Annotated in this window: 53 protein-coding genes, 1 tRNA gene and 1 pseudogene (2 of these 55 only partly in view); 16 read left to right on the plus strand and 39 right to left on the minus strand. The window is 64.2% G+C overall.

Features of this window, described 5'->3' with window-relative positions; all coding sequences use genetic code 11:
- Positions 1 to 1118: the 5' portion of a cystathionine beta-synthase gene (locus E3O45_RS14720; protein WP_134444087.1), read on the minus strand. Its footprint begins 247 nt before the window's first position; only the first 1118 of its 1365 coding nucleotides appear in the window; it begins with the start codon at positions 1116 to 1118; its stop codon lies off the left edge, out of view.
- Positions 1119 to 1387: 269 nt separating this feature from the next.
- Here E3O45_RS14720 and E3O45_RS14725 point away from each other — a divergent pair, with 269 nt between their 5' ends.
- A complete protein-coding gene (locus E3O45_RS14725; RefSeq protein WP_134444088.1) occupies positions 1388 to 2068 on the plus strand; it encodes a DUF3105 domain-containing protein in 681 nt (226 codons plus the stop codon).
- Between the two features lie 25 nt (positions 2069 to 2093).
- Positions 2094 to 2786 (plus strand): DUF305 domain-containing protein, encoded by a 693-nt coding sequence (locus E3O45_RS14730; protein ID WP_134444090.1) that lies wholly within the window; start codon positions 2094 to 2096, stop codon positions 2784 to 2786.
- Between the two features lie 127 nt (positions 2787 to 2913).
- Here the strand turns inward: E3O45_RS14730 and E3O45_RS14735 are convergent, their stop codons facing one another.
- From E3O45_RS14735 to E3O45_RS14790, 12 genes are all read right to left on the minus strand, one after another.
- Positions 2914 to 3711 (minus strand): DUF6454 family protein, encoded by a 798-nt coding sequence (locus tag E3O45_RS14735; RefSeq protein ID WP_134444091.1) that lies wholly within the window; start codon positions 3709 to 3711, stop codon positions 2914 to 2916.
- On the minus strand, positions 3711 to 5261 hold the full coding sequence (locus tag E3O45_RS14740) for an inositol monophosphatase family protein (RefSeq protein WP_134444093.1): 1551 nt from the start codon (positions 5259 to 5261) through the stop codon (positions 3711 to 3713). The genes E3O45_RS14735 and E3O45_RS14740 overlap by 1 nt, the downstream gene beginning before the upstream one ends.
- Complete coding sequence (locus E3O45_RS14745; protein ID WP_134444094.1) at positions 5258 to 6334, minus strand: ABC transporter ATP-binding protein; 1077 nt, start codon at positions 6332 to 6334, stop codon at positions 5258 to 5260. Before E3O45_RS14745 ends, E3O45_RS14740 begins: the two co-directional genes overlap by 4 nt.
- A gap of 37 nt (positions 6335 to 6371) precedes the next feature.
- Positions 6372 to 7217, minus strand: a complete 846-nt coding sequence (locus E3O45_RS14750; protein ID WP_241985382.1) for an ABC transporter permease — start codon at positions 7215 to 7217, stop codon at positions 6372 to 6374.
- Positions 7217 to 8158, minus strand: coding sequence for an ABC transporter permease (locus tag E3O45_RS14755; RefSeq protein WP_241985383.1), 942 nt, complete (start codon positions 8156 to 8158; stop codon positions 7217 to 7219). The genes E3O45_RS14750 and E3O45_RS14755 overlap by 1 nt, the downstream gene beginning before the upstream one ends.
- Positions 8155 to 9312 carry an extracellular solute-binding protein gene (locus E3O45_RS14760; protein WP_134444096.1) on the minus strand — a complete coding sequence of 386 codons (1158 nt, stop codon included), beginning with the start codon at positions 9310 to 9312 and terminating at the stop codon, positions 8155 to 8157. Before E3O45_RS14760 ends, E3O45_RS14755 begins: the two co-directional genes overlap by 4 nt.
- A 244-nt stretch (positions 9313 to 9556) precedes the next feature.
- Positions 9557 to 11464 (minus strand): ABC transporter ATP-binding protein, encoded by a 1908-nt coding sequence (locus tag E3O45_RS14765; RefSeq protein WP_370450384.1) that lies wholly within the window; start codon positions 11462 to 11464, stop codon positions 9557 to 9559.
- Positions 11465 to 11567: 103 nt separating this feature from the next.
- Positions 11568 to 13547 (minus strand): HAD family hydrolase, encoded by a 1980-nt coding sequence (locus E3O45_RS14770; RefSeq protein ID WP_134444097.1) that lies wholly within the window; start codon positions 13545 to 13547, stop codon positions 11568 to 11570.
- Positions 13548 to 14615, minus strand: coding sequence for an ABC transporter ATP-binding protein (locus E3O45_RS14775; protein WP_134444098.1), 1068 nt, complete (start codon positions 14613 to 14615; stop codon positions 13548 to 13550).
- Complete coding sequence (locus tag E3O45_RS14780) at positions 14612 to 15478, minus strand: ABC transporter permease (RefSeq protein ID WP_166789510.1); 867 nt, start codon at positions 15476 to 15478, stop codon at positions 14612 to 14614. The genes E3O45_RS14775 and E3O45_RS14780 overlap by 4 nt, the downstream gene beginning before the upstream one ends.
- Entirely contained in the window at positions 15475 to 16419 is a 945-nt protein-coding gene (locus tag E3O45_RS14785) for an ABC transporter permease subunit (protein ID WP_134444101.1), read from the minus strand. The genes E3O45_RS14780 and E3O45_RS14785 overlap by 4 nt, the downstream gene beginning before the upstream one ends.
- Positions 16416 to 17555, minus strand: coding sequence for an extracellular solute-binding protein (locus E3O45_RS14790; protein WP_134444103.1), 1140 nt, complete (start codon positions 17553 to 17555; stop codon positions 16416 to 16418). The genes E3O45_RS14785 and E3O45_RS14790 overlap by 4 nt, the downstream gene beginning before the upstream one ends.
- A 291-nt stretch (positions 17556 to 17846) precedes the next feature.
- Between E3O45_RS14790 and E3O45_RS14795 the strand changes: the two genes are divergently transcribed.
- Positions 17847 to 18578 (plus strand): GntR family transcriptional regulator, encoded by a 732-nt coding sequence (locus E3O45_RS14795; protein WP_166789511.1) that lies wholly within the window; start codon positions 17847 to 17849, stop codon positions 18576 to 18578.
- Between the two features lie 64 nt (positions 18579 to 18642).
- On the opposite strand, the gene E3O45_RS14800 is transcribed toward E3O45_RS14795, so the two are convergent.
- The 3 genes from E3O45_RS14800 to E3O45_RS14810 all read right to left on the minus strand — a co-directional run bounded on the left by E3O45_RS14800 (position 18643) and on the right by E3O45_RS14810 (position 22198).
- Complete coding sequence (locus E3O45_RS14800) at positions 18643 to 19596, minus strand: carbohydrate ABC transporter permease (RefSeq protein ID WP_134444106.1); 954 nt, start codon at positions 19594 to 19596, stop codon at positions 18643 to 18645.
- On the minus strand, positions 19593 to 20726 hold the full coding sequence (locus E3O45_RS14805; RefSeq protein WP_134444107.1) for a carbohydrate ABC transporter permease: 1134 nt from the start codon (positions 20724 to 20726) through the stop codon (positions 19593 to 19595). The genes E3O45_RS14800 and E3O45_RS14805 overlap by 4 nt, the downstream gene beginning before the upstream one ends.
- Positions 20727 to 20878: 152 nt before the next feature.
- Positions 20879 to 22198, minus strand: coding sequence for an ABC transporter substrate-binding protein (locus E3O45_RS14810; protein WP_104132163.1), 1320 nt, complete (start codon positions 22196 to 22198; stop codon positions 20879 to 20881).
- A gap of 329 nt (positions 22199 to 22527) precedes the next feature.
- Here E3O45_RS14810 and E3O45_RS14815 point away from each other — a divergent pair, with 329 nt between their 5' ends.
- Positions 22528 to 23562 carry a LacI family DNA-binding transcriptional regulator gene (locus tag E3O45_RS14815; protein WP_134444109.1) on the plus strand — a complete coding sequence of 345 codons (1035 nt, stop codon included), beginning with the start codon at positions 22528 to 22530 and terminating at the stop codon, positions 23560 to 23562.
- Positions 23563 to 23727: 165 nt separating this feature from the next.
- On the opposite strand, the gene rplL is transcribed toward E3O45_RS14815, so the two are convergent.
- Both rplL and rplJ read right to left on the minus strand, forming a co-directional pair.
- Complete coding sequence (rplL, locus tag E3O45_RS14820) at positions 23728 to 24111, minus strand: 50S ribosomal protein L7/L12 (RefSeq protein ID WP_092340409.1); 384 nt, start codon at positions 24109 to 24111, stop codon at positions 23728 to 23730.
- 54 nt (positions 24112 to 24165) lie between these two features.
- Positions 24166 to 24681, minus strand: coding sequence for a 50S ribosomal protein L10 (rplJ, locus tag E3O45_RS14825; RefSeq protein WP_092448362.1), 516 nt, complete (start codon positions 24679 to 24681; stop codon positions 24166 to 24168).
- A gap of 343 nt (positions 24682 to 25024) precedes the next feature.
- Here rplJ and E3O45_RS14830 point away from each other — a divergent pair, with 343 nt between their 5' ends.
- Complete coding sequence (locus tag E3O45_RS14830) at positions 25025 to 26779, plus strand: MDR family MFS transporter (RefSeq protein ID WP_134444110.1); 1755 nt, start codon at positions 25025 to 25027, stop codon at positions 26777 to 26779.
- On the plus strand, positions 26772 to 27233 hold the full coding sequence (locus E3O45_RS14835) for a MarR family winged helix-turn-helix transcriptional regulator (RefSeq protein WP_134444112.1): 462 nt from the start codon (positions 26772 to 26774) through the stop codon (positions 27231 to 27233). The genes E3O45_RS14830 and E3O45_RS14835 overlap by 8 nt, the downstream gene beginning before the upstream one ends.
- Here the strand turns inward: E3O45_RS14835 and E3O45_RS14840 are convergent.
- Together E3O45_RS14840 and E3O45_RS14845 are read right to left on the minus strand one after the other, a co-directional pair.
- A complete protein-coding gene (locus E3O45_RS14840; RefSeq protein ID WP_241985384.1) occupies positions 27230 to 28747 on the minus strand; it encodes a HAMP domain-containing sensor histidine kinase in 1518 nt (505 codons plus the stop codon). The genes E3O45_RS14835 and E3O45_RS14840 overlap by 4 nt on opposite strands.
- A complete protein-coding gene (locus tag E3O45_RS14845; protein ID WP_134444113.1) occupies positions 28744 to 29493 on the minus strand; it encodes a response regulator transcription factor in 750 nt (249 codons plus the stop codon). The genes E3O45_RS14840 and E3O45_RS14845 overlap by 4 nt, the downstream gene beginning before the upstream one ends.
- Positions 29494 to 29694: 201 nt before the next feature.
- On the opposite strand from E3O45_RS14845, the gene E3O45_RS14850 reads away from it, so the two are divergent.
- Positions 29695 to 30564, plus strand: coding sequence for a hypothetical protein (locus E3O45_RS14850; protein ID WP_134444115.1), 870 nt, complete (start codon positions 29695 to 29697; stop codon positions 30562 to 30564).
- 13 nt (positions 30565 to 30577) lie between these two features.
- Here E3O45_RS14850 and E3O45_RS14855 read toward each other — a convergent pair whose 3' ends face one another.
- Positions 30578 to 31684 carry a hypothetical protein gene (locus E3O45_RS14855; RefSeq protein WP_134444117.1) on the minus strand — a complete coding sequence of 369 codons (1107 nt, stop codon included), beginning with the start codon at positions 31682 to 31684 and terminating at the stop codon, positions 30578 to 30580.
- 271 nt (positions 31685 to 31955) lie between these two features.
- Between E3O45_RS14855 and E3O45_RS14860 the strand changes: the two genes are divergently transcribed.
- On the plus strand, positions 31956 to 32543 hold the full coding sequence (locus E3O45_RS14860; RefSeq protein ID WP_370450387.1) for a YqaJ viral recombinase family protein: 588 nt from the start codon (positions 31956 to 31958) through the stop codon (positions 32541 to 32543).
- 202 nt (positions 32544 to 32745) lie between these two features.
- Complete coding sequence (locus E3O45_RS14865; protein ID WP_241978930.1) at positions 32746 to 33723, plus strand: NADP-dependent oxidoreductase; 978 nt, start codon at positions 32746 to 32748, stop codon at positions 33721 to 33723.
- Between the two features lie 120 nt (positions 33724 to 33843).
- Here E3O45_RS14865 and E3O45_RS18135 read toward each other — a convergent pair.
- The 5 genes and pseudogenes from E3O45_RS18135 to E3O45_RS14890 form a co-directional block, all read right to left on the minus strand.
- A pseudogene (locus E3O45_RS18135) lies at positions 33844 to 34317 on the minus strand (signal peptidase I); the annotation flags it as partial.
- A complete protein-coding gene (locus E3O45_RS14875) occupies positions 34314 to 35060 on the minus strand; it encodes an LPXTG cell wall anchor domain-containing protein (RefSeq protein WP_134444121.1) in 747 nt (248 codons plus the stop codon). The gene E3O45_RS14875 and the pseudogene E3O45_RS18135, both read right to left, overlap by 4 nt.
- The gene (locus E3O45_RS14880) at positions 35057 to 36289 is read right to left on the minus strand and encodes a fibronectin type III domain-containing protein (RefSeq protein ID WP_166789512.1); all 1233 of its coding nucleotides are present in this window, start codon (positions 36287 to 36289) and stop codon (positions 35057 to 35059) included. Before E3O45_RS14880 ends, E3O45_RS14875 begins: the two co-directional genes overlap by 4 nt.
- 84 nt (positions 36290 to 36373) lie before the next feature.
- The gene (locus E3O45_RS14885; protein ID WP_134444124.1) at positions 36374 to 36907 is read right to left on the minus strand and encodes a hypothetical protein; all 534 of its coding nucleotides are present in this window, start codon (positions 36905 to 36907) and stop codon (positions 36374 to 36376) included.
- A 91-nt stretch (positions 36908 to 36998) separates the two neighbouring features.
- Positions 36999 to 37616, minus strand: coding sequence for an alternate-type signal peptide domain-containing protein (locus E3O45_RS14890; protein WP_134444126.1), 618 nt, complete (start codon positions 37614 to 37616; stop codon positions 36999 to 37001).
- A 475-nt stretch (positions 37617 to 38091) separates the two neighbouring features.
- Here E3O45_RS14890 and E3O45_RS14895 point away from each other — a divergent pair, with 475 nt between their 5' ends.
- Positions 38092 to 39513: a deoxyribodipyrimidine photo-lyase gene (locus E3O45_RS14895; RefSeq protein ID WP_134444127.1), complete on the plus strand. Its 1422-nt coding sequence runs from the start codon at positions 38092 to 38094 to the stop codon at positions 39511 to 39513.
- Here E3O45_RS14895 and E3O45_RS14900 read toward each other — a convergent pair.
- The 6 genes from E3O45_RS14900 to aceB all read right to left on the minus strand — a co-directional run bounded on the left by E3O45_RS14900 (position 39510) and on the right by aceB (position 44996).
- The gene (locus E3O45_RS14900; RefSeq protein ID WP_134444129.1) at positions 39510 to 40037 is read right to left on the minus strand and encodes a signal peptidase I; all 528 of its coding nucleotides are present in this window, start codon (positions 40035 to 40037) and stop codon (positions 39510 to 39512) included. The genes E3O45_RS14895 and E3O45_RS14900 overlap by 4 nt on opposite strands.
- Positions 40038 to 40157: 120 nt before the next feature.
- Positions 40158 to 40829: a hypothetical protein gene (locus E3O45_RS14905; RefSeq protein WP_134444130.1), complete on the minus strand. Its 672-nt coding sequence runs from the start codon at positions 40827 to 40829 to the stop codon at positions 40158 to 40160.
- Between the two features lie 182 nt (positions 40830 to 41011).
- Entirely contained in the window at positions 41012 to 41680 is a 669-nt protein-coding gene (locus E3O45_RS14910; protein ID WP_241985385.1) for a signal peptidase I, read from the minus strand.
- 29 nt (positions 41681 to 41709) lie between these two features.
- Positions 41710 to 42270 (minus strand): alternate-type signal peptide domain-containing protein, encoded by a 561-nt coding sequence (locus E3O45_RS14915; protein WP_134444133.1) that lies wholly within the window; start codon positions 42268 to 42270, stop codon positions 41710 to 41712.
- A 208-nt stretch (positions 42271 to 42478) separates the two neighbouring features.
- Positions 42479 to 43054, minus strand: a complete 576-nt coding sequence (locus E3O45_RS14920) for an alternate-type signal peptide domain-containing protein (RefSeq protein ID WP_134444135.1) — start codon at positions 43052 to 43054, stop codon at positions 42479 to 42481.
- Between the two features lie 253 nt (positions 43055 to 43307).
- The gene (aceB, locus tag E3O45_RS14925) at positions 43308 to 44996 is read right to left on the minus strand and encodes a malate synthase A (protein WP_134444136.1); all 1689 of its coding nucleotides are present in this window, start codon (positions 44994 to 44996) and stop codon (positions 43308 to 43310) included.
- A 267-nt stretch (positions 44997 to 45263) separates the two neighbouring features.
- On the opposite strand from aceB, the gene E3O45_RS14930 reads away from it, so the two are divergent.
- The 3 genes from E3O45_RS14930 to E3O45_RS14940 all read left to right on the plus strand — a co-directional run bounded on the left by E3O45_RS14930 (position 45264) and on the right by E3O45_RS14940 (position 49453).
- Complete coding sequence (locus tag E3O45_RS14930; protein WP_134444137.1) at positions 45264 to 46745, plus strand: XRE family transcriptional regulator; 1482 nt, start codon at positions 45264 to 45266, stop codon at positions 46743 to 46745.
- Positions 46746 to 47006: 261 nt separating this feature from the next.
- On the plus strand, positions 47007 to 47984 hold the full coding sequence (locus E3O45_RS14935; RefSeq protein WP_134444139.1) for an ATP-binding cassette domain-containing protein: 978 nt from the start codon (positions 47007 to 47009) through the stop codon (positions 47982 to 47984).
- 104 nt (positions 47985 to 48088) lie between these two features.
- Entirely contained in the window at positions 48089 to 49453 is a 1365-nt protein-coding gene (locus E3O45_RS14940) for an NAD-dependent succinate-semialdehyde dehydrogenase (protein ID WP_134444141.1), read from the plus strand.
- 259 nt (positions 49454 to 49712) lie between these two features.
- Here the strand turns inward: E3O45_RS14940 and rplA are convergent, their stop codons facing one another.
- The 7 genes from rplA to E3O45_RS14975 form a co-directional block, all read right to left on the minus strand.
- Positions 49713 to 50402 (minus strand): 50S ribosomal protein L1, encoded by a 690-nt coding sequence (gene rplA / locus E3O45_RS14945; protein ID WP_092448383.1) that lies wholly within the window; start codon positions 50400 to 50402, stop codon positions 49713 to 49715.
- Between the two features lie 123 nt (positions 50403 to 50525).
- Positions 50526 to 50957 carry a 50S ribosomal protein L11 gene (gene rplK, locus E3O45_RS14950; RefSeq protein WP_092106326.1) on the minus strand — a complete coding sequence of 144 codons (432 nt, stop codon included), beginning with the start codon at positions 50955 to 50957 and terminating at the stop codon, positions 50526 to 50528.
- A 135-nt stretch (positions 50958 to 51092) separates the two neighbouring features.
- Positions 51093 to 52046, minus strand: coding sequence for a transcription termination/antitermination protein NusG (nusG, locus tag E3O45_RS14955; protein WP_134444143.1), 954 nt, complete (start codon positions 52044 to 52046; stop codon positions 51093 to 51095).
- A 98-nt stretch (positions 52047 to 52144) separates the two neighbouring features.
- Positions 52145 to 52417, minus strand: a complete 273-nt coding sequence (gene secE / locus E3O45_RS14960; RefSeq protein WP_092448385.1) for a preprotein translocase subunit SecE — start codon at positions 52415 to 52417, stop codon at positions 52145 to 52147.
- Between the two features lie 42 nt (positions 52418 to 52459).
- Positions 52460 to 52532, minus strand: a tRNA-Trp gene (locus E3O45_RS14965).
- A gap of 216 nt (positions 52533 to 52748) precedes the next feature.
- Entirely contained in the window at positions 52749 to 54203 is a 1455-nt protein-coding gene (locus E3O45_RS14970; protein WP_241985386.1) for an NAD(P)/FAD-dependent oxidoreductase, read from the minus strand.
- On the minus strand, positions 54200 to 55042 hold the full coding sequence (locus E3O45_RS14975) for a UbiA family prenyltransferase (protein ID WP_134444144.1): 843 nt from the start codon (positions 55040 to 55042) through the stop codon (positions 54200 to 54202). The genes E3O45_RS14970 and E3O45_RS14975 overlap by 4 nt, the downstream gene beginning before the upstream one ends.
- 173 nt (positions 55043 to 55215) lie before the next feature.
- Between E3O45_RS14975 and E3O45_RS14980 the strand changes: the two genes are divergently transcribed.
- The 3 genes from E3O45_RS14980 to E3O45_RS14990 all read left to right on the plus strand — a co-directional run.
- The gene (locus tag E3O45_RS14980; protein WP_134444146.1) at positions 55216 to 56418 is read left to right on the plus strand and encodes a pyridoxal phosphate-dependent aminotransferase; all 1203 of its coding nucleotides are present in this window, start codon (positions 55216 to 55218) and stop codon (positions 56416 to 56418) included.
- 79 nt (positions 56419 to 56497) lie between these two features.
- Positions 56498 to 57442 carry an ABC transporter ATP-binding protein gene (locus tag E3O45_RS14985; RefSeq protein ID WP_134444147.1) on the plus strand — a complete coding sequence of 315 codons (945 nt, stop codon included), beginning with the start codon at positions 56498 to 56500 and terminating at the stop codon, positions 57440 to 57442.
- Positions 57439 to 57671 carry the start of an ABC transporter permease gene (locus E3O45_RS14990; RefSeq protein ID WP_134444149.1) on the plus strand. It continues 622 nt past the right edge of the window, so the window shows 233 of its 855 coding nt (coding positions 1-233); the start codon lies at positions 57439 to 57441; its stop codon lies beyond the right edge, outside the window. The genes E3O45_RS14985 and E3O45_RS14990 overlap by 4 nt, the downstream gene beginning before the upstream one ends.

The raw sequence follows: 57671 nt of genomic DNA on the forward strand, positions 1-57671 counted from the left end.
ACGACGGGCGGCTTGGCGCTCAGCACGAGCAGCTGCGACACACCCTGGCTGGTCATGGTTTCGATGGCGTCACGCACGGTGTCGCTCGGGTGCACATAGACCAGAGCCGGCAGTCGCCCGGTCTTCGATTCGAGCAAATTGGCGACCGTGTGACCGGCGGGGGCTGCGCTGAAACCGTAGCTGCGCATCCACTTATCGTTGAAGATCTTGCCGAGATAACCGCGACCGCCGTCGGGCAGCAGGACCACGATGGTGTCGTCGGGTCCGAGCTTTTCGGCTGCACGCAGGGCGGCAACGACGGCCATTCCGCTCGAGCCGCCGACCAAAATTCCCTCTTCGAGCGCGAGCCGCCGGGTCATCGCGAAGGAGTCGGCGTCGGAGACGGCGATGACCTCGTGCACGACGGCGGGATCGTAGGCGCCCGGCCAAAAGTCCTCACCAACACCCTCGACCAGGTAGGGCCGGCCGGTGCCGCCGGAGTAGACCGAACCTTCAGGGTCCGCTCCGATGATGCGCACGGCGTCGTTCGACACCTCCCGCAGGTAGCGGCCGGTTCCGGTGATGGTGCCGCCGGTGCCGACTCCGGCGACGAAGTGCGTGACCGTGCCGTCGGTGTCGCGCCAGATCTCGGGGCCGGTGGTCTCGTAGTGACTGAGCGGGCCGTTCGGGTTGAAGTATTGGTTGGGCTTGAAAGCACCCGGAATGTCCCTGGCCAGCCGGTCCGAGACGCTGTAATACGATTCGGGGTCCTCCGGTGAAACGGATGTCGGCGTCACCACGATCTCGGCGCCGTATGCCGTGAGGACGTTGCGTTTGTCCTCGCCGACCTTGTCCGGCAATACGAACACGCACTTGTAGCCGCGCTGCTGCGCCACCAGGGCCAGGCCCACCCCGGTATTGCCGGAGGTGGGTTCGACGATCGTGCCGCCGGGTTTCAAGAGTCCATCGCGCTCGGCCGCGTCGATAATGCGCACCGCGATACGGTCCTTCGCCGAGCCGCCCGGGTTGAGATATTCCAGCTTCACCAGCACCGTCGCGGTCAATCCCGCGGTGACCTTGTGGAGTTTGACCAGCGGCGTGTCACCGATGAGGTCGAGAATGGTGTTAGCGATTTTCATGGGAATTCCTTCTGTCGAGCCGCACGCCAGTGGGCAGGCGCGGCCTCGGGTTGCACCGGCGCGGCGCGTTCCGGACGGTGGCCGGGCGCGTTCGTGGAGGGTCGGCTAGCGACAGCAGCAACACGACGAGTGAACGGGCACTCCTCCACTCTAACGGGCGGCGAGACCTGGCGACCAGCCTGAGAAATGTCTGTGAGAGCGAGATCAGAGGGAAGCTGCAGGGGCGACTGGTACGTTCGATTGGAAGTAGTTCCCACAGAGAGGCCGTCGTGACCCCCCAGCCCGGATCCCCAGTCAATAAAGCGTCGATCAAGGAAGAGCGTGCTGCGAAGCGCGCGAAGAAGCTGGAGGAATATCACCGCCAGCAGAAGCGCAGCAAGCGCAACCGACGGATCGGCATCATCGGTGGCTCGGTCGCCGCGGTCGCTGTCATCGCCCTCTTGGTGGCCACTTTTGCGCTCGCCCCGAAAGCGGCGAACTACGCGGGCGGCGGCGCCGGCGATGCGTCGACGATCGACGGCGTGGAGACCTTCACTAACACGGCCGGACACGTCGAAACGGCGGTGACCTACGAGCAGACGCCGCCCGCCGGTGGCGAACACGCCCCGGCCTGGCTCAATTGCGGCGTGTACGACCAGGTGGTTCCGAGCGAGAACGCCGTGCACTCGCTCGAGCACGGCGCAATCTGGGTTACCTATGACCCGTCGATCTCCGACGCGGAGCTGGACACGCTCAAGGCCGAACTTCCTTCCACCTATGTGGTTCTCTCGCCCTTCGACGGGATTCCGGCGCCGATCGTGCTCAGCGGCTGGAATTCTCAGCTGCAGATCGACAGTGCCGACGACCCCCGCATCGGTGAATTCTTCACCGAATTCTGGAAGAGCACGAACGTGCCCGAAGACGGCGCCTCCTGCTCGGGCGCAATCGACGCCCCCGGCAAGGTTTCCTAGAGCACGGGACAGCGTGCAGCCCCTAATGCCTGCGCGACCAGCGGATGCCCCACCGTCGCGACCGCGCCGCACCCTGATTCGTGCGATCGCGGCATCCGTTCTGGTGACGGCGCTCGTAGTCGGAGCCGTGGCTTTCTCAATCGGCAGATTGAGCACGATCGTCGACGCGACGCCCGAGACGACGAGCGCCGAGGCCGGCTTCGCGCGGGATATGCAGGAGCACCACAACCAGGGGGTCGAACTCGCCCTGATCATCCGCGATCGGACCGATGATGAACCGGTGCGGCTGCTCGCCTACGACATCGCCACGACGCAGGCCAAGCAGAGCGGGCAGATGTCGGGCTGGCTCGCCGTGTGGGGGCTGCCGCAATTCGCCCCGGAGCCGTCGATGACCTGGATGACCCGACCCGGGCTCTCCGGCGAGACCCACGACGGACCGCACACGGCCGGTTCCGACGCCGTGCACGTCGCCGGCGACCCAATGCCGGGGCTCGCTACGCCCGCACAGATTGCGGCGCTCACCGCGGCATCCGGCGTTGAAGCTGAACGCGAGTTTCTGGTCATCATGATCGCCCATCATCAGGGTGCGATCGAGATGGCTGAGGCGGTGCTGGACCGCAGCACGAACGCGACCGTGCAGTCGTTTGCGACCTCGGTCGTGCTGAGCCAGGAGTCCGAAATCGATCTGATGACCGGGATGCTCGCCGACCGTTCGTAGCCCTCCCCGGTGCGCGCCGGGCGGTCGGTGCGCCTCCGTGCGACGGGCGCCGGGGCCACCCTATGAACCGGGGCCCAGTCTATGAACTGAGCCCACGTTCCGGGTCCGGGCCCCGTGCACGATGGCGTCAGGGGGTGGCGCGATAGGTCAGAATTTCGGTGCCGTTGCCTTCGTCGTCGTCGTCAGGGGCCACCCGAATCGTCACGCAGCCCGAGTCGAGCGAGATCGAGAACGGGTTTCGAGTGACCGTATGCCCGGCCGTCGAGTACAGGCCGATTGGAAATTCCCGAGCGATCGTGCGCTGTGCGGTATCGATGAGTGCCAACCCGCCCAGCTCAAAGGCTCCGGATGCCCCGCTCAGCACCGCGATTCCGCTCGCGGCGATGAGACCCTCACCGAGAAAGCGGCAGTCCTGGTAGTCGATGAACCCGCTCGGATTCGGCCAATACGCGACCAACGCCCCAGCAACAGTCCAGGTGTAGAAGAACCGTGAGCCCCAGCTGGCGCCGTGCACGAGGCCATTCACCCGGTCGCAGACCACCCAGCTCACGTGGTCGGCGACCCGAAAGCGCTCCCGAACCTCGCCGGACGCCGGGTCGATCGTCATAATCATGCTCTGGCCGCCCGGGCGGTACTGCGCCACCGACACCCATACCGAACTGCCGTCGAAGTCGATGCCGCCCGGGTGGTACATCTCGCCGTCGCCCACGATCACATCCCGCTGCAGCGCTCCGCGCTCGTCGATGATGAACACGTGACCCACTCCACGGGTTTCGGCCTGAATCTCCACCGAAGACAGAAAGGTGAGTCCCGCGGCGAAGGCCAGCCCCTGCGGGTGGAAGGTGGCAAAGTCGAGCGGTAACCGATCGACCAGGTGCCAGGGCGTCTGCCGGTCGAGGCCGTCGAGTGCGTCGAGTGCGGGCATCAGCTCGCGCGTACGGCGGCGCGCCACAGGCCATACACTTCCGTCGCGGCCTCGGGGGCGGCCACCACGATGCCGCCGCGCCGAGGAAACGCGTTCGGAATCCCGTCTTCGTCAAGCACGACGCCACCGGCCTCCTGCACGATCAGGGTGCCGGCCAGATGGTCGACGGCGCTGAACTGGCCGATCACCGAGGCGGCTCCCCGTCCGGCGGCGATTCCCACGACGGTCAGCGTGGCTGAGCCCATCACCCGCATGATGCTGAACCGCTCGCCCAGCGCGGTCAGGAGTTCGATCATGCCCGGCCACGGCAGGTGCCCGGCGAGTTCCGTGTTTACGACCCGTCCGGCCAGCGACAGTGGTCCCTCGCCGGCTCGGGGCAGCGCCAGGGCAGCGCCATTGAGCCGGGCGCCCTGCCCGGCCACCGCTTCGAACAGGTCGCCGCGCCAGGGTTCGGACACGACGGCGACGTAGGGAACGTGATCCACCGCCAGGGCGAGTGAAAACGACGTCCATGGAATCAGGTTGGCGTAGTTTGTCGTGCCGTCGACCGGGTCGAGGTACCAGCACGGCACACCGGCCTGCGCCTCGCCGCCCATTTCTTCGCCGACGAAGTTGTGGCCGGGAAACTTGGCAGCAATCCGCGCGCGAACATGGGCCTCGACGGCAACGTCCACCTCGGTCACGAGGTCGCCGGGGTTCGCCTTGGTCGAAATTGTTCCCTTGTCGGCGGATCGGCTGTAGTCCTGCGCCCAGATCGCGAGTTCCCGGGCAATCGCACTGGCCTCGCGCAGCTCGTCCGCCGAAAACGCCGAAACCGCAGAGAAAGCCGCCGGCTCAGGCCCGACGGCCTCGCGCACGGTCTCGGCGAGCAGAGCCAACCGATTGGAGGTCACGGAATCCACGCCCAGCGCGAGCACCCACCGCATGATCGCGGCGCTATCGATCGTCCAGCAGGCGACCCGCAAGCCCAGAGCATGAATGTCGTCCACGAGCTTTTGGCTGAGCACGACATACTCTGCGTTCACAAAATCCGGCCGGAGCTCATCGAGCAACTCAAGCGGTGGCGCCTCGCGCCGGTCCCACGGCAGCCAGATGCTAGCCGCAGCATCCAGAGAACGGATGCGCCGCATCCCGGCCAAACTTCCACACCATGCGACGTCCAGGCCGCTTTCTCGCACTACGTCAAAAGCCGGTGCGGCCGGCGCTTCCTCGTCCATGTCGATAAGCAGCAGGGCTGGGGAATCTTCGAACAGCTTCAGCGCGTCTCGCAACAACGGGACACGAAGATCGTCGCCGCCCAACAGGGCGACCTGCGCGTAGGTCAGGTCCGAGATGGCGGCGTCGAAGCCCCACAACCGAAGGAGGCTCGCATCGTGCAGCAACACCACCTGGCCGTCACGGGTGACCCGAACGTCGACCTCGACGTAGTCCGCCCCCGCCGCAATCGCCGATCGAATCGCTGCGAGGGTATTCTCCCGAAAATTCTGGGAATCCCCGCGGTGAGCGGTGACAGCGGCGACCCGCTGGGCGGCCGCGCTGGGCGCGCTCATGCCGCCACCCCGGCGGCCGTGAGGAGCCGGCCCTGCCGAAAGGTAAGCGCCTTCTGGATGGCGGCGTGACCGCGATCGCCGGGCGCCGGTGGCAGCCCGGAGGCGAAGGCGCGAAGAGTGGCGTCATCGCGCTTCAGGTAGATTTCGTGAAAATGCCCGTGGGGCACGACGCGCTCGACGACGGCCGGGCGTGCATCGAATGATGCGTGCAGGGTGAACACCACGTCTTCCGGGCGAATGCCGATGACGTCGTCACCGGGCACGACGGCGCCGTTCACCAGCGAACCTTCGATCCGGTTCAGGCTGCCGATAAAGGTGGCGACGAATTCGGTTTCCGGCCGGGAATACAGCTCGGCCGGCCGGCTGAACTGCTCAATCTTTCCGGCGTTCATCACGGCGATTCGATCGGACATCGACATCGCCTCCTCCTGGTCGTGCGTCACGATCAGCGTCGTGATGCCCAGGCGCTGCTGAATTTCACGGATGTCCTCACGCACTTTCACCCGCAGCTTCGCGTCCAGGTTGCTGAGCGGTTCGTCCAGCAACAGCAGCTCCGGCTCCTGCACGAGGGCGCGTGCCAGGGCAACGCGCTGCTGCTCACCCCCGGAGATGCGGGCCGGCCGTGAGTTTTTGTGGTGCAGCAGGTTGACCAGCGCGAGGGCAGCATCCACTCGCTGCTCGATCTCCTTTTTGCCGAGTCGACGCAGTTTGAGGGGGAAGCCGACGTTCTTCACGACCGTCATGTGCGGCCACAGCGCATAGTTCTGAAACACCATGGCACTGGGCCGTTTCTCGGCACCGAGGGCGGACACCTCGCGGTCGTGCACCTGGATCGAGCCGGCGTCGGGCGCGAGGAATCCGGCGATCATGCGCAGGGTCGTGGTTTTTCCACAGCCGGAGGGGCCAAGCAGGGAGACCAGCTCCCCGTCCTGCACGGTCAGGTCGAGATTGTCGATGATGGTGCGACCGCCGAGCACCTTGTGGAGGCCGCGCACGCGCAGACCGCGCGAGCCGCCGGCATCCGTTTCAGGGTGTGTGGGTGTCGTGGAATGTATTTCTTCGATCAAAGTCATGGTCTTCTCTACACTTATTGCGATTGCCGGAGCGGAGCTATTTGATTTGGAATCCCTCGGCGAGCGTGCCGCCGACGATGTGTTTGTGTGCCGCCAGCAGCAGGGCGACCGAGGGGATAGCCAGCAGAATGGAGAACACAGCCGCCACCTGATTCGGGTAGTTGAGCACGAGGGTGTACATCTGCGTTGGCATGGTCATAATGTCGGGTGCGCCAATGAGATAGGTACCCTGCGCCTCGTCGAACGACGCCAGAAACGACATCACCGCGGCCACCAAAATTCCGGGCAGGGCCAGTGGGAAGGTCACGCTGAGGAACACTCGCAGCTTCGAGGCCCCGGCATCGCGCGCCGCTTCCTCGAGGCTGCGTGGCACCGCGGCGAAGGCGGCCGCAGGAATCCAGGTCATGAACACTACGGTTCCCAAAACGTGCACTATCAACACGCCCAGCACGGTACTCATTAGGTTGAACGCGTAAAACAGCGAGGCGATGGTGACGTATAGACCCATTTTCGGGAAGGCGTTGAGGGCGAACAGCCCGATCAGAAAGGTTCGCCGACCCCAGAATTCGTAGCGCGCGAAAGCATACGCGGCCGGCAGACAGATGCAGGCCGACACCAGCACGGTCAACGCGGCGAGCGCGAGCGAATTCTGCACCGCACGGCCGAGCGTTTCGTCGCCGAGCACCACGCTCCACCAGCGCAGGGTCCAGCCGTCCGGGCCGAGGTTGGGGAAGGTCCAGGATTCAGCAAATGCTCGAATGCCCAGCCAGGCCAGCGGGCCAAGAATGAAAACGACCATGAGGACGAAAAAGAGCCCGCTGAGCGGACCGCTGAAGTTGAGCCGCGCTGCGTCCTGGCGCGCGCGCTTGGTGACCATCGTCATCAGACTTTTCCCTGATCCTTTGCTGATCGAAAGTTGGCCCAGACATACGCTGCAGCGATACCGGATGCGATCACAAAGACGATGAAGGCCATCACGACGGATTGCTGTGGCTGGTTGAAGGCCGAGAAATAGTTGGACATGCTCACGCCGAGCATGTTGGGCGCATTGGGCCCGGTGAAGTACGGCACCGTGAAGGAGCCGACCACGCCGATCGCGGTGAACGTGACCGCGATCAGGATCGGTACGAAGGCCATGGGAATGAGAATGGATACGACAATGCGCAGAAACCCGGCACCGGCGTCCCGCGCCGCTTCGATCATGGCGTTGGGAATGGCCTGCAGGCCGGAGGCGATCATGAGTACCGCGAACGGCAGCGAGGTCCACACAGATCCGATCACCACGGCGACCATGGTGAAGGCCCACACCGGTGCCTCGACACCGAACTGCGCAAAGACGCTGCGCACGAAGCCGTCACCGGAGTAGAACGTGACGATTGCCCAGGAGGCGATGACCACCGGTATAAACAGCGGGATGATCGCCAGACCGGACAGCAGCCGGGCCATCCGTCCGTCACGGAGTTTGAGGAACAGCCCGATGCCCAGGGCCAGAAAAATGACGATGACCGTGCTGAGCGCTGTCACGCCGACGGTGACCGAGAGGTCGCGCAGGATGCGGGAGTTCGAGAGCACCTCAATATAGGCCGCCGGTGTTCCCCACCAGTTCTCGGCTTCGTGCACGTTCAGGCCGATCGAGGCGATCACGTGGTTCAGGCCACCGGTCAGGCCGATGCTGAACGCAAATGCCAGGACGATCGGGAATCCCACGAACAGCAGAATCAAAATGATCGGGGGGAGGGCAAGGAAGAAGCCCAACCGGCGACGCGCCACAGCCGGGGTGGCTATGGCGCGTCGCTTTGAGCCCCTGGTCGGGGCGAGAGTCACTGTCCCGGAACTTCCTGATCCCACAGGTTGCTCAAGTCACTGCCCATCTGAGAGAAGTAGCCCTTGCGCAGGTTGCCGGTATCGGCATCCTCGAACTCGTTCTGGATGTCGGCCGAAAGCAGGTCGAGGCTGATTGCAGGGAAGCCGGCGATCTCGTTCACGATCATTTCCTGAGCGTCGGGGGTCAGGACGAAGTTGGCGAGCTTGAGCGCACCCTCCTGGCGTGGGCTGGCAGCCGGAACGCCGAGGTAGGCCGCGCTTCCGGTGAAGGACGGGTCGGCGATCTGCGTGTAGTCCACGGACTCGCCAATCGCGCCGTTCTTCTTGCCGGAGATGAACATGTCGGACCAGACCGGCGCCATCGAGATTTCACCGCTCGCCAGCAGGTCCAGCGTCTGCTGGTTGCCGTTGGGGTAGAAACCATTCTGGTAGATGTACGGGTTCAGGCTGCGGAGTGTTTCGAACCCTTCGGTCCACTCGCTTTCCAGTTCCTTCTCGTAGCCGACGGTCATTTTTGCGCGGGCATCCTCAGAGACGTACTTGTCGAGGACCGTCGCGACGAAGGCCGAGCCGGATCCGCCGGACTTCGGGGAGTTGTAGGTGAATTCGCCCGGGTTCGCCTCAATCCATGCCAGCAGCTCGTCGAGGGTCTTCGGCGGTGTCGGGATGGTGGCGGTGTCGTATGCCAGCAGAACGACGGAGCCGCGGTAGGCGATCCCGCCGGCACCGCCGGCCTCGACGACGTCACCGGGAATGTCATTGAAGGCAGGAATTTCGTCCGCGGTCATCGGCGTCAGCAGTCCGGCCTCGGCGGCCATGGGCACGAATCCGCCGTCAACGAGGTCGAAGCCCGGGTCCTTTTCCTGCTCCGTGGCACTCGTCAGCTTGGCCATCGTCTGGGCATCGTGCTCGCCGTGCAGATCGAGGTTGACCGCGACGGTGTAACCGGGGTTCTCCTCTTCGAAGGCGGGAATGAGGTGGTCTTCCCACAGCGCCTGGATGTTTTCACCGCCACTGATGAGTACCGTGAGGGCCTGATCGGCCGTCCCATCGGTGTCCAGCGATGTTGCGGCGCTGCTCTGCACGCATCCGGCTAAGGCCAGGATCGCGACTGATGCTACGGCTGTGGCGGCAAGGAGCCGAGTTTTTTTCATTACTGTCCGTCTGCTATTTGGGCGATGAGTAAGCCCCAATCTGGGGCACACCCATCTTCCAAAATGCGGGTGACCAGCACATTGCCCGAAGGTAAACAGAAAACGGTGCCCCGTCGACGCGAAGGTGAACGCAGATCCCGTGGCACCGTGCGGGTCGGGCCCACCCTCGGGAACCGGGCCCACCCTCGGGAACCGGGCCCATGATCTATCATGGGCCCCCTTCCCCGGCCCGGGCCCGGGAAGTTTAGGAGGTGGGGCTCGATGTGATCTGGCGGGCGTAGAGGCTGGCGTAGACGGCGCCTCGGGCCAGCAGTTCGGCGTGGGTGCCGCGCTCGACGATGCGGCCGGCGTCGACGACGAAGATCACGTCGGCGTCGACGATCGTCGACAGGCGGTGGGCGATCGCGATGGTCGTGCGGCCGTGACTGGCCGTGTCGAGTGCGGCCTGCACGACGCTCTCCGAGATGGAGTCGAGCGCGCTCGTGGCCTCGTCAAGAATGAGTACCGGCGGGTCCTTCAGCAGCACCCGGGCAATAGCGATGCGCTGCTTCTCGCCGCCGGACAGCCGGTAGCCGCGCTCCCCCACCATGGTGTCGTACTTCGCCGGAAAGGAGTCGATCGTGTCGTGGATGTTGGCGGCGCGCGCCGCCGCGATCAGCTCGGCATCCGTTGCCTCGGGTTTCGCGTAACGCAGGTTCTCGGCGATAGTCGCGTGAAACAGGTAGGTTTCCTGACTGACGATGCCGATGTGCGATACGAGTGACTCCTGCTGCAGGTCCCGCACGTCGACCCCGGAGAACATCACCCGGCCGGCCGAGACCTCGTAAAAGCGCGGAATAAGGTACGAAACGGTGGTCTTTCCGGCTCCGGACGGCCCGACAAAGGCCGCGAACTGGCCCGGCTCGATTGTCAGGGACACGTCGTCGAGGGTCGGGCGGGCGTCGCCGCCGGCATCCGGGTAGGCAAACCGCACGCGGTCGAACTCGACCCGGCCCCGATCGGTGCCGGCCGTCGGCACGAGCACCGCGTCGGGCTTGTCGCTGATCGCCGGCTTCAGGTCGAGGTATTCAAAGATGCGCGCAAACAGTGCTGATGAGGTTTGCAGGTCGAGGGCGACCCGCATGAGTCCGAGCAGTGGAAAGATCAGCCGGGACTGCACGGTCGTGAAGGCCACGATCGTGCCGGGGGTGATCTCGGTCACTCCGTTGAAAACCAGCGCGCCGGCCACGAGGTAGACGATCGCGGGAATCGCCGACAGGAACACGCTCACGGTGGCGAAGAACCACTGGCCGCTCATCTGCTGGCTCACCTGCAGCCGCACCTGGTTGCGGTTCTCCTGCGCATACCGATCGATCTCGTTCTGCTGCCGGGTGAAGCTCTTCGACAGCAGAATTCCCGACACGCTCAGTGTCTCCTGGGTGATCGCGGTCATGTCCGAGAGCGACTCCTGGGTCTTTCCGGCGATGCGCGCCCGCACCTGCCCGACCCGGCGCTGGGCGAACACCAGAACCGGCATCAGCACGACCGCCACGATGGTCAACTGCCAGTTGAGCAGCAGCATCGCCACGAAGGCCGCGATCACCGTGACCGTGTTGCCCAGGATGCTGGAAATCGTGTTGGTCAGCACCGTCGCAACACCGCCGACATCGTTTTGCAGCCGCGACTGAATCACGCCGGTCTTGGTCTTGGTGAAGAAACTCAGTTCCATAGCCTGCAGGTGCGTGAACAGTCGCACCCGCAGGGCGCCCATCACCTTGTTGCCGACGCTCGCGGTGAGCCAGGTTTGCCAGACGCCGAGCAGCGCGTTGACCAGAAAGACGCCGAGCATCAGCGCAACGAGAACGCCAAGCACCGAGAGGTTAGGGGTGTCGCCGGGCGGAAAGAGGCCGTCGTCGAAAGCCCGCTGGGTGAGCAGCGGCGGCACGACCGAGAGGGCTGCGCTGATCAGAACGAGTACGACCGTGACGATGAGGATGTTGCGGTGCGGCGCGAACAGATCGGTGATGCGGGCGAGCAGGTGCGGGATGCGCGGGGCGAGCGCGTTCTCGGCGCGCTGCGCCGCGGTATCCGCTCCACTGACTCGCTTGCGGGGGCGCTCCACCCCCGCCTGCTGCCGCGGGCCGTGGCCAGGGGCCCCGTGCATTCCACTCATGCACTTACTCTAAACGCAGCTGTGGACTACTTTTTCGGTCGGCAGCAAAGCAGCGCACACCACGCCGCGAGGCGGATGTCGCGACTCGGCCCAGGAACCTCCGTCAATTCCAGTTCAACCGGGCCACGACAGCTGCGTGATCGGTCGGCCACGCATTCTCAAGGTGGTGGCCTAGAACGCTCGCACCCAGGCCAACTTGGCGGTTTTCACCGATGCGGCGCTTTGGGGGTGCCTCGCTCTCTGCCTCACCGGCTACGGTATACGCCGCTAAGGCGCGCGCACCCCGGCTAAAGATGAAGTCAATCCGGTCCCGAGGTTCCTCATCGGATGGGATGATCGGCGACCAGGTGTGCCCGGGCGCGACACCAACATTGGGATGAACGACTCGAAATGCATCGGCGTACCCCGCGACCTCGAGCATGCGTGAAGTGGGCCACTCGACAGTATTGGCGCGGTGTCCCGGCTTCCAGTCCAGATGCGAGGGCGCGTTGAAATCACCCATGATGAGAATGGAATCCTGTGCAGACACAACGCCCTCGCGCTCGAGCCGGCCCTGTTCAGACAAGATTTTCGCGAGCTCGCCTGTGCGTCGGCGTTCGCCCCGGCTGGCGAGGGTATAGCGCGCAGGAATGCGCGCATCATCGGCCGTATAGGGGCCGTAGTCCGAGTGCCACAGGTGCGCTGACCACACCGTGACGGCGCCGGTCGGTGTGAAAACGGTGGCACAGGTTGCGAAGGGATCGGTCTCGGTCTGATGAAGCGACAGTGGATACGGACTTATCACCGCGGTGTCATGACCCTGTTGCGCGATATTCCACCCCATCGCCGCCGCCAACCGACGGCCATGATCCCCGAAAGACTCCTGCAGGGCCACGATCGAGTGGGAAGATTCCCGAAGGTACGCGACCTGCTTGGCGTGGCCGTCGTTGGAGTGGCATCCGCCGAACCAGAGATTCCAGGTCATGGCGGTCACACCCTGCTCCGGCGATTCCGGAGTGAACGTAGCGGGCGCCGCTGTCTGAGGAGCTGCGGACTGTGCCACTGGCCCGGTTGTCCGCACGGTGAATTCACCGGTCCGCCCATTCCATTCCGGTACTAAACCATCCGTCACCAGCAGAAAACGATAGGTCCCGTCGGGCAGGTGGGCCAGATCTATTGAGAGTGATTCCCCATCGTTGGGCACGGATGCCGATGCCACGGGTAGACCTGCCGGCAGCTCGTTCCACAGACAGTCACTCTGGGCATAAACCTGCACCCGCGCCGTTTGTTCGGCTGGATATTGGCACTGCACGGTCAAAGTCGACGTCGCCGCGTCGAAGGAGCCCCCGACGAGAGTGTACGGCCCGACCTGCGCGGGCTTCTCCCGTTCCAAGATACGGGCCCAATCGACGAGTTCTTCTTCGAGCAGAGTGGTGTGCCGCACGTGGCAGGTGAGGACCACTTTCGGGTCAGCGTTGACGCCGACAACGAGCAGGCCGGCACTCATGGCAGCCAACGCCCCCACCGCCGAGTCTTCAAAGGCGACGGCTGTCTCGGCGGTTACCGACGGATCGAGTTCGTGCAGTTTGCGGAGGGCAGCCACGTACAGCTCGGGAGCGGGTTTGCCCGCCGACACCTCATCCCGGGCGACGGAACACGTGATCAAGTCCCGCACACCGATACGTTCCAGAATCTGGTCGAGCAGCGCACGCGGACTGTTTGACGCGACCGCGACGGGGAATCGTGACGCGAGTTCACTCACCAGGGCCACAGCTCCCGGCATCGCGGTCGCCTCCTGGGCGATGAGGGATTGAAATTCTTCGGACAGCGACACCTCCAATTTGTTTACCGAGGGGGTCGGAAGCCCGGCAGCGAGGAGGATCGTCACAAGCTGCGCGGCCACGTCGTCTATTGCGCCACCACGAAAACCGGCCAGGTCGGTCAGGGTTGTGCCGCGCTCGTTCGCGCACGCAGCCACGGCACGCAACCAGAGGTCCTCGGTGTCCGCGAGTAGTCCGTCGCAGTCAAAAATGATCGCGGATGCTGCGCTCGGCAGCAAGCTCGCGCTCACGTCAATGCTGGTGTTGAGAAATTGGGCTTGCATTTATGCCTCCATCCGAAGCGCCGGGCGCCCCGTAAGTCGAACCCGAACTCTCAGGCCGATCGCTAATTTGGCTGCGCTAGCCGAGGGAACGTCGACCTTGATCTCGGAACTTCCGTGACTAATGTCACCCTCGATCTTGGCCGTGATGCGAGTCGTCGCACCGCGGTAAACGTGGGAAATGATGTGGGCAGATCCGCGCTCGGACGCCTCAAGCATGAGCAATTCGGGCCGCACATAGAGCAAATCACGATCGCCATCACGGTGGGGCGTCCAGAGCTCGGGGACGGCCGCGCCGCGGGCGACGGCGAGCTGGTTCGTCGTACCAACGAAGCGAGCAACGAAATCAGTGCTCGGTTGGTCGTAGAGAACCCCCGGCTGATCAATCTGTTCGATTCCACCGCCCCGCATGACCGCCACCCGATCGGCCATCGCTAGCGCTTCATCCTGGTCATGGGTGACGAAGAGCATCGTGATCCCGAGCCGGAGTTGCAGATTGCGAATCTCCTCCCGAAGTGAGGCGCGCACCCTGGCATCCAGAGCCGACAGGGGTTCATCCAAGAGCAGCACCCGAGGCTCAACGGCGAGCGCTCGTGCGAGCGCGACGCGCTGTTGTTGTCCGCCGGACAGTTGGGCCGGAAACCGATCTGCGAAACCGGGCAGCCCGACCAGCTCAAGCAAAGAGGTCAGTTTCGCTACCCGCTTGGCCTTGCCTTCGCGTCGCACGACGAGTCCGAACGATACGTTGTCGGCCACACTGAGGTTGGGAAACAGACTGTACGACTGAAACACCATGCCAATGCCGCGACGGTGGGCCGGGACCTGCAATACATCGCGCCCGTCCACCGTGAGAGTACCGTTCGACGCGGTCTCGAACCCGGCAAGAATTCGCAGCGCTGTTGTTTTTCCGCAGCCAGAAGGGCCGAGCAGTGCAACAAATTCCCCGGGTTCGACAGTGAGGTCAAGGCCAGTGAGCACGGTGGTATCACCAAATTTCTTGCTCACCGAGGTGTACTCGATACGCGCCCCCGTTGCACTTCGGGGGTGAGCGATTGTTGCTGTAAGCGTCACGATTCGTGTCCTTTCAAGGCCAGGGCGCGCGCGGGAGCTGCCCGTCCGGCGAGTACGGTCATGGCGATCAACAGTGCCCAGGTGAGGGCGTTAATGAGGAGGGACATGGAAATGGACGCGCGAAAATTGGATCCGGCAATTTGGGTGAGCCAAACCGGCAGAGTTCGATAGCCAAGCGTCACCGCCATCGTGAATTCACCCAGGCACAGTGCGATACAGAAGAAGACACAGAAGATGACCGGCCCTTTAATGTTGGGCAGGATGACCCGCCGGAGCACTGTGGCGCCGCTCGCCCCGAGTGAATGTGCGCTCTCGACGAGGGTGCGCAGATCAATGGTGCGCAGACCAGCATCGAGCGATCGAAATACGAATGGCAGGGTTAAGACGATGTAGCTGCCGATCAGAACGATGGGCAGGTCGGGGTTTTGCAGCAGCTGGCTGATCTGAGCCGGCACGGAACCGCGACCGAAACTGGCCATGCTGCGCAGCACGGTGACTAATCCGGCCGCTAGAGCGATTGACGGTACGACGAGGGGGATCGTGCAGACGATCTCAATAATGGGGCGCCACCGGGGCGCCTTCAGGTGGAGATACACCATGGTCGGAACCATAATGGCCAGCAGCCCGAAAACGGTCAGAACGGTTATGAGCAGCGTCAGCGAAAGCGCACCGAAAAATCCGGGGTCACGCACCGATTCCAGATACGGCTCAAAGGTGAATCCGATGGTGGGTACGTAGATGCTGAAGGCTAAAGCGCAGAGCATCGGCACTGCAATGTAGAGCGCCACCAAGATGATCAAGGCCCAGCTGAGCCCCGGCGCCACGATACGGATGCCGCGCGCCGCACGCGTCGGCTGCTTCATTTGAACCATCTCAGACTCCGTTTCTGCAGCGGCATGTAGACGAGTAAGACCAGCAGGGCCACGATGATCATGTTGACACCCAGTGCCATAGCCACATTCTCCTGTCCGGCCAAGTTGCCACCGGCCAGTCCACTGTCGATGCGGAGGGTAATGAGGGGTACTCCGCCGCCTCCGATCAGGGCCGCGGCCGAGGCGTGGGTCGCAAACGACGCGCCAAAGAGCAGGACAAATCCGGCCAGAATCGCCGGAGTGGCGATCGGCAAGCCGACCTTCTTCCAGAAGTGCCAGCTGGTTGCCCCGACGGAGGCTGCCGCCTCCTTCCACTCCAAGCGCAGGCCGGCCAGGGTGGGCAAAACAACCATGACCATGGTCGGTATCAGAAAATACTGATACATCAGAATGAGTCCGCCGCTGCTGTAGAGGGTGAAACCCCGGTCCGTCAGTGACAGGAGCCCCGTCATGATGCCGGCGTTCCCGACCGCCGCGATGAAGGAGAACGCGAGCGGAACGCCTCCGGAATTGGCCAGCACGCTCGTGAGCACGGTGACCACGGCGGTGAGTTTCTTGGAGCGCGTAGTGAGAATAGCCTGCGCGAGGGCCAGACCGATAATGCCGCCGGTCAGTGCGGCTATCAGGCTAATCTGCAGGCTGTTCTGCATTGCCTCCCAGGACGCGCCCCGGAAACTGGCCACAAAGTTGGCCAGGCTGGGCACGTAGCTTCCCGGGTCGTTGACGTCGGCGACTCGAAACGCCGACAGCACGATGCCGAAGACCGGCACGCCCAGAAAAAATGCGATGAAGACTAGGAAAGGGATCAGTCCCATGAACGAGGAGTCGCCGCGGCGCTCGGGCCGAACGGGCGACGAATGAACGATATCCGTTGCCCGGTCGACCGAATCAGTGCCGGAGGGTGCGTCGCTCCTAGCCACCGTGAACGTCACGAGGCGACCGCTGCGTCCCACTTCTCAGCCAGGAGCAGGTTGGCGGCGCTGCGCTGGGCTTCGGACGGAAATTCGAAGCCCTTCGTGACGGTCGGGAGCCTATCGGCCGCAGCCGTGTCGAGAGCACCGGATTCGACCAGGGCGTCAAAACGCACGGGTCGGGTGTAGCCATTGAGCAGGATATTCTGGCCCTCGTCGGAGTACATGAACTCGATCCAGAGGCGTGCCGCAGCGGGGTGCGGGGCATCTGCATTGATCGACGCGGCGTAGTAAGACGCCATGGTTCCGTCGGTCGGGATGGCAACTTTAAAATCGACACCAGCTGCGGCAGTGTCATCGGCGGCTGCCAAATTCAGGTAGTCCCAGTTGATAATGATGGGGGTTTCACCGGTTTCCAGCGTTCCAGCGTTGGCCTCGACGGGAATGAGGATGCCGCTCGCCGACAACTCCGCCATGAAGTCGATGCCCGGCTGGATGTCGTCGAGACTGCCGCCCATCGCCATCGCTGCGGCCCAAACCGCGTTGAAGCCGGATTCGCCCTGGGCAGGGTTTCCGGTGAGGGCGACCTTGCCGGCGTACTGCGGGTCGTCGAGTTCGGCGAAAGAGCTGGGACACACCGCCACCGCCGCCGCGTCACACCCGATGGTGACATAACCGCCGTACTGGTTCGTCCACCGTCCATCGGTGTCCGTCAGCGCCGGGTCAATGTCAGCGACCGTGGCAGGACGATATTCAGCCAGGAGCCCCTCCGCACTGGCGCTGTTGGCGAAGGAAACTCCGGTGTCGAGGTAGTCGAGAGACCGGCTCTGGCCAATGCGGTTCTTGATGGCATTGATCTGGTCCTGGCTGGAACCGGCCGAGGTGTCGTTGTCGACTTCAATGCCGTAGGTCGCCGTGAATTCCTCGACCAACACCCCATAGTTTGCCCAGTCCGGATACAGTCCCATGACGTTCAGGGTTCCTTCAGCCTGCGCAGCAGTGATAAGGCTGTCCAGCCCCCCGCCGGCTTCGACCGAGGTAGCGGCGGCCCAACCGACGTCCGCGGCAGCGTCAGTGGAGGTGCTGGCACAACCAGACAGGCCAATCGCGCCGACAAGCAGGATTGCGGGCAGATAACGGCGGTGCGACGTGTTCATTGAAATCCTCTTCAGCCAGAATGATCGTGTACCGGTGGGTCACCGACGGAGACTCCCGAGACAAAAGATCATCGCTCACCCAACTTCTCTAGTGAACTTTGATCTTTGACGTTCGAAGTTCACTAGAGAAGTTGGGCCGGGATGGGTAAATTGAGTGACGAGTAGGTAAACGCTCGGTGAACCCCCAGTGCGTGAGTCCGGTGCGGTCGTCGCACGTTGCGGTGACGCAATACTTTGGACAGTGATCCAGGCTGGGCGCTCAGAGCGCGGCCGTACAGAGTGAGGTTGGGCGTGGCGCGGTATCACGACATTGCAGAAGCCGTTCGAGGCGCAATTACCAGGGGCTTCTATGAGCGCGGAAGTCAGCTGCCCAGCGAACGTGAGCTCTCGGAAGAATTCGACGTTGCTCCCGGTACCATCCGGCAGGCGCTGGGCGAACTCGAAACGGAGGGGGTCCTGGCCTCCCGTCGTGGCAGTCGGCGCACCGTCGTCGGCGAGCCGCGGCCAGCCGCCACGTTCGAAGAATTTCGAAGTTTTGCCCAATGGGCGTCGTTGCGCGGGCGCGTTCCAGCCGGCCACGTCATCTCGGGGGTGTGGCAGGACGCTTCGCCGCTCGACCGCGAGGAACTTAGGCTACCGACAGCCGCTCGCGTGTTCTGCGTTGTGCGGGTACGCCTGCTTGACGGCAGCGCCATCATGGTGGAGCGCACCCGCTACCGGGACTCGGTCGGCGCCGAGGTGGAGCAGATTCCGTCCGAATGCCCGTCGGTGACTGCCTGGCTCGCGGCGGCGGCCGACATCACTTTCTCCCGCGCGGAGCATCAGTTTTCCGCCTGCCCAGCAGGGGTGGAAGACGCGCGGCTGCTCAATGTGCGCCGCGGGTCCCCGCTGCTCATGCACAAGCGCGTTAGCTTCAGCCGCGACGGCCTACCTCTGGAGTGGTCAGTCGACCGTTACGTCGCCGGCACCATCAGCCTCGTCGTCGACAACTCCCTCAACGCCAACGCCTTGCGCTGGGAATGACGACCGAGGGCCACCCCGCCGGGGTCGGCCCCGGTAACCATTCACCGGAGATCCGCAGGCCCACCTACCCCTTGGTAGACCCGGCCAGCAGGCCCCGCACGAAGAAGCGTTGCAGGGAGAAGAACACGATCAGCGGCACCAGAATAGACAGGAACGCACCGGCCGTGAGCAGATGCCAGTCCTGGCCGCGGGCGCCGGAGAGTTCGGCGAGCAGCTTGGTCATCGGGGCAACCGCGCCGTCGGCGAAAATTAGCGCCACCAGCAGGTCGTTCCAGACCCACAGAAACTGGAAGATGGCGATCGAGGCGATGGCCGGCATGGTCAGGGGCAACACGATGCGGAAGAAGATCTGCCCGTGGCCAGCGCCATCAACCCGAGCGGCTTCAATGACTTCGGCCGGTATCTCCGAGACGAAGTTGTGCAGCAGATAGATGGCCAGCGGCAGGGCAAACATGGTGTGCGCGATCCAGACCTGCGAGTAGCCGCTGCCCGGGTTGAGCGCCGCGACCACCGGGTAGCCGAAGAGCGTGCCGCCGGAGAAGAACTGCAACAACGGAACGAGCGCCATCTGAATCGGCACGATTTGCAGGGCGAAGACTCCGATGAACATCACGTTCTTGCCGCGAAAATCGATCCAGGCAAAGGCGTAGGCCGCAAGGCTGGCAATCATCAACGGGATGAGCGTGGCCGGGAGGGTGATTGCGATCGAGTTAATGAACGACCCGGCCAGATTGATCTGGCTATTGCCGGCGGCCAGAGCCGTGATGTAGTTGTCGAAGGTGACCCCGGTGTTGGTGAAGATGGTCCACCAGCCGGTGGTGCGCACTTCCTGCGCCGGTCGGAATGACGACACCAGCAGGCCCAAGGTAGGGATAGACCAGAGCACCGCGATGATAAGCGCCCCGATGGTCGCTCCGCGGCTGGTCAACCGCTTCTTGGTCTTGCGGGCGATCGTTGCTTCCGCGCTCCGGGCACTGCGGCGCTTAGTGGTGGCGTCTACCGGAATGACCGCGCTCATCGGATTTCCCTCTGCTTCTTAATCTGGCGGGCGTTATACACAACGATCGGAAGCACCAGCAGGAAGAGCACCAGAGCGAAGGCGGCGGAGCGGCCCTGCTCGAAGTTCTTGAACTGGGTATACATTTCGTTGGCCACGACGCTGGTCTCGTTATTGCCGGCCGTCGTGGTGCGCACAATGTCGAAGACCTTGAGCGAAATAATAGAAATTGTCGTCAGAACTACGACGAGGGCGCCGCGGATGCCCGGAACGGTCACGTTCACGAACTGCTGCCAGGCGTTGGTTCCGTCGAGTTCGGCGGCCTCCATCTGCTCGGTCGGTACGCCTTTAATGGCGGCCGAGAGCACGACCATCGCAAATCCGGTCTGCACCCAGATCAGAATCACGATCAAGAACAGGGTGTTGAACGGAGAGAAGGAGAGAAAGTCGACCGGCTGGCCGCCAAACAACACCACGATCTGATTGAGCAGGCCGATCTGCTCCTGATCGGCCGGGCGGGCCGTGTAGACGAAACGCCAGATGATGGATGCCCCCACCAGCGAAATAGCCATCGGCATAAAGACCAGAATTTTGAAGTATTTTTCACCGCGGCTCTTGTCGATGAATACCGCGTAGGCGAGGCCGGCAATGGTCGAGACGGTCGGGACGATGAGCACCCAGACGATCGTGTTGAGCACGATGCGCACGTTTTCGGGCTGGGTGAAGATCCAGACGAAGTTCTCCAGGCCGACGAACCGGTCACCGCGAGCGCTCATGAAGGCCTGCACGGTGGTTTGAATCGTCGGAATGACCAGGCCGATGGCCAGCAGGAGCATGGCGGGAGCGAGAAAACCAACCAACTGAAATAGGTACCCAGCGCCCTTGCGCGATCGATAGTCGATATAGAAGAAGCCGAGGCCCAACACACCGGCACCGATGATGGCCCAGGTGTAGGAGTTGGCCACCAGCAGAATAATCAGGGGTGCCAGAACGCAGACGGCGAGACGAATGACCGTGTAGATGCGGCCAGAGCGGGGGGCAATCTCTACAAAGAACAAGATGGCACCGACAACGACACCGAAAGCCAGAATGACGATCGGAACTTGTGCCAGCGCTGGTAATTGCGCCAGCCAGGAGAAGAATGCGGACATCTGAAACCTTTCGAGTACGGCAGTGAACCCTGGTATTCGCTCGACAACCGGTGAAAACGTATACGCAACGTACGCCTGTCACGCACGGTGTGCCGCCCGTTTCTGAAGGCGGGCGGCACACCGTTTCATGCCTGAGTGTTGACTGTTTCAGGCTAGCTCGACGGCCAACCCGCTTCGATGCTGGTGAGCACCTCGCTGGTCGGCGTGCCGTTGATCCAGCTCACCATTCCCTTCCAGAACGTTCCGGCTCCCACGGCACCCGGCATCAGGTCGGAGCCATCGAAACGGAAAGTGGTGTCCGGGTCCTGCAGGATCTTGATCGCTTCCTGCAGGATGGGGCTCGTCGCCTTGCTGGCATCGAGTCCCTTGTTGGCGCTGATCACACCGCCCAGGCCCACCCGGCTGTTGGCCCAGTCGGCGCTGGAGAGGTACTCCAGAACTGCCTGCGTGTCGGCATCGTCGGAGAATGCACCGACGATTTCGCCACCACCGGTAACAGCCTGGCCGCCCGCCTCAACGGACGGGGTGATGAAAGCCCAGACGTCAGCATCGGGACCGACCTCGCCACCGGCATCCGTGATGAAACCATCAAAGAACGATGCCTGGTGGGTCATCGCACAGGTTCCGTCAGAGACAGGGATGGCAACGTCACCGAAGGGGGTGCTGTTGATCGATGCAACGTCGCCGTAGGTGGCATTGACAAAGGCCGGGTTGAGCAAAATTTCGCCCACCGAGTCGAAGGCCGACGCGATGGCCGGGTCGGTGAAGGGAATCTCGTTGGCGACCCACTTGTCGTAGGTCTCGGCGCCGGCCTCGCGCAGCACCAGGTCTTCGACCCAGTCGGTTCCCGGCCACCCGGTGGCGTCGCCAGAGCCGAAGCCCGCGCACCATGGGGCCGCGCCGGTCTTTTCCTGGATGGTCTGGGTAACGGCGAGCAGCTCGTCCCACGTCGTGGGCACTTCAACGCCCCACTCCGCAAACTTCGCCGGCGAATACCAGACAAAACCCTTGACGCTCGCCATGAGGGGGGCGCCGTAGAAGACGTCGTCGACCGTGCCGTAGGCCTTCCAGTCGGCCGACCAGTTCTCGTCGGCGTTCGCCTCGACGGCCGCCGGGGCGGGCTTCAGGAAGTCGCGGGAGGCCAGGTCCTTCATGAGGCCGGGCTGTGGGAAAATCGCGATATCGGGGGCATTGCCACCCTGGGCGCGAATGGAGATCTGCGACTCGAACTCCTTCGACGATTCGTACTGAATGTCAATGTTGTTGTCTGCTGCCCAGCCGGCCCAGGACTCTTCGAGCAGCTTGGCCTCGGTGTCGGCGATCGTGCCATAGATGGTGACGACGCCGTCGCCCTCGGCGCCAGCTTCATTGGTGGTAGCTCCCGGGCCGCCGGAGCAAGCGGTTAGGGCCAGACCCGCGATCGCCGCCAGGGCGAGCGGTGCTGTAATTCGACGGTGCAGGGAAGACCGCATCTTTTTTCTCCTCATTGAGTGGTGCTTGGTCGAGTGGTGGTGCTGAGATTCTGCCAGGGCGGGTAGCTCCGGACTAGTGGCACCGGCCCAGAATAAGCTATTTCTGCCACAACTCGGGAACCGGTTCCACACCATAAATTACGTCACCCGATCAGCGATAGCAACCCTGCAAAGATAACAAAATGGCAAAGATCCAAAACCTGCCGCTGGAAACCGTCCATGTGTGGCGGAACATCAGCAGAGAATCAGGGGTTATCATGGAACCGGTTCCATGATGCGCCAACCCGCGCTATCGTGCCTGAGGACCAGTCGCCAAAGACGGAGACCAGATGAGTTCAATTGCCGATGTCGCGCGCCTCGCCGATGTGGCCAAGGCCACTGCCAGCCGGGCGCTGAGCGGCCGGGGCTACGTCTCGGCCGAGACCCGCCAGAAGGTTGTCGACGCGGCCAGGCAGCTCGGTTACGTTGCGTCACAAAACGCCGCCAGCCTGGTGACCGGCCGAACCAAGAGCGTCGGGGTGATCATTCCTTTTATTAATCGTTGGTTCTTCGCCGAGGTGCTGGAAGGCGTGGAAGAGGCACTGCTCGAGCAGGGCTATGACATGACCCTGTACAACCTGCCCCTGGCCTCCCCCGAACGCGAGCGCGTCTTTGAGTTCTTTCTAGCCCGCAAGCGTTTCGACGGCATTATCTCGGTGGGCGTTGCCCTGAGCGACGCCGAGGTCAATCATCTACATCGTCTGGGGCGCCCGCTGGTCGGGATCGGCGGCGCTATTCGCGGCGTGCCCACCATTTCCATCGACGACGTTGCCGCTGCCAGGCTGGCCACAGAGCACCTGCTCAGCCTCGGGCATCGCGACATCGTGCACGTCGGCGGCAGTCGGGTCAATGAGATGGATTTTCACGTGCACAGAAACCGCTACGGCGGTTTCGAGGCGGCCATGACGGCGGCGGGTTTACCGGTGCAAGGATGCCTTCATACCTCTGAATTCACCGTTCCCGGCGGCCATGAGCGCGGCCTGGCCCTCCTGGGCGACCCCCGGCAGCGACCGACCGCAATCTTCGCGGCAAGCGACGAGATCGCGATTGGACTCATTGTCGCGGCTCGGGAATTGGGTATCCAGGTGCCAGCAGAGCTCAGCGTGATCGGAATCGACGGGCATCCATATTCCACAATGTTTCGTCTCACAACACTGGAGCAGCATCCGCGTCGGCAGGGCCAGCTCGCGGTTGCCTCGCTACTGGCCGAGTTTGAGAACCCAACGCTTGGTGGGCACGATGACGCGTCCACCGTGCTCCAGACGAACCTCGTTATTCGTTCGAGCACGAGCGCGCCACGTCAACCGACCGTCTCGGGTTCCTGACAACACACCTGCGCGAGCGCGGCATCCGCTGTGGGTAACGCTCATCAGGCCCGCTGGGGTACGACAAAGGGGCGCCGTCTCCTTTCGGAAACGACGCCCCTTGCACGCTGATCAGTCCGAAGACTGGTCGGCTACGCCTCAATCAGAGCCCCTATGGGGCGTTGATTACTTGAGGGTAACGGTTGCGCCGGCCTCTTCGAGGGAAGCCTTGGCCTTCTCGGCAGCATCCTTGGCAACGCCCTCGAGGACGGCCTTCGGCGCGCCATCGACAACGGCCTTGGCCTCGCCGAGGCCCAGGCTGGTGAGCTCGCGCACAACCTTGATGACCTGGATCTTCTTGTCGCCAACGGCGTCAAGGATGACGTCGAACGCGGTCTGCTCTTCGACCTCTTCAGCAGCAGCGGCGGGGCCAGCGGCTCCGGCAGCGGCGACGGGAGCGGCTGCGGTGACCTCGAAGGTCTCCTCGAACGCCTTGACGAACTCGGAGAGCTCGATGAGGGTCAGGCCCTTGAACTGCTCAAGCAGGTCTTCAGTGGAAAGCTTTGCCATGATGTACTCCTATTAGTTTCTTAAAAATTCGTGAACCGTGAACCAGGCAGGTGCCTAGTTCGCGGACTCCTGCTTCTCACGCAGCGCGTCGATGGTGCGAACAGCCTTCGACAGCGGTGCCTGGAAGAGATAAGCGGCTCCGAACAGCGATGCCTTGAAGGCGCCGGCCAGCTTGGCCAGCAGCACCTCGCGGGACTCGAGGTCGGCAAGCTTGCCAACCTCCGCTGCGGTGAGCGGGTTACCGTCAAAGTAACCGCCCTTTACCACCAGGAGAGGGTTTGCCTTGGTAAAGGCACGCAGGGTCTTCGCGACGGCGACGGGGTCTCCGTGTACGAAGGCAATAGCGGACGGACCGACAAGTTCCTCGTCGAACGAGGTGATGCCGGCATTGTTGGCCGCAATCTTGGTGAGCGTGTTCTTTACCACGGCGTACGTGGCGTCCTCACTGATGGACTTACGCAGGCTCTTGAGCTGCGCAACAGTGAGACCGCGGTACTCGGTGAGCAGAACGGCGGTCGAGCTCTGGAATTTCTCCGTAAGCTCGGCGACCGTTGCTTCCTTGTTCGCCATGGTGCTCCTCATTAATAATCATGTGCCGGGTAGCCCGGGGCGCAGACATGAAAAAAGCTCCAGCGCAGGGCGCCGGAGCTTGGGGAACAATCCAAAAGACTGTAACTGAACTTCGAACACCTGCGCGGGCCGTTCACGTGAATGAACCTTCGTCTGCACTTCTGTCTTTCGACATAGCGCAGCAACCGGCGGTCTGTGGCTGAGGTTCACCTTACGGCAGGTTGCGGGCGCGCGCAAATCAGCATCCGCTTACCGGCCAGTGTCGCGTCTGCCGACTCGAAATGGTTGACATGCATCCACTACCTGCCTATCGTTGATATCTGTCAACCGCTTAAGGAGTCGCATGGCCCGCGCCAGTCGAACCGCTCGAGAGCCGGCCCCCGACGGTTCGATGACCCACCGCCAGGTGCTCGAAGCCCTGTCGGGCCTGCTGCTGGGCATGTTCGTGTCGATTCTGGCGAACACCGTCGTGAGCACGTCGCTGCCGCTCATTCTGAGTGACCTCAAGGGCTCGCAGTCGGCCTATACCTGGGTCGTCACGGCGACGCTGCTCGCTACGACGGTGAGCACGCCCATCTGGGGCAAGGTCGCCGACCTGTTCAACCGCAAGCTGCTCATTCAGCTGGCCCTCGCCGTCTTCGTCATCGGCAGCGCCCTCGCCGGTTTCTCGCAGGACGCGGGCACCCTCATCGCGTTCCGGGTGCTGCAGGGCCTCGGCGCCGGCGGGCTGGTCGCCCTCAGCCAGATCATCATGGCCGACATCATCAGCCCCCGCGAGCGCGGCCGCTACGCCGGCCTGTTCGGCGCGGTCATGGCCCTCGGCACCATCGGCGGCCCGCTGCTCGGCGGCGTCATAACGGATGCCTTCGGCTGGCGCTGGAACTTCTTCATCGCCCTGCCGGTGGCAATCGTCGCCATCGTGCTGCTGCAGCGCACCCTGCACCTGCCGGCACGGGTGAAGCGGGTCGTACGCATCGACTACCTCGGGGCCGCGCTGATCACGAGCGGCATCTCCCTGCTGCTGATCTGGGTGACCCTGGCCGGTTCGCAGTTTGAGTGGCTGTCGCTGACCTCGTGGGTCATGGTAATCGGTGCCGTCCTGCTGCTCGTAGCGGCCGTCATTGTCGAGATGCGCGCCACGGAGCCGATTATTCCGCTCAGCCTGTTCCGCAATCACACCTTTACCTTCGCGACGGTCGCGAGCCTCGCGGTCGGCGTCTCCCTGTTCGGCACCTCCGTCTTTCTCAGCCAGTACATGCAGCTCGCCCGCGGCGCGACGCCAACCGAGTCCGGCCTGCTCACCATTCCCATGATGGGCGGCTTACTCATCTCGTCGACGCTGTTCGGAACCGTGATCAGTCGGCGCGGCACCTGGAAATCGATCATGGTCTCCGGCGCCGTGCTCATGCTCGTCGGCACCACTCTGCTCGGCACGCTCGATGTGCACACCAGCCTCGTCTTCGTCGGCGTCTATATGTTTACCCTCGGAGCCGGCCTGGGCATGGTCATGCAGAACCTCGTTCTGGTCGTGCAGAACACCATTGAGGTGCGACACCTCGGCGTCGCCACCAGCTCGGTCACCTTCTTCCGCAGCCTCGGCGGCGCGGTCGGCGTCTCGGTGATGGGGTCGATTCTGGGCAGTGTCGTCGCCACGCAGATCAGCAGCCGCGTCGGCAATCTCAGCCCCGTCAATCAAGCGGATGCGGGTCGACTGCTGGGCGACGGTGTCATCCCGCAGGTCAATCTGCTGCCCGACGTGCTGCGCATCATTGTGGAAACGGCCTACGGCTCCGGCGTCGGCCTGATCTTCCTGGTCAGCGCACCGCTGGTTCTCGTGACCCTTCTCATGGTGTCGCTGCTGCCCAATCATCCGCTCGGCACGGAGACCGGCATCGATCGGGTGCGCTCGGCCACCGTAGAGTCGACTCCGGCGCCGGAATCGACCCGGCTGCGCGAGACGGAAACCGTGGAGGACATCGTGATCGACGTGAGCGCGGCATCCGCTGGACTGCTGCCGGTGGGGCGCGCCCACGATACCCAGTCGATTCGTATCGTGCGGCCCGCCAGCGACAAGGCCAGGACAACACGCGATGAGTGACACGGTCGCACCGACATTTGTGGATGGTGAGAGCCCCGAACTCGCCCGGGTTGAGGCACAAATGGCCCTGCTCGCCTCGGGAATCCGGGCCAGCACCCGGTCGACCGCGGCCGGCATCGACCCGGCCCTGGAGCCGTTCGGGCTGGCTGTGCTGCGCGTGCTCGCTCGACGGGGTGAAACCCACGCCGGAGTCGTCGCCGAGGTGCTCGCGGTGGATCGGAGCATGATCAGCCGCCAGGCCAGGCTGCTCTGTGGGCTGGGCCTCGTCGGAACCCGGGTCGATCCGCTCGACGGTCGCGCGCGGTTTCTGGCGCTCACCCCGCTCGCCGAGGCGAAGCTGGCCAAGGTGCGCCGCGAGCGCACCGCTCTCGTTCACCGACGCCTCAGCACCTGGACGACCGCCGAGCTCGACCAGTTCGCCGTTCTGCTGGAGCGGCTGAACGAATCCGACTAGGCCGCGACGAGCGGAAGCGCCACTCGAAACTGGGTGCGACCGGGAGCGCTCTCGACACTGACTTCGCCGTGGTGCGCAGCGACGACCGCTGCCACGATGGCGAGGCCCAGGCCGGTGCTGCCGGTTCCGCGAAAGCGTGAGCTGTCGCCGCGGGCGAACCGTTCGAACAGGGTGTTTTTGAGGGCATCGGGAATGCCCGGACCGTTGTCGGTGACCGTGATGACGGCCTGGTCGCCGATGGCGGTGAGCGCGATGACCACGCTGCTGCCGGCATCCGTGTGGATCCGGGCGTTAGCGAGCAGGTTGGCGATGACCTGACGCAGGCGCGGTTCGTCGCCGGTCGCCTCGATCGGTTCTTCGGGCAGCTCGACGTTCCAGCCGTGATCGGGGCCGGCGGCGTGCGCGTCGCTGACGGCGTCGACGAGCAGCATGGTGAGGTCCACCGGCTCCAGTTCGAGTTCACGGCCCTCGTCGAGGCGGGCCAGCAACAGCAGGTCCTCGACCAGCCCGGTCATGCGCACCGACTCCGACTCGATGCGACCGAGCGCGTGCATGGCGTCGGGCGGCAGCTCCTGGCCGCTGCGGCGAGTGAGTTCGGAATACCCGCGAATGGATGCCAGCGGGGTGCGCAGTTCGTGGCTCGCGTCGGCGACGAACTGGCGCACCTTGCGTTCGCTCGCCTGCCGAGCTTCCAGGGCGAGGTCGACGTGGTCGAGCATGCGGTTGAGGGCGGCGCCGACCCGGCCGACCTCGGTGCGCGGATCGGTGTCGCCGGCCGGAACCCGATCATCGAGCGAGACCTCGCCGCGGTCCAGCGGCAGCTGCGCGACCCGGGTGGCGGTCGCGGTGACCCTCTGCAGTGGGCGCAGGGCCAGCCGCACCACCCAGGCGGCGATGATGGCGACGATCACGAGTCCGACAAGCGAAACAAGGCCAACGATCAGGGCCAGTTGGGCGGCCGTGGCAGCAACTCCGGAAAGCGGAAGGCCGACCAGATAGAGCGTGCCGGTGCGGGACGTTTCGGCCTGCACTCGGTACTGGCCGAGTTCGCCGCCGAGGTGCACCGTGACCGGCGTCGATTGGTTGACGTGGTCGGCGAGGATCTGCACCTGCTCCGACGTGAGCGCCTCGATTTGTCCGCTCTCGTCGTCGGTGTAGCCGGTCGTGATGCTGGTTCCGTCGTAGACGAGGGCGAGCAGTCCGGGCGGCTGGGCCGGGCCGCTGAGAATGCTGTCGGCCGTCGGAGTGCCGAAGTAGGGGTTGCCGGACAGGTCGCCGAGACGGTCGCCGTCGTTGTCGCCGACGCCGCCGAGCGCGGCCCCGGAACGGTCAGCGGCCGAGGCGAGCTGTAGGTCTAGCCGGTCGACCAGGGAAGCGCGCAGAATGACGACGCTCACTATGCCGATCGTGATGCTCACGACCGCGAGCAGCCCGACGACGGTGAGCACGAGGCGGCGCTGCAGGGTCCAGGGCGAGCGGGGGCGGCCGCGGCGACGGGGCATCCGCTCAGTCATGAAGCAGTTTTGAGCATGTAACCGGCGCCACGCACCGTGTGGATCATCGGCTCGCGGCCGACATCGACCTTCTTGCGCAGGTACGAGATGTAGATTTCGACGACGCTGGATTTGCCGCCGAAGTCGTAGCTCCAGACCCGGTCGAGAATCTGGGCTTTGCTGAGCACCCGGCGCGGATTGCGCATGAGAAAGCGCAGCAGTTCGAACTCGGTCGCGGTCAGTTCGATGGCGTCGCCGTCGCGAAACACCTCGTAGCTGTCCTCATTGAGGGTGAGGTCGCCGACGGTAATGCGCGGGTCGGTCGAGTCGGCCACGGCGAGGGTGGAGCGGCGGATGAGACCGCGCAGCCGGGCGACGACCTCCTCGAGGCTGAACGGTTTGGTGACGTAGTCGTCGCCGCCGGCGGTGAGGCCGTTGATGCGGTCGTCGAGGGAATCCTTGGCGGTCAGAAACAGCACCGGTGTCTCGTAGCCGTCGGCGCGCACCCGCTGCAGCACCTGCAGGCCGTCGATGTCGGGCAGCATGATGTCGAGAACGATGGCGTCGGGGCGGAATTCGCGGGCGATGCTGAGTGCCTGGCGGCCTTCGCCGGCGGTGCGCACCTCCCAGCCCTCGTAGCGCAGGGCCATCGAGAGCAGATCAGTGAGCGTCGGTTCGTCGTCGACGACGAGTACGCGAATGGCACTGCCGTCGGCCTTGGTCAGTCGGGGGCCGTGGCCGGTGTGCGTGCTCTCACGTGTGCTCATAGTAGTAAGTATCGCTACTTTTCTATGAGTCGACTATGCGTTGCCCTAGCCCTCACTGTGAGCAGCCTTGCCCGGGCGTGCGAATTTGCCGCGTGCTGGGGCAATCCTTGGGTTTCGTCCCGAATTCTGCCGTAAATCCTGAGGTGGGGCGAGCAAGATCGATCAGACACGAGGTGCGACACGGGGGAACCGGCCACGACCTTGACAGCCCTGCTCCGCCGCCGAGCACTACCTTCGAGCCCTGCTGCACTCGTCGACCACGCCCCGGCCGATGCCCACAATCTGACCGACGTCGGCAAAAAGACCTACTTTCTGGTCTACGGACGAGATGCGCTGTTCTGCTTCGACGGTTCGAGCCTGGCCACCGTGCCTCAGGCCCCGGCAGGAATCACGCGCATCGTCGCCGTGGGCAGCGACCTGTATCTGACGGCCGAGTCCGACCGGTATCCGGGTCTCACGTCGATCCATCGCTATCGCAACGGCCGGTTCACCTTCATCGCCACAACCGAGGCCTCGCAACTGCTCCTGATCAGCTTTCGCGGACGAGCGTACTTTCGCTTACAGTCCGGCCTCTGGTACGTCAACGGCCGCGACCTGGTTCCAGTAGCCGGATCCCCGATCGATATTCTCGCCCTGACGGTGTTTGGTCAGGAACTCTATATCGTTCACCATGACTCAGAGATGTGCGCCATCTCGAGCTACCGCGGGTCATCGTTTACCCGGCTGGACGGTGTTCCCGCCGACGGGCCGTTCGAGTTCGCCGCCCTTGATGAGGCGCTATATATTCGCACGCGCCGTCACGTCTATGTCTGGGCGCGGTCAACCTTCAGCCTCGCATCGAGCGGGCGATTCACCGGGCTGGCCGCCTACAACGGGGTGCTCTATGCCAAGGCCTACGGCACGAGCAAGCTCGGGGTGCTCGACCGCACCGGCTTCTCTGAGCTCGCGAACACCCCGCCGCTGAGTGGGGAGATCAACATCGTTCGGGGTGGTCTGTACTTTCTCGACCGCGCCGGACGGCTGCACACGCATCGAACGGCGGCCCCGCCGCTTCGCGCGTCGATTGACTGAGCGCGCTCGCGGTTTATTGCAGGATGTTGAGCAGTTCCGGCGCGGGCACGAGCGCGTGGCTGCCGGGCAGGAACAGCCTCTGGCAGCCATCGAGTTCGACCTGAATCGACGTGTCGAGCCGGGTGCCTGCGCGCTCCGGCCAGAGCACCGCAAACCGGGTCGGGTCGGTGCTGCACTCGGGCGCCTGCGAAGCGGATGCTGCGGCGGCGAGCAGCGACGCAGCATCCGCTTCAAGGGTGCTCGCGCCGGCAAAGGTGCCGAACTGCAGGTTCATCATTGCGCCGAGAGCGAGGTCATCGATCCCCGCGACGGAGTTGAGCTCGCTGAGGTCGGGGTCTTGCTGCAGATCGACCGTGTAGACGCAGACGCTCGCGCCGTCGACGCCGGCGAGGGACGGAGCCTCGGCCGGCGACGCCGGAATCGTGGTCGGTTCAGCACCGTCGCTCATGCCGTCCGGAAAGGTCTGCAGGCCCATACCGCCAAAGAGCAGCGACTGCTCGGGCGTGCCGGCCGTCATCGCGCAATTGGCGTCGAGCGCCTCTCGCGTGACCTGCAACACGAGCGGAAGCAGGGTCGTGTCGGTCAGCTCGAGCTCGTCGAGAGCGGTGTGGGTCGCCGGCTTGGTTTTGCCGCAGGAGGTGCGCGGCCAGGCCGCCCGCAGCGCCTCACCATTGGAGTTTTGCAGCCAGAGTGTGGGCACCAGCTCCATGTCGGCGGTGCAGGCCTGATTGGGGCCCGCCTGGTCGCTGGGTTCGGCGAGCGCCGACAGCAGCGCGCCGAAGTCGCCCTCGAGGGTCTCGACCTGCACGGCCGACCAGCGGCCCTGCGCGTCGTCGAGGCTGCCGAAAAAGGTGCAGCGATAGGCGGCAACGGGGTTGAAGTCGGTCGGAACCCGTCCCGGCTCCGGCGCGGCGGGGTGCTCGGCGGTCAGGTCGGTTTGGGTCGGAACACCCTCCTGCACGGCGATGTCGAGATTGAGGTTGGGCGCCTGGCAGTCGACCCCTTCGACGAGGTGCGCGATCGGAGCGTCGGTCGCGGCGGGGAGGCCGGCGCATCCGCTGAGCAAAATGGCGAGCGTGATCGCGACTGCGCCTCCAGCTGTGCGTGCGCGGTGCGACATAGTATTCCCCCGGTTGGTTGCCGTGCACTCACGCTAGCGAACTCAGATCACTTCGCGATAACGATTCTCAGAGTTTCGGGGCTGCCGAGCGGGGCGTGTCGGGTGGAACGCGGCGCGGCGAGCGGCCGCAGCGTGCGCGGCAGCAAACGAGCGGCACTCCGTGGCGGTGGCGCGCCGACCGGGCGCGCGGGCACACAATAGAGGGGTGCCGAATTCAACGCTGTCCCTCTTCGATCTGGACCAGCCTTCAACGCACCTTGCAGCATCCGCTCTGCTGCCGGCACCGCACACGCTGCGCATCGTCGCCGACTCGACCGACCGGGTGGCTTGGCTGCGGGCACGCAACCAGGGAATCACCGCAACGGATGTCGCGAAACTGTCGACTCCGAAATCCATTCTGAACGCGGCCCACGACAAAATGCACGGCACGAGCTTCACCGGCAACAGCTACACCGACCACGGGCGGGCCCGGGAACCGGTCATCGCCGCCTGGGTGCTGGAGAACTACGGCATCGAGCCGAGCACGAACCTGTTCCGTTCGCTCGCGCACCCGCGGCATCTGGCCACACCCGACGGAGTCGGCGTGGCGGCCAATGGCGATCTGCACCTGGCCGAGATCAAGACCACGAGCAAGCCGTGGCGCAGCATTCCGCGCAGTTATATGCGGCAGGTGTGGTGGCAGCAATATGTGCTCGGCGCCGACCGCACGCTGCTGGTCTGGGAAGAGCACCTGGGCTTCGTGCCGGTGGCCCCGGTGCCCGAATGTCGCTGGATCGAACGCGACGAAGACCAGATCGCCATACTGGTCGGTCTCGCCAACGCCCTGATCGACAACCTCGACGAGCAGACCCGCCGCTAGCGGTCCGCTGGGCGGGGCCTGCGCGGTGAGGGGTCCTCACCGCGCATCCCTCAGGCGCACCCCTCATCGCGCATCCGGCAGCGAGCAACTCCATATGTCTGGTCCGGGCCCGGGCCCGCTCTGCGGGCCCACGATAGATCATGGGCCCGCTTTCCGGGCCCGGAAAGCGGGGGCGCGGGCGCGATGCAGCAGAATGGGGAGCATGGCTACTGAATACGAACTGCCGGAGACCATGCGCGCCCTCATCATCGACGAGACCGGCGCCCCCGAGGTGTTGCACCTGGCCGATCGGCCGCTGCCCCGCCAAATTTCCGACGAGGTGCTCATCAAGGTCGTCGCCGCCGGCCTCAACCCGATCGATGCCAAGACCCGCGCGGGCAAGGGCGTCGCGGCCGCGATCCAGAGCTATCCGACCATTCTTGGCAACGACTTCAGCGGAATCGTCGTGCGCGCCGCCTTCGAGGCGTCGCCGCTGCAGCCCGGCGACGCGGTCTACGGCATGGGCCGAGTGCCGCGCACCAGCGGCAGCTTCGCCGAGTATGTCTCGGTCTCGAGCATGAGCGTTGCGCACAAACCGGCCAGGCTCAGCCACGCCGAAGCGGCCGCCGTTCCGATCGCGGCGTTGACCGCCTGGGGCATGGTCAAGTTGGCCGGGGCAGCTCCCGGGCAGCGGATGCTGGTGCACGCCGGCAGCGGCGGCGTCGGTCACTTCGCGGTGCAGTTTGCCCGGGTGCTGGGAGCGCACGTGACCGCGACGGCGTCGACCCGCAACCTCGACTTTCTGCGCGAGCTCGGCGCCGACGAGGTCATCGACTACAGCACGACCCGCTTCGAGGATGTGGTCCACGATCTCGACTCGGTCATCGACCTCATCGGCAACGTGCACGACAACACCGGCACCCGCTCGCTCGCGGCCCTGCGCCCCGGCGGCCTGCTCGTGAACGCACCGACCGGCAGCTGGCCGACCATGGCAGCGGATGCCGCCGCCGCCGGCCGCCGCGCGACCGGTTTCAAGGTGTCCCCCGACGCGCGCACGCTCGACGAGATCTCGGCCCTACTCTCCAGCGGAACCGTGCGCGTGCACGTCGACTCCGTGTTCGAACTCGCCGACGGTGCCGCCGCGCACCGGCTGCTCGAAGAGGGTCACACCCGCGGCAAGATCGTGCTCCGCGTCTCGTAACCCGAGGGCCGGGTCGTCGGCATCCGCTCCCCGTTTGTGGGTTTTTCGGCGGTCGAGCAGGCCGCCGACGACCATGAAGCAGGCGTAGCCGAACAGGGCCACGGTCACCACGGGGATGATCCAGGTCCGGTTTGCCCCGGTGATCACGTTGTTGACGTAGCCGACGAAGGGTACCGCGTACCAGAGCCGACCTTGAATCTGCTCGGCCAGCACGGGGTCGTCGTCGGGCGCACTGTTGTTGTCGCCCTGCACGATGAAGGAACGCGGTCCTTCTGAGCTCGAAACGATCGAGAGGATGCGGTGCGTCACGACCTTGGCGTCACCGGACACCATTTGATACGTAACGACGTCTCCAATGTGCAGCGCGTTGGCGTCGACCGGGCGCACGATGACGACAGTGCCGGGCGAAAGTCCCGGCTCCATCGAGCTGGTCAGCACGGTCAGCGGGGTCGCACCGGTCCACTTGGGAATGACCACGAGCACCAGTCCGAGCCCGATGACGAGCAGCAGCACGGCAGCGCTAAGCGCGATCCCCAGAAAACGCCAGAGGCTGGGAGCGGGCGTATCGGTCGGCGCGTCAGCCGGCTGCGTCACGGTTCACGCCGGTCACGGCGCCGCCGGGTGACCAGCAGCACGCCCAGGCCGAGCAGCAGGCCGCCGCCGATAATGGCCGGAACGGGCAGGTCGACGCCGGTGCGCGACAGTGCATCCGCCCGCGGGGGTACTGACGGTTCGGCGATTGCCGGAATGAGCACGCCATCGTCGTCGCAGGCCGATGCCGCGAAGGGTCCAGCCTCGGCATCGCGCAGCGCAACGAGAACGCCGAGGTCCGCGCGCGCGTTTTGAGCGGTCAGTCCGTTCACGTTCATCATCTCGATCGTGAGCTCGACCCGCAGGGTGTCACCGGCCGCGAGCGGCTGCTCGGGCGCGAGTACCGCGCAGCCCGCGTCGGCCAGCTGCGGAACGGTGGTCACCGTCTGTCCCGCGGCGTCTTCGACAGTCAGGATGAGGTATTCCCGCAGGTCAGAGACCGTTCGATCAGCGGATGCTCCGCCCGGCTCCCGCAGGCTCACCCGCACGTTCGCGGGCCGGTCGCTCGGGTTCTGAATCCACAGGCTCGATTGCATCGAACCATCCGGAATCAGCAGGCCGTACGATCCGAACAGTCCGACGGGCAGGCTGCTGGCAAAATGTTCGCCATCGCTGCTGACCAAGACGTCGGGAGCGAACTCGGCGCCCGGCGCCGCCAGGGCCGGGGCGGCGGTCCCACTCACGGTTAGCAGGAACACGGCGCCCACGGTCGCTGCGATCCGGGCACGGATCAGGAATCCGGTCATGAAGTCACCTCGTCGAGGGTGAATAGCTGGTTTTCCTGGATGGGTACCGTGGTGTCGCACGTCTTCAAGGTGAGCGTGTTGCCTGACTCAAGGCACTTCGTGTCGTCCTTCACGCTGCGAATCTGAAAGGTGGCACTGCCCAAGCTGATCGGGGCGAGCGTGAAGCGTTGCTTGGCTTTGTCTGCTGGGCCACTCTGCGTGCTGAGCGACAGGGCAGACGTGCTTTCCGCAGTCCACACCAGGTTCTCGTCAGCGGCGACGATTTCATACTCGGAACCGTTTCTGTCCGCAACGAAGCTGAACCGTGAGGTTGAGACGGTCGAGCACTCCTTCGTCGCCAGCACTCGTCCCTTTTGTTGCGGGGCGGCCGCATCGACACAGGTCCCGGCGGCGGTGACGACGTGGTACCACACGCCAGGGACCGGTGGCTGCTTGTTCGTAGACACGGCGAGCTCGTTCGAGGCGGCCAGGTGATTGCCGTTCGCATCGACGGCGTAAATCAGGTAGGTGTAGCGCGTGTTCGCCGTCAGGCCGGTGTCGGTGAAGGTGGTGGCGCTTTGTGCGTTTGCAACCCGCGTGCCGTTTCGCCAGACCTCGTAGCGCGTCACGGTTCTGTCTTGGGCAGCGGCCCAGGTCAAGGAGATGGAGCTGTGCGTCTTCCTGACCGCCGCCAGATCGCGTGGCGCGGTGTTGGTGACAGATTGCGCGGCGGTGACGAGCGAGATGGGTGACGTCCAGTTGCCCGTTCGCGCTTGCAATTCCAGTTGCGCCGTTAGGGAGGTGCCGGCCATGGTGCCGGCGGTGGTGTTGGCGATCGACGTCTGCACGCAGTAGCGCACCGAAGCCCTCGCCGCCAGGTCGCCGCTCAGAGTGACTCCCGTCGCCAGGGGGGTGCTCACTGTTCCGGTCGGGGGCGTCATGGGGCAGCTGCCGGTTGCCGCGATCGACCAGGCGCGCACGTTGACCGCAGCGGCAAACGCGGTCGCGGCGGCCGAACTGACTGTCAGGTCGTAGGCGGCAGGCACGGCGCCGTTGGTCAGGGTGACCGGCTTCGTCGCCGTGAGCAGATGGGACGTGTAGTCGGTCGCGAGCGCGGCAAACCCGTCCTGGCTGATGGTCACGGCGCCCGAGACAGCGGATGCTGTGGGATTGACCGCCGCGGCGGTCCAGACGGCCTGGGCAACGCCGGTGCCGGCAAGGGTCAAAAAGACCAGGCTCGCAATTGCCACGGCAGATCGTGCGGCGGGCCAGCGCGCCGGACGCCCAGACCGACTGCGCAGCCGCAGAGAACGACGACGGTTCGATGTCATGGGCTAGACCTGCCGTCCGTCAATCAGGAGTCCAAAGCTCGTCGCGGTCTGGGATTGGCTGCCGCTCGGGGCATCCGCTGACAGCCTCACTGAGACGCACAGAAGCGCGCTGGATCCGGGAGCCAGCGTCAGGCCGAGCTCCTCAGCCGGCGGGTCAGCGAAGGTGCCGGCAATGGTGGGCGTGAGGTTCGACGTGCACTCCTGCACCGTCGAAACGGCGCGCACCCCGACGATCAGGGCCTCCGATAATAGCGTCGAAACGGTCGGCGGCGTCAGGCCGACGAGGCGAGGGGAGAGCGACACCGTGCCGTCGTTGCGCACGTCGACCGTGCCGGCGTTGCTTGCTCCGGGATACAGCGGGGTATTCGACATCTCGAGGTCTGACGTGATGCTGAGCTCGGCGGATCCGGCCTGAATCGTGACTGCCGGGCCGGCCGAAGCGCTCGAGTTCAACAGAGCATAGGTTCCGCCCACGGCCGCAGTGGCCAGCAGGGTCGCACCCAGAATCGCCGCACTCGCGAACAGAAATGTTTTCAAGAGATCACCGGCTTTCGCAAATCAAAAGTGGATGCTGCCTGCTGGTCGTTTCCGGGTGCCCACCGTTGGTGGGCACCCGGGCACCGATCGGTCAGATCTGGGTGAGGTTGACCGCCACGTCCTTGAGGGTGACCGAACCGAGCATCATGGTGTTCTCAGCGCCCAGCGCGCCGTTCGGGAAGGTGATCGTGACCTCGACGGTGACGTCTTCCTCGACGATTCCCGCTCCGGGTGTGATGGTGTAATCCGTCGGGCCGGTGGTCACTGAACGCTCAGTCTGGGAGAAGTTATCCTTGATGCCGCCATCGGGTATCACTGTCAAAACTGCGGTCCCGATGAGGTAGGCGGCCAGTGCGTCGTCGGCTTTGTAACCCGGCGTGGTGGCGTTGATGGAGCCCGCATCGAGCGTCAGCTCGGCGACGAGGTTGTCACCCTCGGCCAGGACGTGCATTTTCTTGGTATAGACCAGCACATCGCCGGGCGAGGCCGCGAATGTTTCGAGGTTCAGGATTACATCGTTCTGGTCCGTCCAAACACCGGGAACTTCAACGCCGTCGATGGCGCTGGGAGAAACAACCAGGTTGCCGGCTTCGATCGTGCCGCCGGCCACCACGGCCGAGGAGTTCCACAGCGCAAAAGTCGTGCCGCCGCCGAGCAGGAGGGTGAGACCGGCGGCGCCGGCAATCGCGCCTTTGGTGAGCTTGTTCATGGTGAGGCCCTTCGGGTACTGGTCTGAAAACTTCGGGTGGTCGCAGGCCAGCAAGCGGCAGGCGTGGAGCAACGGCAAGAAGCCCGCTACGTGATCGCCGCGGGGTAAGCGCAACGGTGATGCGGCCGGTCGTCCACAACCCTGGGTATTGGGCCATGAATTTGCTACAGTCCGATGGTGTTTTCTGAGGCTGCAGCTCCATCCGCGATTCACACACTAGATGGGACAGACAAATTTGTCTGTCCTGCTCCAACCCCCAGAATGGGGAATTGAGTTTTTGCGCAAAGGGCGACGATTTGGTCTGTTCGCACAAAGATTTACGCCGTTTAGCTCTATTTTCTGCAGATATACCGACGTTTCGACGTGTGGCTCCGTTGGTCGAACCTCGGCCGACGCTGGCGCGACGAACCGTTCTACCTCCGAATTGGTCTCATCCGCGGCAGGGTACACACTGGAGTTCTCACGAGGAGAGCCCATGACTTCACTTCCCTTTGCCCCGGCAGAGTCCAACGAGCACGCCGGCCCCTCGGTCGTCTGGTTTCGCGACGACCTGCGCGTCGGCGACAACCCGGCGCTGCACGCAGCCCTCGCCCGACACCGGCCGATCGTGGCCGTGTATGTGTTCGACGACGAGTCCCCCGGAGTGCGCCCACTCGGCGGCGCCGCCCGTTGGTGGCTCCACCAGAGTCTCAGATCGCTCGGTGCAACGCTCGAGGCGCTCGGCGGCCGGCTCATTCTGCGCCGCGGCCCGGCCGCACCGATCATCACCGAAATCGCCCGTGAAACGGATGCCGCCGCCGTCTTCTGGAATCGCCGCTACGGCTCCGCAGAACGCATGATCGATACCGCGATCAAGGCCGAGCTGCGCGCCGACGGCGTCGATGCCCACAGCTTCGCGGGTTCACTCTTGTTCGAACCGTGGACCATCCAAACCGGTCAGGGCGGCTCCTACTCGGTGTTCACGCCGTTCTGGCGTGCCTGCCAGGCCGGTCCGCCACCGCGCGCGCCCTACCCCTCCCCCGACACCGTCTCCGGGTGGTCGGGCAGCCTCGCCACCGACAGCCTCGACGATTGGGGCCTCGAGCCGAGCGCGCCCGACTGGGCCGACGGGCTGCGCGCGGCGTGGCAGCCGGGCGAGAGATCCGCTCAGCAAATGCTTGGGCGCTTTCTGGCCGAATCACTCCCCCGCTATGGGACCGAACGTGACGAACCGGCCCAGAACGCGACGTCGCGTCTGTCGCCGTACCTGCGGTGGGGGGAGATCAGCCCGCACCAGGTCTGGGCGGCCACCCAGGAGGCGCAACGCTCACTCTCCGGGCCGGCGCTCGCGAGTGCGACCCGGTTTCTCACCGAGGTCGGCTGGCGGGAGTTCGCCTACCACGTGCTGTTTCACGCCCCCGAGCTCGCGACCAAGAACTTGCGGCCCGCCTTCGACGCCTTCCCGTGGCCCGAGCTCGACCACGAAGCCGTGACCGCGTGGCAACAAGGCCGCACCGGCTTCGCCCTGGTGGATGCCGGCATGCGCGAGCTTTGGCGAACCGGAAGTATGCACAACCGGGTACGCATGGTCACCGCTTCATTCCTGATCAAGAATATGTTGGTCGACTGGCGGGTGGGCGAGCGCTGGTTCTGGGACACCCTCGTCGATGCCGATGCCGCCAGCAACCCCTTCGGCTGGCAGTGGGTAGCCGGCTCCGGAGCGGATGCTGCGCCCTACTTTCGCATCTTCAATCCCGAACTGCAGGCGGCCAAGTTCGACCCGCACCAGCAGTACATCCGCGCCAACGTGCCCGAATACGGCACGGATGCCTACCCGGCGCCCCTGGTAGACCTCGGCGAAACCCGCCGAGCCGCCCTCGCCGCCTACGACAAGGTGAAAGCCCAGTCGGCAAGCTAGGCGACCCGAACGGCCGCGATTCTCCTGGATTCCCTCGACGGTTTCAGGTCGGGCTTCTGGTCGGGCTTCTGGTCGGGCTTCTGGTCGGATGACCCGACGTACCACATACTCAGAACGCACATAATGAGGGAGCCGAGGGCGAGCGGGTTCTGCAGGTAGACCACGAGATAGCCGAGGCGGGGAACGAAGGCGGTCACGCCGCCGATGACATCCGCTGTCGGCACGGTGAAGGGGTCGATCGTGTCGTTCGCATCGCCCTTGGTTGTGAGCGTGCCATCGTCATTGATGGCCACGAGACGGTGGGTGGTGCGATCGCCGGTGCGCCGAAAGGTGATGATCTGGCCGACCTCATAGTGGTCGGCCTCAACAAGCACGACGCTGGCTGGCAAAATAGTGGGTGACATTGATCCGGTGCGTACGACGTAGGCCCGGTAGAGCAGGGCGCCCGTGGCCACGAGAGCCACCGGAGTGAGCACGGCGGCGAGCACGAGCAGCAGAACCACGGTGCCTTTGAGCCTCTTCACGGTACGCCTTTCGAGCTCGAAATGGGATGAGGACCGGCTCGGACGTCGCCACCCGACGGCGACATCCGAGCCACTTCATTTAGTCCCTAGTCGCCCGCCATCTGGCGGCGACGGAGGTTGTCAGTTGACTCCGGCGACCCCTGGGGCGTGACCAACCTGCGTTGCGACGATCTGATACGGCAGGCCATAACCCTCAGCAGCGGGGAATTTCTCGCCGCCGTGGTACTGCACCGGGTACTGGTTCCACGCGCCTGCTCCGGAAGTCATGGCCGCACCATAGGCAAAGGTGAACGAAACGTCAGCCGATGCTCCGGACCCGAGGCCGGACACCAGCTTGTATGCCTCCCGCAGCGGCCAGCAGCCCCGGTTCGCCTGCTCGAAGAAGTCGCCACAGCTATTCGTGGCTCGCCACTCGCCGTCCTGCAGGTTCGTCGAGGCGAATATTTCAGTCCCACTACTCACGACCTTGAAATTGCCGTACTTACCCAGGTTATTCAGGGCGTGCAGTGCCTTTTCGTTATTGAAGACCACCCACACGTCCTGGTTGTTCACCCCAGTATTCGTGAAATCGGCAGTCACCGTTTGCGGCTCACCGGGCAACAGGTTCGTGTATGCGAGTTCCGTCTTTTCGCTGGTGACCTCGATAGAACCGAGGTTGCCCGTGATGTTTCCCTGTTCGGTGTCAGTGAAGTAGGCACCGGTCGGCCCCAATGCCGCGAGTGCCATGGTCAACGCAACAGCGACGCCCCCGGCCCCAATGATTGCTTTCTTGCGGTTTAACATAAGTTTCACGTCAGTCTCATCTCAAATTGTCAGTTTTGGAGTGGATAATCCTTGGTTTTTGCTATCCCATCCAGAACCTTAGAAGTGAGCAATGCTCATGTCTGCCCCCCATTGGGTACCGCTCTCCCCCCAATCTGGGGGATGGAACGCCTGCTGACGGCGGCATCGAAACCGAGCACGCAACGGATCTTTTAGCCTCGTTCGTCGACCTTCACGCCAGAATCGGCGGCAGCAGAATCGAGCGGTGTCCCGCCCAGTCGTTTACCTGGTCGGCGCTTGCGCACGCCGGCCACGACGCCGACCAGGATCATGTAGCCCGCGTAGGCGAACAGCAATGAAGCGGCCACCGGAATGAGCCAGGCCCGATTGGAACCATTGACCGCACTGTTGACATACCCAATCAGCGGAACGGAGTACCAGAGCCGACCCTGCACCTGCGCTTCGAGCACGGCGTCAGCATCGGCCGCCCCGTTGTTGTCACCCTTCGTAACGAACGTGCGCTCACCCGCCGAGGTATTGATGGCGATGACACGATGGGTGATGACGCCGCGTTTTCCGGTCTCCATTTGGTAGGTGATGACATCACCCAGCACCAGGGCATCCACTGCAACCGGCCGAACGATGATCAACGTGCCGGGCGGAAAGCCCGGCTCCATCGAGCTGGTGAGTACGGTAAGTGGGATCGATCCGGTGAACTTTGGGATCACGATCAGCACCACGGCGAGCGCGATCACGAGCAGCAACACGGCCAGACTCAGGGCAAACCTGATCTGACGCCACAGACCAGCGGCCTTTCTGGCCGGTTTGGGCAGCGGATGCTGATCGGCCGGGAGAGTCGCGCTCAAAGCTTCACTCTTCACGCGACTCTCCATTCTGGGCACAGGGGCAGTTACAGCGTCTGCGAAAGGATCACCGCGAGGCCGGACAGGTATACCGCCCCGGTCTTCGCATCGTCGTCATCCGCGGCGTCTTCTGGGAATGCGATCGTGACGGTAACGAGAAGCTCATGCTCGCCAGCAGTCAGGTCGAAGCCGGTGCGACCAACGCCAACACTGGCGCCAACTCCGCTGCCGTCAACCACCTCGACAGTGGTCTCCTTCTTGAGCAGCTCTTCCAGCGCCACGTTCGCTTCCACGTCGTCGGAAATGATCGAGCCCTGGTCGACGACGATTTGTGCCTGGATATTGTCGCCCACTGCGTCCACGTTGAGCACCGTCTCGTAGGTGAGGGTGTCACCCGGAACAATGCGGTAGTCGTCGATACTTTCGATCGTGACGTCATTCTGGTCGGACCAGGTACTTGTCCCCGTCTCGACCGTCAGCGTTCCAGCCGTGATGGTCGCACCGGCGATTGCCACCGTGTCATTCCACAGCGCGAACGTCCCGGCCCCGCCGAGGAGAAGTACGATACCGGCCGCACCGGCTATTGATCCCGTGAGGATCTTGTTCATGAAGTTCTTCCTTTACAAAAGTCGAGGGAAACGAGAAGAGATGGACCCCTTAGCGTCTTGCGCCGACGTTTAGGACAGGATCGGCGACATCCGTTCAAAGGCCGAATCAGCCTGCTCCTGGGCAGACCTGGCGACACGGCCAACGGGGAGAATCGCGCGCTCGAATGTAAATTTCACGCGACTCTCCGCTCGCTGGCCTGCCGTGGAGCTAGTTCAGGGTCTGCGTGAGTTTGACCGCGAGGTCAGACAGGTCGACAGTTCCGGTCTTGGCATTGTCGTCATCCTTGTTTTCGGCCGGAAATGCGATTGTGACGGTAACGAGGTACTCAGCGTCGCCTTCTTCAAGGTTGACCTTCCAAGATTTGGCATCGTCCCCGGGGCCGCCGATGGGGCCGCCACCTCCCGGCCGACCATTCACTGAAGGCACCGCGGTGACTTTGGTAGTTGCCTCGAGAATTGCCTTCAGCGCCTTATCCTCGGCATCATCGCTCGAAACAATCGAGGCGTTGTCAACGCTGAGCTTGGCCTTGATATTGTCGCCTTGGGCGTCCACGGTGATCACGCTCTCGTAGGTCAGCGTGTCGCCCGGAACTATGAGGTAGCTGGCAATATCGATCTCGCCATACTGGTCAGCCCAGGTGCCGTCGGCCGCTTCGACCGTCAGCGTTCCAGCCGTGATGTCCGCACCGGCGACCGCCGCGGTGTCATTCCAGAGCGCGAAGGTTCCCGCGCCGCCGAGGAGAAGAGCGACACCAGCAGCGCCGGCGATGGAACCCTTGATCATTCTGTTCACAATTGTGCCTTTCAATTTTCGGTTTTTGGAGTGAAATAATGAAATGTTTTCACTATTCCCAACCAGAACCTTAGAGTTGAAAGAGGCTCAGGTATGCCCCCCCATTGGGTACTCACGACCCCCCAAAGTGAGGGATGGAACACGGGTTGGCCCAAAACGAAAAAACGGGCAAACGGATGCTTCACCCCTGTGATGATGCCGGGGTGAAGCATCCGTTTGCCCGCTGTCGCGAACGCCGAATGAGTTACAAGAAGCGGGCGTACGCTCCGACCGTCAAGAAGGTCGGGAACTCGGGCTCGAGCGCCGACGTGCGCAGCACCGTGAGCGCGTCGTCGAAGCGGTCGGTGGGGGTGCGCTCGAGGCCGTCCACGATCTCGTCGAGCACCTCTTCGACCCAGTCGGAGTCGATCCGACGGCCCTCGGCGGTGACCGAGTTCTCGTGGATCCATTGCCAGAGCTGCGAGCGGGAGATCTCCGCGGTAGCGGCGTCTTCCATCAGGTTGTCGATTGCCGCAGCACCAACGCCGCGCAGCCAGGACTCGATATAGCGGAGCGCTATGAGCACGTTGCCGCGCACGCCAGCCTCGGTGATCTGACCGCCGACCGAGGCGACGTCGAGTAGCTGGGCCGCCGTCACGCTCACCTCGGGGCGAGTGCGCTCGAGCTGGTTCGGCCGGTCGCCGAGCACCTGGTCGAATTCGTACCTAGCGGTCGGGATGAGGTCGGGGTGTGCCACCCAGGAGCCGTCGAAGCCGTCGGTGGCCTCACGCTTCTTGTCGGCGGCGACCTGGGCGAGCGCCTGCTCGGTCACCGCCGGGTCGCGACGGTTCGGGATGAAGGCACTCATGCCGCCGATGGCGAAAGCGCCGCGGCGGTGACAGGTGGCCACGAGCAGCTCGGTGTAGGCCCGCATGAACGGCACCGTCATGGTGATCTGCTTGCGGTCTGGGAAGACGAAGCGGCTGCCGCGGGCACGGAAGGTCTTGATGATGCTGAAGATGTAGTCCCAGCGGCCGGCGTTCAGCCCGGCGCAGTGGTCGCGCAGCTCGTAGAGGATCTCGTCCATCTCGAAGCCGGCCTGAATCGTCTCGATCAGCACGGTGGCACGCACGGTGCCGTACGGGATTCCGAGACGCTCTTCGGCATAGGTGAAGATGTCATTCCACAGGCGGGCTTCCTTGTGGCTCTCCAGCTTGGCGAGGTAGAAGTACGGGCCGGTGCCGTTCTCGATGAGCTTCTTGGCGTTGTGGAAGAAATACAGGCCGAAGTCGATCAGACTGCCCGAGGACTTCATGCGACGGTTGGCGGCATCAACGAAGGTCACGTGCTTCTCGACCAGGTGCCAGCCGCGCGGACGCATCACGATAGTCGGCGTGGTCTTGTTCGTGATCTCGTATTTTTTGCCCTCGGGGCTCGTGTAGCTCAGCTGGCCGCGCACCTGATCGAACAAGGTCAGCTGGCCCTCGATGACGTTGGTCCAGGTCGGGCTGGTGGCGTCTTCCTGGTCGGCGAGCCACACCTTGGCGCTCGAGTTGAGCGCGTTGATGGCCATCTTGCGGTCGGTCGGACCAGTGATCTCCACGCGGCGGTCTTCCAGACCGGGTCCGGCTCCCGCAACGCTCCAGGTTGAATCCAAGCGGATGCTCTCGGTAGCGCTTAGAAATTTGGGGTCGCGACCATTCGCGGCATCCACTCGAGTCTGCAGCCGGGCAGCGAGCAGGTCGTGCCGAGTGCCGGCAAAACGCTCGTGCAGCTCGGCGAGAAATTCGAGGGCGTCCGGCGTGAGGATCTCGTCGTAGCGGTCTGCGAGCGGGCCGGTCACCTCGAGGTGCGGGCGAATGGTGGCGAAGCTGCCGGTCGTGGTCTTCACCTTGTCGGTCTTGATCGGCGCGGAGGTGACCGTCTGATCAATGGTCGGGTTTGCGGTGTTCATGGTCTGGCTCCTTGCGAAAGTAGGTGAAACCGACAGGGGGCGAACCCGAATTGTGGTGCGCCCGATCTCAGGCTGAATGGTGGTGGTACGGTTCTGCTTCGGTCGAACCGATGAGCGCGAGGGTGGATGCGTTCAGTGTTCAAATCGTCGTTACTGGCCTGTGTTCATACTCTGCCGGGTCTACACGGTACAAAACCAAAATATATCGGCAGAAGAAACCCTGTTCTTCTGATTGTGGAAACTTTTGAATCGTGTGACACTGTGTGAATGGTTCCCGCTGAAGCCCTCGCCGCCCTGTCGTCCCTCGCCGTCGATGAACCCGAGCTCGACGCTCTCACCCTCGGGCGGCGCATCCGCGAGCTGCGCACCATTCGCCGTATGACGCTCGACACCCTCGCCGCCGCCATCGACCGCGCGCCGTCGCAGGTGTCGATGATGGAGAACGGCAAGCGCGAACCGCGCCTGTCCATGCTGCGCACGATCGCCCTAGCCCTCGGCACGACCGTTGATGAATTGATGCGAACGGATGCCCCCTCCGAGCGAGCCGCACTGGAAATCTCGGTCGAACGCGCCCAGCGCGGCCCGGTGTTTCAGGCGTTGGGCCTCCCCCGCATCCGTGTGAGCAAGGGGCAGAGCGACGAAACACTGCACACCATTCTGAGCCTGCACAACGAGATCGACCGGCTCAACCGGGAACGAGCCGCGACCCCGGAGGAAGCCCGGCGGGCTAACTCGGCCCTGCGCCAGATCATGCGGCAGCAGGACAATTATTTTCCCGAGCTCGAGGCCCAGGCCCTCGAAATTCTCACCGCGGTGGGGCATTCCGGCGGCCCGGTATCGCAGCAGCTCGTCGCCGACATGGCCACCCATCTGGGCTTCTCACTGCACTACGTGAACGATCTGCCGCACTCCACCCGGTCGGTCACGGACAAACGCAACGGGCGGATTTACCTGCCGACCAACCGCTCGGCCTCGCGGGATTCCCGCTCCCCGATCGTGCAGGCCTTCGCCAGTGAACTATGCGCCCACGAGGAACCGAAAAATTATGCAGAATTTCTGCGTCAGCGGGTGGAGACGAACTATCTCACCGCCGCCATTCTGCTGCCGGAGCGTGATGCCGTACGCATGCTGACCGAAGCGAAGACCCTGCGGCGCATCTCGATGGAAGACCTGCGCGACGCCTTCGCCGTCTCCTACGAAATGGCCGCACATCGCTTCACCAACCTCGCCACCGCCCGGCTCGAAATTCCGGTGCACTTCATGAAGGTGCACGAGTCGGGCACCATCATCAAGGCCTACGAGAACGACAATGTGCGCTTTCCCAGCGATGCGCTCGGCGCGGTCGAGGGCACCACGGTTTGCCGCAGCTGGACCGCCCGCACCGTATTCGACGTGGCCGATCGCTTCAGCGCCTGGTACCAGTACACCGACATGCCAGCCGGAAGCTTCTGGTGTACCTCACGCGTCGAGAAGGCCAAGGAGGGCGAATACTCGGTGAGTGTGGGCGTTCCCTTCGCCCACGTGAAGTGGTTTCGCGGGCGTGAAACGTCAAACCGCGCCGTGTCGCTCTGCCCGGACGAGTCGTGCTGCCGCCGGGCGCCCGATAACCTGGCCGACCGCTGGGCCGGGCAATCCTGGCCGGCCGCGCGCACGCCGACCAGCCTGCTCGCCGCGCTGCCCACCGGAACATTTCCCGGCGTCGACCAGACCGAGGTCTACCAGTTTCTCGAGGCCCACTCGCCGCACTGAGCACCACGATGACCCGGCGGCGGAGGAATCACTGGATTACTGGGATTATTACTGGAAAACTATTGGGGTGTGAGCATCCGCTCAAAAAAGAAAAACAAACCGGTACGTTGTTGGCACCGGTCTTAGCTAGCATTGGTTACACGTGAGGGTGCTGTCGAGTCTGGCACACGCTCACAGCCCCATGCACCAGAGAGTTTCGGTTGTGAGCGTCAGTTCCACGTTTCAGTCCCTGCTCTCGCCCTACTGAAATGCGAGCTGACCATGACTGATGCTCGCGCCGTTCTTCGTCGGATCAATCTCGCCGTGCGGGCAGGAATCCCCTCGGCCGAGTCGGCACTCACGCCACCGGACGAGTCGCTCGATCCCGCCGCGCCGACTGCACCGACTGCGCCGTCCGCGGAGACCACGGCTCCGCTGCCGTCGCACTGGTTTCGCTCGGCGGCCGTGCTGGACGTGCGCGGACTGCGCGTTGCTGCGGGGGCCCGCCCCGACGCACCTCTGCTGGTCAATGGCATCTCACTTTCTATAACCCGCGGCGAAGTGATCGGGCTGGTCGGCGACGCCAATTCCGGCGCCCTCGAGATCGCCCAGTGCATCGCCGGTCTGCTGCCGGCTCCGGCGGTCATCCGTTCCGGGTCGATTCTGTTCAACGGCGGGGAACTGGTTGGGCTGCCCCCGCGACCGCGCGACCGGCCGCGGGACGCAAGGATCGCCTACCTGCCGCGCGATCCACTCGGCAGTCTCGACCACGGAGTGACCGTCGGCACGCAGCTGACCGCACCGCTGCGTTACCTCGGCCTCGCCAAGACGGCCGCCTATGAGCGTTCGCTGGCCCTGCTGGATCAGGCTGGGGTCGAGCGCCCAGAGGACACGTTCATGTCCTACCCGCACCAGCTGTCCCACGTGGTCGCCCAGCGCGTACACATTGCCGCTTCACTGGCGGGCAAGCCCGACCTCCTCGTGGCCGATAACCCCACAGACGCCCTGGACGCGTCAGACAGCTCAGACATTTTGGACCTGCTGCGGATGTTGCAGCGCGACAACGGGCTGACGATGATCATGGTGACGCGCTCGATCAGCGTGGCGGCGCTAACCTGCCAGCGGGTCGCCGTTGTTCGATCCGGCACAATCGTGGAATATGCCTCGGTCGCCGAACTCTTCGGCTCGCCGAAGCATCCGCATACCCGCGAGCTGCTGCATGCGGAGCAGAATCAGTGGCCAGGGAGCCCCGCGCTATAGCTCCTGCGGCTGCGTCGTCTTTAATCATCCGCTGCTATATCTTTGACAAACCAGAGTTTGCATCGGCGCCGGTATTTGGTGCCTGACCAGTGAAGGATAAGCCTATGACCAGCTACGCAGTCATCAACCCGGCCACCGGGGCGACAGTAAAGACCTACGACACAATCTCGGATGCTGAGCTCACCACCGCGATCACCGCCGCAGACGACGCCCACACCTGGTCGCGCTCCGTCAGCGTCGATGATCGCGCAGCGCTCATCCGCCGCGTGGCCGAACTGCACCGCGAGCGCCGCCAGGAGCTTGCCGAGATCATCGTGCGCGAAATGGGTAAGCCCATGGAGCAGGCCCTCGGCGAGGTCGACTTCAGCGCCGATATTTACGCCTATTACGCCGACAACGCGACGGACCTGCTGAAGGACGAAGCCATCACCCTGCTCGCCGGCGAAGGTTCGGCGCTCATGCGTCGCAGCTCGCTCGGCGTGCTGCTCGGAATCATGCCGTGGAACTTTCCCTATTACCAGGTTGCCCGTTTCGCCGGACCAAACCTGATCATCGGCAACACCATCCTGCTCAAGCACGCCGAGCAGTGCCCAGAATCGGCCGCCGCGATCGCGCAGATCATGCTCGACGCCGGCTTCCCCGAGGGTGCGTACACCAACCTCTACGCTTCCCATGATCAGATCGCCACGATCATCGCCGACAAGCGCCTGCAGGGTGTCTCGCTCACCGGTTCGGAACGCGCCGGAGCGGCGATTGCTGAGCTGGCCGGACGCAACTTGAAGAAGGTCGTGCTCGAGCTCGGCGGCTCAGACCCGTTCATCCTGCTGTCCACCGACGACCTGGATGAGACCGTCAGTGCCGCCGTGGCTGCTCGCATCGACAACAATGGCCAGGCCTGCAATGCTGCCAAGCGCTTCATCGTCATCGAGGAGCTGTACCAGCCCTTCCTCGAAAAGTTCACGGCGGCAATCAACGCCGTCGAGCTGGGCGACCCGACCAAAGACGGCACCGGACTCGGACCGCTTTCCTCGAAAAAGGCCACCGAGACTCTGACCGAGCAGGTTGCGCGCGCGGTGGCTCAGGGTGCCACCCTCGTCACGGGCGGAACCGCTGAGGGCAACTTCTTCGCCGCAACCGTGCTCACCAACGTGTTGCCCGGGTCCGATGCCTTCCACGAAGAATTCTTCGGCCCGGTCGCACAGATCTTCAGCGTCCCCGACGAGGCCGCAGCACTCGCATTGGCCAACAACACTCCGTTCGGCCTGGGTTCCTACGTCTTCACGACCGACCCAGAGCAGGCACTGCGCGTGGCCGACGGCATTGAGGCCGGCATGGTCTTCATCAATTTGGTCGGTGCCGACGGGGCCGAGCTGCCCTTCGGTGGCGTCAAACGTTCCGGCTCGGGGCGCGAACTGGGCCGTTTCGGTGCCGACGAATTCGTCAACAAAAAGATGATCCGCATCGGCTGACCCGTCCGCTGACGCAGCCTCTCAGCGGATGCGGGCGCACCCGACGGCTGCGCGCTACGCCAGTTACCGTAGCCCGCACCCGACTGGGCGCGGCCGAGACCAGCGATGGCGGCGGGTTGCTCGCGGGGTGTCGAGTGCTGAGCTGAGGAGCAAGTGCTCCCTGCCAGGGCGACCCACGGAGAACCAACCCGGCCATCAGCATCCGTTTAAAAGAAGCAGGGCCCGTCCGAAGACGGGCCCTGCTCAGTGAAGCGGATACTTAGATGCTGTTGACGTCCAGCTGGATGCCAGGACCGAAGGTGGTCGAGACGACGCCCTTCGTGATGTAACGGCCCTTGGACGAGCTCGGCTTGAGGCGAACGATCTCTTCGAGCGCTGCGGAGATGTTCTCGTTGAGCTGCTCGGCGGAGAAGGATGCCTTGCCAACGACGAAGTGCACGTTGGAGTGCTTGTCGACGCGGAATTCGATCTTTCCACCCTTGATGTCGGACACGGCCTTGGCGACGTCGGGCGTCACGGTTCCGGTCTTCGGGTTCGGCATGAGGCCACGCGGGCCGAGGACCTTTCCGAGACGACCGACCTTACCCATGAGCTCGGGGGTCGAGACGGCGGAGTCGAACGAGGTGTAACCAGCGGCTACCTTCTCGATGAGCTCGTCGCCACCGACCTCGTCGGCGCCGGCTGCGATAGCGGCTTCGGCGGCGGGGCCGGTTGCGAAGACGATGACGCGGGCGGTGCGGCCGGTGCCGTGCGGGAGGATGACGGTTCCACGAACCATCTGGTCGGCCTTGCGCGGGTCGACTCCGAGGCGGAGGGCGACCTCAACCGTGGAGTTGAACTTCGCGGAGCCGGTCTCCTTGGCGAGGGTGACGGCTTCGACGGGAGTGTAGAAGTTGTCTTCGCCGATTTTCGCGGCGGAGGCGCGGTACGCCTTTGACTTGGTTGCCATGTGAAATCTCCTGTATGTACTTCAGAGTGTGGTGCGAGCCTGGCAGGCTCTTCCACTAATTGCTTAGGGTGCTCACGCGCCGTGTGGCGCAGAAGCGAGGGGGTGTTCGCGCAGTTGTTGGTGCTAGGCGCTGACCGTGATGCCCATGGAGCGGGCGGTTCCGGCGATGATCTTCGCGGCGGCGTCGATGTCGTTGGCGTTGAGGTCAACCATCTTCGCTTCAGCGATCTCGCGAACCTGAGCCTGCGTGAGGTTGGCAACCTTGACGGTGTGCGGGGTTCCGCTGCCCTTGGCGACGCCGGCAGCCTTCTTGATGAGCTCCGCTGCGGGCGGGGTCTTCAGGATGAAGGTGAACGAACGGTCGTCGTAGACGGTGATCTCAACGGGGATGACGTTGCCGCGCTGGGCTTCGGTCGCTGCGTTGTAGGCCTTGCAGAACTCCATGATGTTAACGCCGTGCTGACCCAGTGCCGGCCCGATGGGCGGTGCGGGGTTGGCTGCGCCGGCCTTGATCTGAAGCTTGATCAGACCGGTAACCTTCTTCTTCGGTGCCATTGTATTGTCCTTCGTATTGATGTGCGAGCTGCCCCGAGGGGCTGCTCTCCCGGTGGCCCGGATGGGCCCCGGTGGTTTGGGAACCAGCGTGGATGACCCGCGCGGGTCATCCGTTCTGCCGGTAAGAGGTGCTGGTTAGAGCTTGGTGACCTGGTCGAAGCTGAGCTCGACCGGCGTCTCACGCTCGAACAGGGAGACGAGCACGATGAGCTTGCCGCTCTCCGGCTTGATCTCGCTGATCGAACCGGGCAGGCCCGCGAACGAGCCTTCCTTGATCGTGATGGTTTCGCCGATTTCGTAGTCGACCTCGGCGGCGATGACGCGCTGCGCCGACTTTCCGGGGGCGCCCCCAGCTTTGGTCGGGGCTTCGACGATTTCGACGAGTCCCTTGAGCATGCCGAAGGCCTCTTCGAAGCGCAGCGGCGTGGGGTTGTGGGCGTTGCCGACGAAGCCGGTCACACCGGGGGTGTGGCGAACAACCGACCAGCTGTCTTCGTCGAGGTCCATGCGCACGAGCACGTAGCCCGGGATGCGCACGCGGGTGACCATCTTGCGCTGGCCATTCTTGATCTCGACGACATCTTCCATGGGAACTTCGCACTGGTAGATGAAATCTTCCATCGCCATCGACTGCTTGCGGTTCTCAATGTTCGACTTCACGCGACGCTCGAAACCGGCGTAGGAGTGAATGACGTACCACTTACCCGGCAGAAAGCGCAGCTCCTTGCGGAAAGCTTCGTAGGGGTCGATCTCGGCGTCGTCTTCTGCATCTTCGGCGTTGACGAGCTTGCCTTCGTCTTCGACGGCTTCGACGGAGGCGTCGGCCTCTTCGACGGAATCAATGTCGAGGGCGTCGTCGACAATGGCGTCAGCTTCGGGATCGGCGGACTCTGCCAGGGCATCGAGAGCGGCGTCGAGGTTGACCTCAACGTCGTCGTTCTCGTCGATGACGTGCAGGGCAACCTGCTCTGCGGCCTCTACGGAGTCTTCGTCGGCCGCGAGGGTGTTGCCCTCTTGCGCTTCGTCGTCCTCGGAGGACTGCTCAGCGGCAGTGGCCCAGTCGACATCGTCGTGCTTCGTCTCAGTCACTAAATCTCAATCCTTATTTGTTCTACGTGTTCAAGTGTGCGGGCACGGGTGCCAGTAATGCTTGGCGGTCCGATCAAAGCGGATGCCGGTGGCGGGAGTTATCCCGGCGTTCCGAAGACGTAGAGAACGGCGAGGCCGAACACCCAGTCCAGGAGCGACACGATGCCCATCATGATGACAACGAAGACGAGCACGACGCCGGTGTAGCTCAGCAGCTCTTTACGAGTCGGAGTGACCACCTTGCGCAGTTCTGCAAAGACCTGCTTGATAAACAGGGACAGCCGAGCGAAAGGTCCGCGACTTGACTCGCGTGCCATTCGTGCGTTCGCGACGATTTCCTCACCGGGTTCGTCGACAACTTTTCGGGCCACCTGTTTACACCTCTCATGGTCGGCGGACTAACCACCGATGTGCAGGGCGGACAGGACTCGAACCTGCAACCTGCGGTTTTGGAGACCGCTGCTCTACCAATTGAGCCACCACCCTATGGAAGTAAATTCACCCTGCAGTTCTACGTTCTCCGGCGATTTACCACTCAGAAAAAGGCGCAGAAAAGCATGGCAGAATTCAACTACCTTGAACCAGTCTAGGTCACGGACCGGCCACTGTAAAGCTGAGACGAGTTCGCGCCGAAGTACGATCCTTGTTCCAGTGCTAGCTTGGCACACTCTCGCGGTCGGCGGGATTGCGACCGGCGACGGGTCAGTGACCGTCCAGCCGGCCGATCAGCTTGTGCATCGCGGTCATGGCTCCCCCGAGCACGGCCGGGATGCCGCCGCCGGGGTGTACCGAGGCGCCCACCCGCCAGAGCCACGGGTGCGCCCGGCTGGTATACCCGGGTCGGTGGAACGGGCCGCTCTGCCAAAGTGGATTGGTCGCGCCATACAGCGCGCCCCCCGCGGAGCCCCAGCCGGCGAAGTAGCGCGGGTCGAGCACGACGTGGTCTCGGAACAGCTCGGTGATGGGCCGGTCCAGTCCCACTGCGGAGCTGACCCGGGCCATCTCGTTGGCGACCCAGGGAGTGTCGAGATCGTAGTGTCGGCCGTCGGCAGGCGCGGTGAGGAGCACGGCTACCGTCGGCCGATCGTTGGGATAGATCTCGTTCGGTCGGTAATAGTTCAGGAACGCCATGGTCTGCTCCGGAGCGACGCCGGCGTCCAGGCTGCGGTGCAGCGCGGCCGGGTCGTCGGGCAGCACCACAGAATGGGTGGCCGTCCCTGCGGGCAGGGGCGTTGCGAGTGACGCGTAGACGGCCACTCCGGAGCAGGACAGCGACCGCGGTCGCGCTTTCGGCCGTCCAAGGAGCTCGTCGAGCACGCCCCGGTCAAGCCCGCTCACGATCACGTCTGCCGGGTAGGTCGCCGAAGCAGTCGACACGAGTCCGTTGCGCACAGCCGTGACGGGCTCGCCCGTGTGCACCTGTGCGCCCGCGTGGAGTGCCAGCCGATGCAGCGCCAGCGGAAGCTCATTGACTCCGCCTTCGGGGACCCAGACGCCATCGGTGGCCATGATGGCCGGCATGCTCGCATACAGCGCGAGGGTCTGCCGGGGCGAGACGCCCGCGTTGAGGGTGTGGATGGCGATGACCTCACGCAGTCCGTCGGGCATCCAGGTCAAGCCATCGAGAAAGCCCCGCGTGGTCAGCCGTCTGCCGTAGAGACGGAATACCCGGCGCACTGCCGGGAGCGACGCCGGGCTGGCGGGGTCGGCGGTGAGCATGCTCGTGACTTCGGGTCCCAACCCACCGTGCTCGCGTTCGAACCGGGTCCAGGCCGCATGCCACGGATGCCCCGGCGGCACCGGCAGGGTGACGCTGTCACCGGCATAGAAATACCGACCGACTTCGGGCAGTTTCTTCAGGGTCAGCGCGGCGACCGCCGCGGCCTCGGCGGGAGCGGACCGCCGGGCGCCGATGGCGTCGTAACGGGCAAGCAATTCCTCCCACACCGGGGGGAAGGTGACCAGAGCCGGCCCGGTATCCACGCGCTGCCCGTCGATCTCTAGGCGTCGGCTCTTTCCTCCGATCCAGTCGGATCCTTCCAGCACGGTCACCGAGTGCCCGGCGCGGGCCAGCAGGGCGGCGGCGGTCAATCCACCAATGCCGGCACCGAGCACGACGATGCGCCGGGGAGTCGATGGCATGCGGGATCGCTTCATGGATACGTTCCTAACAGAATGGCGGCCACGACCTGGGCTCCGGCGACGGAACCAGCAACGTAGGGGAAGATGATCGAGTACCGATAGAGTCTGTGCGCCGTGGCGGGTGTTGGGTCACGCCCCAACGACCACACCAGCCAGCCAGCGATGAGCGCGTTCACCAGCGCTACCGGCCAGTTGATGAGGGCGAAACCGACGGTGGACAGTGCCCACCAGATGGCGCTCCACACCGTGGCGCCGCGCGCGCCGAGATGCACCGCAGTGGTGTGAATACGCGCAGCGCGGTCCTCGTCGATGTCCTGCACCGCGTCGTAGGTGTGTTTGGCGACGCTCCAGGCCATCAGCCCGATCGCCGCCCACCAGATCGGCTGCTCACCGACGGCGAGCGGCACGAACACCAGCGGAAAGGCATACGCGGCGTTACTCAGCGAATCCAAGTAGCGCCGAGCTTTGAAGCGCAGCGGGGGCATCGAGTAGAAGACGAAGATGACCGAGTACGCCGCGATCCAGGCCAGCGCTGCAGGCGGCAGCGTGACCATAAAAAAGACCAGGAAGGGCACGTTGGTCAGGAGGACGCCGAGCACGATCGGGCGGGTCTCCGAGCCGAGGATTCGAGCACCCTCGTGTCCACCCTTGCGGGCGTTCTGGGCATCCGTTTCTTGGTCGAAGATGTCGTTCACGCCGTAGATCAGCAGGTTGAACGGCAGGGTCACCCAGAGGAGAAGGGGCAGCACGTCCCAGCGCCATAAATCGCCGAGGAGCCACATTCCGATGACGGTCGTGCCGATGGTGTTCACCCACAGCACCGGTCGGGAGATTTGAACCAGGCGCGTAAGCATTTTCTCACTCTAGCTAGCTCGGCGAGAGATCTCGCTACGAGGCCACACGCCGCCCCGCCGAAACGACGGTCGAGCAGCACCGCGGCCCCGTCAAGACCTCAAAAGGAGCGGATCGGCCGACCAAGAGTGCTCCCACTGACCGACTCCCGGGAGGGGATAGCTAAACTCAACGTGTGGCTCACGAACTCAAGCGAATTTCTACCCGCATCGGCTCGATAGCGGAGTCGGCGACCCTCAAGGTCGACGGCAAGGCCAAGGCGTTACAGGCGGCCGGACGGCCGGTGATCAGCTTCGCGGCGGGGGAACCCGACTTTCTGACGCCCGAGCACATCGTCGAGGCCGCTTTGGTCGCCGTGCGTGACCCGAAGAACTACCGCTACACCCCGGCAGCCGGTCTTCCCGATTTGCGCGAGGCCATTGCGGCGAAAACCCTGCGCGACAGCGGACTCGCGGTAACGCCGAGCCAGGTCGTGGTGACCAACGGTGGCAAGCAGGCCGTCTATCAGGCCTTCGCCACCCTACTCGATCCGGGCGACGAAGTCATTGTGCCGACTCCGTACTGGACCACCTACCCCGAGGCCATCCGCCTGGCCGGTGGCGTGCAGATCGACGTATTCGCCGGCAGCGACCAGGGCTACCTGGTGACCGTCGAACAGCTCGAGGCCGCGCGCACCCCGCGCAGCAAGGTGCTGTTGTTCGTCTCACCGTCGAACCCCACCGGAGCGGTCTACTCCCCGGAGCAAACCCGAGCCATCGGTCAGTGGGCCGAGGACAACGGGCTCTGGGTCATCTCCGACGAGATCTACCAGAACCTCACCTATGACGGCGTGCGTGCTGTCTCGATCGTCGAGGTCGTTCCGGCCTTGGCCGACCGCACCATTCTGGTCAACGGGGTCGCCAAAACCTACGCCATGACCGGCTGGCGTCTGGGGTGGATGGTTGGCCCCGCTGACGCTATCAAGGCCGCGGCGAACCTGCAGTCGCATCTCTCCTCGAACGTGTCGAACATCTCGCAGCGCGCCGGCATCGCTGCGCTGAACGGCCCCCAGGAGGCCGCTGAGGCTATGCGCGTTGCCTTCGATCGCCGCCGCAAGCTCATCGTCGCCGAGCTGAACAAGATCCCCGGTGTGGTTACCCCCACCCCGCAGGGCGCCTTCTACGTCTACCCCGACGTCACCGGCCTGCTCGGCCGCTCGTGGGGCGGAGCCACACCGACGTCCTCGCTCGAACTGGCCGACCTCATCCTCGATCAGGCCGAGGTGGCGGTCGTTCCCGGTGAGGCCTTCGGACCGAGCGGGTTCCTGCGCATGTCCTACGCGCTCGGCGACGATGCCCTCCTCGAGGGAATCCAGCGCCTGCAGCGGCTGTTCGCCTAGTACGGCATCCGTCGACTGATGGATGAGGGCGACAACCATCGGAGGAGGTACCGGGGCGCGGAAGTGAGATCATGAATCCATGACAGCCACACCCCCGGTCGTGCAGGTGCGCGACCTGCAGAAATCGTATGGCAGTGTCGAGGCCGTGCGCGGCGTGAGCTTCTCGATCGAGGCCGGGGAAACCTTCGCCCTGCTCGGCCCGAATGGCGCCGGCAAGAGCACGACGATCGAGATTCTCGAGGGCTACCGTGACCGTTCCGGCGGTGAGGTGAGCGTGCTTGGCATTGATCCGCACCGCGGCGGCCTGGATTGGAAGGCCCGCATCGGCATTGTGCTGCAGACCAGCAACGAGAGCGGCAATGCGACCGTGACCGAGCAACTGCGCCACTTCGCCGGGTTCTATCCCCATCCCCGCGACGTCGACGAGGTCATCGACGCGGCGGGTCTGCGCGAGAAGGCGAAAACCCGCATCAGCAAGCTTTCCGGCGGGCAGCGCCGCCGATTGGATGTCGCCCTCGGCATTATCGGGCGCCCCGAGCTGCTGTTTCTCGACGAACCGACCACAGGCTTCGACCCCGAGGCCCGGCATCAGTTTTGGAACCTGATTCGCGGTCTCAAGGCGGAAGGCACCACGATCCTGCTGACAACCCACTACCTCGACGAGGCCGCGCAACTGGGTGACCGTGCCGGAATCATCGTCGGTGGCCGGCTCATCGACATCGGCCCGCTCGACACAATCGGCGGAGCGGATGCCCGCGTTCCGGTCGTGCGCTGGCGTGACGGCAACGGATTGGTGCGCGAGAAGCGCACGAGCCGCCCGGCGCAGGTCGTGGCGGACCTGGTCGCCAGCGGCAAGGGCGCCGAACTCGAAGGTCTTGAGGTGATCCGACCAAGCCTCGAAGACGTGTACCTGTCCCTCGTGCGCGGTCACGAAGCGACGGCCGCCGGGAACGAAGCTGCCACGTCCGCCCCTGAGGCTCGGCCCGATCCAAGCCGGCTCACCGACAAGGACCTGCGAGCATGAGCGCCACGATGATGAGCACCCGCCCGCAGCACACAGCTCCGAGCACGCTCGCGCTGGGCCTGTCCCGCATCGGCTATGAAACACGCCTGTACTTCCGCTCCCCCGACACCCTGTTGTTCACGTTCTTTTTCCCCTTCATCATGCTTGGCATTTTCACTGCCGCGTTCAGCTCCTCCGGAAATATCGGTGCCAATCCCGACGGTACCGGCGGCGTCAGCGTGGGCGCCTA

This window comes from Cryobacterium sp. TMS1-20-1 (assembly GCF_004402355.1).
Taxonomy (GTDB): domain Bacteria; phylum Actinomycetota; class Actinomycetes; order Actinomycetales; family Microbacteriaceae; genus Cryobacterium; species Cryobacterium levicorallinum.

Coding starts and splice junctions, on each gene's coding strand:
- E3O45_RS14730 (WP_134444090.1), top strand. CDS start 2,094: ATGCCTGCGCGACCAGCGGATGCCCCACCGTCGCGACCGCGCCGCACC.
- E3O45_RS14735 (WP_134444091.1), bottom strand. CDS start 3,711: ATGCCCGCACTCGACGCACTCGACGGCCTCGACCGGCAGACGCCCTGG.
- E3O45_RS14740 (WP_134444093.1), bottom strand. CDS start 5,261: ATGAGCGCGCCCAGCGCGGCCGCCCAGCGGGTCGCCGCTGTCACCGCT.
- E3O45_RS14745 (WP_134444094.1), bottom strand. CDS start 6,334: ATGACTTTGATCGAAGAAATACATTCCACGACACCCACACACCCTGAA.
- E3O45_RS14750 (WP_241985382.1), bottom strand. CDS start 7,217: ATGACGATGGTCACCAAGCGCGCGCGCCAGGACGCAGCGCGGCTCAAC.
- E3O45_RS14760 (WP_134444096.1), bottom strand. CDS start 9,312: ATGAAAAAAACTCGGCTCCTTGCCGCCACAGCCGTAGCATCAGTCGCG.
- E3O45_RS14765 (WP_370450384.1), bottom strand. CDS start 11,464: ATGAGTGGAATGCACGGGGCCCCTGGCCACGGCCCGCGGCAGCAGGCG.
- E3O45_RS14770 (WP_134444097.1), bottom strand. CDS start 13,547: ATGCAAGCCCAATTTCTCAACACCAGCATTGACGTGAGCGCGAGCTTG.
- E3O45_RS14780 (WP_166789510.1), bottom strand. CDS start 15,478: ATGAAGCAGCCGACGCGTGCGGCGCGCGGCATCCGTATCGTGGCGCCG.
- E3O45_RS14790 (WP_134444103.1), bottom strand. CDS start 17,555: ATGAACACGTCGCACCGCCGTTATCTGCCCGCAATCCTGCTTGTCGGC.
- E3O45_RS14800 (WP_134444106.1), bottom strand. CDS start 19,596: ATGAGCGCGGTCATTCCGGTAGACGCCACCACTAAGCGCCGCAGTGCC.
- E3O45_RS14805 (WP_134444107.1), bottom strand. CDS start 20,726: ATGTCCGCATTCTTCTCCTGGCTGGCGCAATTACCAGCGCTGGCACAA.
- E3O45_RS14810 (WP_104132163.1), bottom strand. CDS start 22,198: ATGCGGTCTTCCCTGCACCGTCGAATTACAGCACCGCTCGCCCTGGCG.
- E3O45_RS14815 (WP_134444109.1), top strand. CDS start 22,528: ATGAGTTCAATTGCCGATGTCGCGCGCCTCGCCGATGTGGCCAAGGCC.
- rplL (WP_092340409.1), bottom strand. CDS start 24,111: ATGGCAAAGCTTTCCACTGAAGACCTGCTTGAGCAGTTCAAGGGCCTG.
- rplJ (WP_092448362.1), bottom strand. CDS start 24,681: ATGGCGAACAAGGAAGCAACGGTCGCCGAGCTTACGGAGAAATTCCAG.
- E3O45_RS14830 (WP_134444110.1), top strand. CDS start 25,025: ATGGCCCGCGCCAGTCGAACCGCTCGAGAGCCGGCCCCCGACGGTTCG.
- E3O45_RS14835 (WP_134444112.1), top strand. CDS start 26,772: ATGAGTGACACGGTCGCACCGACATTTGTGGATGGTGAGAGCCCCGAA.
- E3O45_RS14840 (WP_241985384.1), bottom strand. CDS start 28,747: ATGACTGAGCGGATGCCCCGTCGCCGCGGCCGCCCCCGCTCGCCCTGG.
- E3O45_RS14845 (WP_134444113.1), bottom strand. CDS start 29,493: ATGAGCACACGTGAGAGCACGCACACCGGCCACGGCCCCCGACTGACC.
- E3O45_RS14855 (WP_134444117.1), bottom strand. CDS start 31,684: ATGTCGCACCGCGCACGCACAGCTGGAGGCGCAGTCGCGATCACGCTC.
- E3O45_RS14865 (WP_241978930.1), top strand. CDS start 32,746: ATGGCTACTGAATACGAACTGCCGGAGACCATGCGCGCCCTCATCATC.
- E3O45_RS14875 (WP_134444121.1), bottom strand. CDS start 35,060: ATGACCGGATTCCTGATCCGTGCCCGGATCGCAGCGACCGTGGGCGCC.
- E3O45_RS14890 (WP_134444126.1), bottom strand. CDS start 37,616: ATGAACAAGCTCACCAAAGGCGCGATTGCCGGCGCCGCCGGTCTCACC.
- E3O45_RS14895 (WP_134444127.1), top strand. CDS start 38,092: ATGACTTCACTTCCCTTTGCCCCGGCAGAGTCCAACGAGCACGCCGGC.
- E3O45_RS14915 (WP_134444133.1), bottom strand. CDS start 42,270: ATGAACAAGATCCTCACGGGATCAATAGCCGGTGCGGCCGGTATCGTA.
- E3O45_RS14920 (WP_134444135.1), bottom strand. CDS start 43,054: ATGATCAAGGGTTCCATCGCCGGCGCTGCTGGTGTCGCTCTTCTCCTC.
- aceB (WP_134444136.1), bottom strand. CDS start 44,996: ATGAACACCGCAAACCCGACCATTGATCAGACGGTCACCTCCGCGCCG.
- E3O45_RS14930 (WP_134444137.1), top strand. CDS start 45,264: ATGGTTCCCGCTGAAGCCCTCGCCGCCCTGTCGTCCCTCGCCGTCGAT.
- E3O45_RS14935 (WP_134444139.1), top strand. CDS start 47,007: ATGACTGATGCTCGCGCCGTTCTTCGTCGGATCAATCTCGCCGTGCGG.
- E3O45_RS14940 (WP_134444141.1), top strand. CDS start 48,089: ATGACCAGCTACGCAGTCATCAACCCGGCCACCGGGGCGACAGTAAAG.
- rplA (WP_092448383.1), bottom strand. CDS start 50,402: ATGGCAACCAAGTCAAAGGCGTACCGCGCCTCCGCCGCGAAAATCGGC.
- rplK (WP_092106326.1), bottom strand. CDS start 50,957: ATGGCACCGAAGAAGAAGGTTACCGGTCTGATCAAGCTTCAGATCAAG.
- E3O45_RS14970 (WP_241985386.1), bottom strand. CDS start 54,203: ATGAAGCGATCCCGCATGCCATCGACTCCCCGGCGCATCGTCGTGCTC.
- E3O45_RS14975 (WP_134444144.1), bottom strand. CDS start 55,042: ATGCTTACGCGCCTGGTTCAAATCTCCCGACCGGTGCTGTGGGTGAAC.
- E3O45_RS14985 (WP_134444147.1), top strand. CDS start 56,498: ATGACAGCCACACCCCCGGTCGTGCAGGTGCGCGACCTGCAGAAATCG.